The organism is Oculatella sp. FACHB-28 (assembly GCF_014696015.1).
GTDB lineage: Bacteria > Cyanobacteriota > Cyanobacteriia > Elainellales > Elainellaceae > JAAUTN01.
The window spans coordinates 1-57,671 of sequence record NZ_JACJPJ010000065.1 but is presented as its reverse complement, the minus strand read 5'-3'; the positions used below and the strand labels follow the sequence as shown (position 1 = coordinate 57,671).

Sequence of the window (57,671 nt, the reverse complement as noted above, 5' to 3'; positions counted from 1 at the left end):
AGCTCTAGTATTGATAGCGGCTATTGTGAAGATACTCACCACTCGCGATCGCCTTCCAAGTTTATGAACTTTCCTGTTCTGGATGTCCGCAATCTGTCGATCAGTTTCCCTACCGATGCAGGCATTGTGAGAGCGGTGCAAGATGCATCTTTTACTCTGGCAGCGGGTGAAACTCTGGGAATTGTGGGCGAGTCTGGTTCAGGTAAATCAGTCACTTCCCTGGCAACGATCGGGCTGTTGCCCAAATCTGTTCAGGTTACTGGAGAAATTTGGTTTCACGATCCTCGCTCCGTATCAGCGGAGCCTGTGAATTTGCTGGGTTTGCCAGCAGGCGATCGCCGCACTTATCGGGGTGGGCAAATCTCAATGGTGTTTCAGGAGCCGATGACTTCCCTGAATCCAGTTTTTACCTGCGGCGATCAGGTGGTGGAAGCAATTCTGCTTCATGCGGAAGTTTCCCAGGAAGAAGCCCAAAAGCGGGCGCTCGATCTGTTTCGAGAAGTCAAGCTGCCCAACCCAGAAGCGATGATGAACCGATACCCGCATCAGCTTTCAGGCGGGCAACAGCAACGAGTCATGATCGCAATGGCGCTGAGCGGCAATCCGGCAGTGCTGATTGCAGATGAGCCAACCACAGCACTAGATGTAACCATTCAAGCCACGATTCTAGAGTTGCTGAGGGAAATTCGCGATCGCCGGGGCATGTCGATCCTATTCATCACCCATGACATGGGCGTAGTTGCCGAAATCGCCGATCGCGTTATGGTGATGTATCGCGGTCGAATCGTAGAAACTGCGAATGTTTATGACCTGTTTGCTCAGCCTCAGCACCCCTACACCAAAGGGCTACTCAGTTGCCGTCCTCGCCCCGACCAGCAGCTAAAACGGTTGCCTACTGTCGCAGACTTCATGCAGGTGCAAACTAACTCAGCAGGACAACTCGAAATTCTCGCTAAAACGCTTGACTCCAATCAAACGGAAACACTTTGGTCGGAAGTGCTCATAAGCGAACGTGACAACCGATATCACAGCCTACTTCAACAAAAACCGCTGCTTTCAGTTCGCAATTTGACCAAAAGTTTCCCGATTAGAACGGGGCTATTTGGTCGCAAAACCATGCTCAATGCAGTTGATGATGTCAGTTTTGACGTGTACCCCGGAGAAACGCTGGGTCTGGTCGGTGAATCAGGCTGCGGCAAATCTACACTGAGTCGAGTGATGCTCCGGCTGATTGAACCAACTTCAGGAGAAGTCATCTTTGACGGACAATCCGTGTTTAACCTGAATGCTGCTCAAATGAGGCGGCTGCGGCGGGAAATGCAGATTGTGTTTCAGAATCCGTTTGGCTCAATGGATGCGCGTCAAAGCATTGGTGCTGCTCTGATTGAGCCAATGGTGATTCACAACATTGGCAACTCGCGAGACGATCGCTGGCAGCGGGCGATCGCCCTCCTGGAGCGAGTTGGACTAGACAGCAACGCCATGAACCGGATGCCGCACGAATTTTCTGGTGGGCAACAGCAACGAATTTGCATTGCCCGCACCCTGGTTTGCCAGCCACGCTTCATTATCTGCGACGAGTCGGTTTCTGCCCTGGATGTATCTGTGCAGGCGCAGGTACTCAACTTGTTGAAAGATTTGCAGCAAGATTTTGGCTTGACCTATATCTTCATTTCCCATGATTTGAGCGTGGTGAAATTCGTCAGCGATCGCATTATGGTGATGAACCAGGGCAAAATCGAGGAAATTGGAGCCGCTGACGCAATCTACAACACACCTCAGCAGGACTACACACGCCAACTGATCCAGGCAATTCCCGATACTCGGCTAGAAGATCTTCAGGCAAGACAGACACAGCGGTCGGCGAAAGTAAACAGCTTTCGTTCCTAAGCTGGAACATTGATCATCTCACGAGTCAGAATTAACAAACTTCTCAGGACTGACTCTGGCTGCGTTGCATTAACGATGACCAGAGGGGAGCAATATCGATCGCTCTTAAGACCCAAGGCCAGCTCTGCATTAGCAAGTGTCCACGCATCCGGACAATCTGCATGAGTCAGACCAACAATCATGGGCACCTTGCTCCGCCGACTCAAGTTACTCAGAATACGACGAGTCGAGCGAAAATCTCGGGGACGCTGAGCATCCATCAAAACCACACAGGCATGGGCTCGACGCAGTAAAATGTCCCACATAAAATCCAGATGAGGACTTTCGGGAATACCGTACAAGTGCAGCATTTGATAATCGCCGAAGGTCAGCCGACCAAAATCGAGCGTTGACATACTTTGCTTCTGCAAATCAACATTCGTGGGTTGCCGCTCTAGACTAGCAACATCGATTTCGCTAACCGCACGAATAAAGCTTGTTTTTCCGGCTCCCGTGGTGCCTGTAACAACAACACGTAGAATTTCCATTTAAGTTTTGCTCCTTGGGTAGCTCACCAAATTCCACAAAAGTGAAAGGGGGTTTCTGGTTGATCCTTAAGCTTTTTTACCCAGAAATGGTCAGAAAATCTCAAGGGTTTTCACTTTAAAAGTGCTATGTAGCTGTTATAAAAACTTTGGGGCAATTGCGTCTCAGCATTCAACTCGATATTGACTCCGCAATATCGCTAGTTTTTAGCTACCCATTCGTCAGATATTAATTTAAATTAAGAATTGCGCCTCAACCTTACGAAACGTACATTTTTAGTATTTTTCAGTTTTTCTAAGAAATTTAAGTAAATGGACAAATACAAGGAACGGGGTACTCCCCCATTTTTTCAACAGTGTTTAATGAGGTCTACTTACTTAGTACAGCTATATGATTCAGAAAACTCGTGGGGCGATCGCGGCCGGAAATTTACAAACGGCTGAAGCAGGAATAGAAATGTTGCGGTTAGGTGGAAATGCGTTTGATGCTGCAGTCGCCGCAGTTTTAGCCTCATGTGTCACAGAAGCAACGCTCACTTCTTTGGCAGGTGGTGGTTTTCTACTTGCTCATACGCAGCACAACGAAAACATTTTATTTGACTTTTTCACTCAAACTCCAGGTCAAAAGCGAGACGTTAAAGACATTGATTTTTGTCCTGTTTCAGTCAATTTTGGCAGCGTTGCTCAAGAGTTTCATGTTGGACTAGGGGCGATCGCCGTCCCTGGAACTGCGAAAGGGCTTTTCCACGTTCATAAACGATTGGGCAGACTACCGCTTGAGGTAATTGTTGAACCTGCAATTCACTATGCTAAAACGGGTGTCCTGTTAGATGATTTTCAGTCCTACTGTCTAAAAATTTTAGAACCGATTTTGCTGCGTACCGCAGGAGCGCGGGAGATTTTTGCTCCTAATGGAGCGTTACTTCAAGCTGGCGAAACCTTTGCAATTCCAGATCTGGCAGACACCTTAAATTGTTTGGTTGAAGAAGGAGTTGAAGCTTTCTATGAAGGCGAAATTGCTCAACAACTAGTTAAGGATTGTCAGGAAAACGGAGGATATTTAACTTTAGAAGATCTCAAAAACTATCGGGTGATTGAACGGAAACCCTTAAAGACTAGCTATCGAGGCAACACACTTTTAACGAATCCTCCCCCTAGTTCTGGCGGTAGCCTGATCGCATTTACCTTATCACTACTATCTCAGTTAGATTTATCTACCGTTGGCTTTGGCACAACCGAACACCTGAAAATTCTATCCAACGCAATGCGCTTGACCAATCAGGCCCGAACAGATGGATATGACGCTAACTTATATCAACCCGATGTAGCGCAAAACTTCTTATCTGCTGAGCATATCAGCCAATACGCTAATCAACTCACTCCTGTAACCAATAAGTGGGGTAGTACAACGCACCTGAGTGTTGTTGATGCAGAGGGAAATGCCGCTAGCGTCACCTCATCCAATGGGGAAGGCTCTTCTCATGTCATTCCTGGAACTGGAGTAATGACAAACAACATGTTGGGCGAGGCAGATTTACATCCCACTGGGTTTCATCAGTGGCAAAACAATGTAAGAATCTCTTCAATGATGGCACCTACAATGGTGCTACAACAGAACCAGCCTGAGATTGTTTTAGGTTCTGGTGGTTCCAATCGAATCAGGACTGCTATCCTTCAAGTCATTTCCAACATCATTGATTTTGATATGTCGGTAGATGATGCAGTCAACAGTTCTCGGATGCATTGGGAGAACGATGTGCTCAGCCTGGAGCCTGGCTTTCATCACTCAGACTTCGAGAAAACATCTTTTCCTTTCAATGGAGAACTGGTGTTATGGGAAAACCATAATATGTTTTTTGGTGGAGTACATACTGTGATGCAACACCCTGATGGAACAATTAGTGGAGCGGGCGATCGCCGTCGAAACGGTTCAGTTGCCACCAGTTAATCCTCTTGTAGAGACGCAATTAATCCAAAGGCAAAGATTAATCACGTCTCTACAAAATTGAAAATTGTGGCTTACATTGCCAATAAGTCTTCTAACTCATTCAGTGCTTCACATCCGCTGCTCGGTCCTTGGTTAAACGTAGTCGAGTCCAAAAAGTGAACATTTGACGCTTCATCCATAGACTTCCCGCGTCCATACAGATACTCATCTGAGTAGCGACGGAAGACTGCTTCCACAGCAGCACGGGCATTTTTGAGTCCCCACTCGGCAGCAATGAGTTCAGCCTTATCAAGGACATCCTGGCTTAGCCTTACTTTGTTGTCATACATAGCTGTGTATCGTTAGATAAAAGAAACAAACCACGAACATTTGCAAACTGAGGATCACCCATCACAGCAAACAATTTCCGCCCTGCCAACCGCTCTGCGATCAGGTGAGAACCTCCCCCTGTCACCAAAAATCGGGTCACTCTCGCCATGTAGGGCGTATATTGAGCCTTGATGGTTTGAAAAATTCCTTTAAACCAGGAATCTAAATGCTCTTCCAGCCAGGGTGCCCAAGTTAACTCGGTATCTGCATAGGTATGTCCTACCCGAAAGCCATCCATTACAATGCTGGGGTCTGCGGTTGTGCCGAGAATATCGGTCAATCGTCTGTCGAAGCTAATCGACGCAGCTAACTCATAAGTTCCGCCCCGATCCATGACGTTTTCATCAATCACGTCACCTTCTGCATCAACCAGACGAGTTAGCCAAGTTCCTCCCCCAATATCAACCACAATCGTGTATCCGTTGTTGGGAATGTGTCCCTGCTTACGCGCGTAGTGGTAAGCCCCCATGCCTTCCCGCTCAACCTCAACCTGCTCTACATTGACCCGAAACTCAACGCCATTCCGAACAAACTCATGCAGTCCTAAAAGTTGCTCTCGAATCGCGTCTTCGTTTCTAGCAGGTTCAGGAGTAGAAACGTAAAGGTTTAAGGGGAACTCAGAAACTTCTGCACCTGTAGGTTCGAGACAAGCGTACAAGTGTAGCTTTGCCAGCTCAACTTTGTTTTCGACTACAGTTTGCTGCTGCCTTCTGTATTTATAAGCCTGTGCGCCAAAGTGGTACCGTGTACCATCAGGTAGCGCAATGAGAGGCGAGGCTTCAGAATAACGAACAGCATCTCGACCTTGAGGTAACTGGAAACGTACAGATCGAATCGCTTTTGGATGCCCCGTGCCGTCATAAAACTTAAGGTCATAGTTACCCGCATCCAGTGCCAGGGTCCGAGTCGCCGTCACAGGAGTTGGATCTTTACTAACTCTTCTCTGTCTGGTACCTATAGTCATATGTCTCCCCCTGTTTCCAGGTGTGCAGGTTTGTCCCCATCAGTACATACGTACTATAGCACCATAGACAAAGATGTGGGTCATCGGACGTTGACTAACTGTTATGGAAGCTTCATCTACAAATTCTTCAATCTCTCAACGCGCTTTGTAGAAACTTGGCAAGGAAGACTGCTATACTTGTCTACTGTCTATGCCGATGTGGCTCAGTGGTAGAGCACTCGATTCGTAATCGAGCGGTCGCGGGTTCAAATCCCGCCATCGGCTTTAAGGGTTGTAGAGCGATACTTTATTTGTCTAAATAAAGTATCGCTCTACAATCTGCTTGGCAAGCCAAACCTTCGGTGTGGAGATCACGACCATAACTATCCGTCGCAATTTATCGACTTCTAATGAGAGAGCAAGGGGCTCGGCTGCGTCAGATTGCCGTTCTCGGTGGCTACACGCACCACATCGCCAGAGCGGTCGATCGCCTTCGTAAAGACTTTAACCAGCCGCTGCGGATTGAAAACATTGCACGAGAGCTTGGCATGAGTGTTTCGGGCTTTCATCATCACTTTAAGTCGGTTACTGCCATGAGTCCTTTGCAGTTCCAAAAGCAACTGCGGCTTCAGGAGGCTCGCCGTCTAATGCTGGGGCAAAATCTGGACGCGACCACTGCGGCGTACCAGGTGGGGTATGACGATCCTTCACACTTTAACCGAGAGTATAAGCGGCAGTTTGGTGCACCCCCAATGCGCGATGTGGAGCGGCTAAGAGAAGTCGCAAAAATTGGTTCAACTTAGTTCTTCACAGGTCTACTTCAGGCTCCGTAAAACGTCTGTCTCACATCTGTTGTGCTCTTCGGTCGCTGCGTTTAATTGAGCACGAAAATGCGGTTTCCTGCTCAGAATTATCCCTTATCATAAAGCCATTCAGTAGAAGAGCAGTCAACAGGGCACAGATTGCAAATGAGTATCCATAAGTGAGTATCTATAAAAGATATTTCTTCGAGAGTGAGGTAGTTCAACTTGACTTATAGAAGACAGTTTATGGCACTCTCGGTGTCCACTCTGCTTGGGTTCGTAGTATCTGATACAGGTAAAGTAGTTGCCTTGCCTTATTTGCAGCAATTGCTAACTCAAAGTCAAACTCAAGTTGGAACAACGTTTAGCCAACTTCAGTGCCAATACATTAACTTGAACTATCAAGAAGCCTTTCGTCAGATTTGCTCTCTTGGACTTAAGAGAATTCGCTTATGTAGCTACTGGCATGAGATTGAGCCATTAGAGAACTCGTTTGATTTCACGACTCTTGATTGGTTACTTGATGAAAGCCACAGACACGGAATCGAAGTGATACTTACAGTTGGCATGAAAGCACCACGCTGGCCAGAGTTTCACTTCCCCAGTTGGCTAGCTGCCCAACAGGATACTTCTATCACTTCTCAACCTGTTGATCACAATGCAGCGATCGCCAATTACACATTACGCTTCATTCAAAAAGTTATTGAACATACCCGCGATGCGCCCAATCTTAAATACTGGCAGATTGAGAATGAACCGTTCACTCGACTAGCCATTACATCGGGGCGTTATTTGAGCTATGAATTTGTGCGTCAAGAGGTTGAGTTAGCCCGTACACTAGCGCTGCCGAGACAGAAACTGTTGCTAACTAATGCAATTACACTACCCGATGCAGGCTCGAATGAGGACGATCGAGCATTCCAGGAAAGCCTATCGCTTGCTGATGCAGTTGGAATCAATGTTTACACACAGGTTCCAGATGGCAATCTATCTAGTTACCTACAACCATCCCCTGCATACTGGTACAAACTCAATGCATGGCAACAACAACTGTCTACGAGCGGCAAAGAAGCATGGGTTTCGGAAGCACAAGCGGAACCTTGGGAACCGAATCACCTTGTTGCCCTGGATGCTGTTCAGTATCCCAGTTCATCTCCCCAACAAACTTCTGGGCTTGTAAACCTGTTAGTGGATTTAGGCTATCGCACTATTTTGCTGTGGGGGTGCGAATACTGGTACTGGCATCAACAAAATGGGCGCGATCGCTGGTGGAACACGATCGAACAATTGTCAAAAGCACCTTCTCAATCTATCCAGGAAGTTTGATATCCCACAAATATCATTGTTCTGACTGTTGATCGGGTAGCCCCTTTTTTGCCCTGTTCTGTATTCACTCTGTATTCAATAGACCTCTGAATCACTTCTTAAGGCGTGAATGGTAGCGCAGCGGAGCCGCGCTACCATTCATGCTGAAGGTCTACCACGACCACAAATGGACAAACTGGAAAAATAAACAGTAACAAAGATTACAAAATAGAATATTTTTTAGAAAAACGGCTAGTCTGGCCATAGGGATCAATAAATAGACATTCAGTTCGTGGAATTCCACGATTGCGAGAAGATTTATGGTTTTATCACCGCTGGTACCGTTAGAAGCACCTTCTCCAGCTCACATTTGCCCAGCCGATCAAGCCTGTAGCTATCTTGAGGCGGCAGCTAGAGAATTGCATTTAGATCAAGGTGTTCTAACTATTCTGAGCAATCCGCGTAAGGTCGTCACTGTCTCCATTCCCATCAAGTTAGATAATGGCGAAGTGCGGGTTTTTGCGGGACATCGCGTTCAGCACTGCGATATTCTTGGACCTTATAAAGGCGGGACTCGCTATCACCCAGCCGTAACGTTGCAAGAGGTTTCGGTGCTGGCCATGCTGATGACGTGGAAGTGTGCGCTGTTAGGCATTCCTTACGGTGGAGCCAAGGGAGGAATTGCGCTCGACCCCAATCGTTATAGCGTGAATGAATTGGAGCGGATTACGCGCCGCTATACCAGTGAGTTAATTAAAGACATTGGCCCATCTGTTGATATCCCGGCTCCTGATGTGGGAACCTCAGCCCGCGAAATGGCATGGATGATGGACACCTACTCGATGAATGTGGGACATGCGGTGCCAGGAGTAGTAACGGGTAAGCCCATTTCAATTGGTGGGTCGCGCGGGCGCGAAATGGCTACCGGACGAGGAGTGATGATTGTGGTACGGGAAGCGTTGGCAAAGCAGGGAAGGGCGATCGCCGATTCCCGGATTGTCATCCAGGGTTTTGGAAATGTTGGCAGTGCCGCAGCTCTATTGCTACATCAAGCTGGAGCTAAAATCCTGGCAGTATCTAGAGGCTCTGGCGGAATTTTTGCGGCAGATGGGCTCGACATTCTAGCGCTCAAGGCCTACTCTGCAGAACATGACAAAAACCTGAAAGGCTTTCCTGGCTCCGTTCCCATTAGCAATGCTGAGTTACTGGCTTTACCGTGCGATGTTCTCATTCCAGCCGCTCTAGAAAACCAAATTACTGCGGACAATGTTGACCAGGTAAAAGCCAGCATCGTTGCAGAGGCGGCAAACGGACCAGTTTCCTTAGAAGCAGACCGGGCACTAGAAGCACGAGGAGTAACCGTTCTTCCAGATATCCTGGCGAACGCAGGCGGAGTAGTGGTGAGTTATCTGGAGTGGGTGCAAGGACTTTCCTACGTGTTTTGGGATGAAGAACGAGTTAACCGAGAAATGGAAGGATTGATTGTCCATGCCTTCCAGCAGGTAATGGAGCAGTCCCAGATGAGACAGGTGCCAATCAGGCTTGCCGCATACATGCTAGGGGTAGGGCGGGTTGCTCAAGCTCTGATCGACCGAGGACTTTATCCGTAATAACGTTTCTCTAAGAAGGGGCTACAGGTGGAAGTCACCCTGCCAAGCGGGGTGACTTCCACCTGTAGCCCCTTCTTGGAATTGGTATAACGTGAGTGTGACTTAAAAATAAAGCGGAAGTATGTACACTTCCGCCACTGCTTCCTCGATTAAAAATTGATATAAGTTACGAACTTAGCCGTCGGTTGCGAAACCGACTTTAGAGACCAGGGTTTTGGTCTTTGTCAACTTTAGGTACAACGTCTGGACGCTCTTTGCCTTCCCAGCCAGGAGGACGCTTCGAGTTATACCAGGCGATCGAACCAATGGTTACAGCGGCAATAAACCCGACGACGTAAACTAGCGTAGCGGAAATTGGAAAATGAGGTCCGGCAACTTCCGTCATTAAAGTCATTGGCTATCAGCTCCTCTATAAAACATTAGATAACCATACAAAAAAACGCTAAAGAATACATCCACCTTTCTAGGGATCCACCGATACGCTTACTCTGCTGCGGCTTCTGGTGGCGGTGCAGGTTCGGAGACGGGCTCAGTGGGCACAACTACAGGAGGTAATGGTTCAGGTGGGGCGGGTTCTGCTGCGGGAGCAGGTTCAGGGGCAGCAGCCTCTGGCGGAGCAGCGGGAGCAGGAGCTGAGTCACCACCAGAGTCACCGGAATCGCCACTATCTCGCAAGCGCTCTCGCAAATCCTCGGTCTTCTCCTCTTCCTCATTGCTGCGCGATCGCTCTCTCCGTGAAGGCTCAGATCGTCTCTCGGTGCGATCGCCGCCCTCGTCGTCGTTGTTATCATTATTCCTAGCACTACTCGCTGAAACGCGTCCCGGTCGCACAGGGTCAGCTTCAATACTGCCCCTACGCCCCTCTAGTCGAGGTAGTTCAGGAAATTCTTGAACCGGTAGCCATTGCACGATGGTGCCCATAAAGTCCCGCCAGGTACGAGCAGCCGTACTGCTGGCTCCGTACGTTGGGCGGCTGTCATCATTTCCTAACCAAACACCAGTTACAAGCTGAGGTGTGTAGCCGACAAACCAGAGATCTCTTCTTTCCTCAGAAGTGCCCGTTTTTCCAGCGACCGGGCGACCCAGTTGAGCTCGTGCTCCAGTTCCATTTTGGACGACTCCTTGCAGCATCCAGGTCATGATGGCTGCGCTGGTTTCGTCCACCACACGCTTGGGTTCAACCTCCGATTCATAAATCACTTCACCAGAGCGATTGATGACTCTAACAACGCCGTGTGGTTCGGCATAATTTCCTTGCGTTGCCAGGGTGCCATAGGCACTGGTTAGCTCTAGCAGGTTAACCTCAGAGGCTCCCAAAGCCAGCGAATAGGTAGGCAACAATTCTGATTTAATCCCCATGTTGCTTGCCATCCTGATCACGGGGTCAAACCCAACATCAATCAGGGCTTTGACTGCAACGATGTTAATCGAAGAAACTAGAGCATCTCGAATGGAAACGCTGCCTCTATAACCCCTGCTGTAGTTCTGCGGTTCGTAGCCGTCTACAACAAATTTGGCATCTACATAACTCTTGTATGGAGAAGAACCAGAGGCGATCACTGCTGTATAAACGAAGGTTTTGAAGGTAGAACCAGGTTGCCGCTGTGCTTGAGTTGCTCGGTTGAACTGGCTTTCAGCAAAATCATCACCCCCAACCAGGGCTCTGATTTCGCCATTGCGCGGGTCGATGCAAACCAAGGCTGCTTGCTCAAAGTTTTGCCCCGGCCCGTAGTTGGCGATCGCATTTCTCACCGTATTTTGAGCAATTCTTTGCCATTCCAGGTTCACGGTTGTTTCAACGGTAAGACCACCGACTTTTAGTTCTTCTTCTGGAATAAGCAGGGGAAGCTGTTGCTGAATATAAGAGGTGAAGTAGGGAATCTCGCTGTAAAGCCGCTTTGGAATGCTGGGGTTAACCGTTAGCGGAGTGGCGATCGCCGCATCCATTTCAGCTTGCGTAATGAATTCTGAATCTAGCATTCGGGCTAGCACCACGTTGCGCCGCTGCTCGGCCGCCACCGGATCAACCAACGGAGAGTAAACGCTAGGAGCCGGAGCCATGCCTGCAATCATCGCCATCTCTGACAGCGTTAGCTGATCGGCAGTTTTACTGAAATAGACCCAGGCTGCATCTGCTACCCCATAGGCACTAGATCCGAGATAAACCAGGTTGAGGTAATACTCTAAGATCTGCTGTTTATCTAAATCGCGCTCAATCTTTTGGGCCAGTAAGGCCTCCCGCAGTTTTCGCTGAAAGCTGCGTTCTTGAGAGAGAAAAACGATTCGGGCCAACTGCTGGGTGATGGTGCTACCACCTTCTACTAATTCACCTGCTGAAACGTTGGCGATAACCGCTCTGGCGATCGACTGATAATCAATCCCGTTGTGTTCGTAGAAATCCTGATCCTCTGCCGCCAAAAATGCCTCGATCAGTTGCGGCGGAATCTGGTCAAAAGTCAGCTTATCGCGAGTTGCGGGACCAAGCTGCTGCAAGATAGTGCCATCCGCTGCTTTGATGGTCATCGTTCCATCGCGGACAAAAGTCAAGATGTTGCCCGTGTCAGGCAGCTTTTGATCAACAGCCTGCACCGTTCGATAGGCATAAACTCCGCTACCAACAACGCCGACGCCAAGTCCCAGCAATACCCAGGGCCACCAACGCCAATAGAGCGGCTTTTTGTGCCCGGGCTCGGGAGTACCCTGCCCTGGAGACTCCGAGCGGCGACGAAGTTTAGAGTTGGTCATTGACTGCAATTTTGCAAACAACGGGGCAGCAGGAGACTTTGAGCGCCGCCTACTTCGTCTAGCAGAAGGATTTTGACGCGAACTGCCAGACTTGCCAGATGCTCTATTAGATTGAGTTGAACCAGAATTGTTGAACTTAGCCGACATGGCTTTGAGCTTGGAAATAAAATCTGCCACTTCAGTTCCTCTCGCACCACCACAAGCCAAGCCGCTTCTGTCGATCTATAGGGCTTGGGAAGAATCTACACCCCAGTGTATCTAGTCCGTTCCAGGTTGCAGCTTTGGGTTGGAAGGCGATCGCTCCCTTCACAGCTACAGCACAATCTCCTGATTCCTCCGGACGAATTATCGTTAAGTCTAGTGCATCAACAAATGAATTCATCCTTAGCTGCTCAGAATTGGCTCGGATCAATGAAACCTGGAAACTAGAATTTAGTCGGTCTAAAGTCTAAGGGCTAAAGCCTGAATTCCACAAGCGAATTTGACCAGAACTGATGGTATGAATTGCACCCCAACGCCCTCAAACCCCTGCCTGTCCAAGTGCTAGAGCCGTGACCAACATGCCAAAAACCAAGAATGGCTGTGCGCTAGCTTGATACTTTACGTCGTTTTCTACAGGATTCCGCAAGAAATACATATCCTGAAACGTAATTTGCGGAATGATCAGCAAAATCAGGATGACAGCATAGAGATTTTGGTGAATGCTGATTAGATAAGCTGCAACCCCAGATTGAAATACGTCGATCATCAAGACGCAAATCCAAGCAGCCGTACCAATGCCAAACATCACGGGTAAGGATTTGAGACCGAGCTGGCGATCGCCTTCCACACTCTTGAAATCATTCACAACCGCAATGCCCAACCCCGACAAGCTGTAAAACAGCGTCAGCACTACAATTGTCGGATTCAAATCGCCAAACAGAGCATGACCTGCCCACCAAGGCAGCGCAATATAGCTAGCTCCCAGCGCATAATTGCCCAACCAGCCATTCTTCTTGAGCTTGAGCGGCGGAGCAGAATAGATATAAGAAATGAAACATCCTCCCAGCGCCAGCACTGCGATTGTGGGGAATTCATGACCTGCCCATACGTCAAGGAGGTAGGCAACACCCAACCCAGCACCCAGCAGAACAAGAATTTGAACCACCACCTGAGGCACGGAAATTGCACCAGAAGGAATGGGGCGATAAGGCTCATTGATCGCATCAATATCGCGATCGTAGAAATCATTTAGCGTCTGAGTATAGCCAGTCAGCAGCGGGCCAGACAGCAGCATACAGGCAGCAGCCAGCAGCACATTTTCCAGCGTCCAGGTATAGCCACCCGATGAAGCTGCCCCACAAACTACGCCCCAAATCAATGGAATCCAGGTAATCGGCTTCATTAGCTGCAGCCGGATCTTCCAGATTGAGGTTTCTCCAGCTTCTGCACCCTTCATGCCTAAAAGCTGACGGGTTTTGCCACTACGGTTTACAGCAGCGGGTGTAGCAGCTTCTAGGGGTGAATTCGGATCCACGCCGTCGAGGGGGCTGTCCTGAATTTGCTCTGGTGAGTCTGCCGAAAACTGAGGAGAAGTGGGTTCAGCCATGAGGTTAATCCGATATGAAAAAGCTTGAGAATCAAGAACGCTTCATTTAATAGCGTAGAAGACTTCATTTAATAGCGTAAAAGACTTCCTGCCAAAAGCACGAATCTTCTAAGGGCTCTTCTAATTGGATTGAATGATACCAATCTGATTCCTAAGCTTTACATAAACTTCACAAACTTCCACCATCTTGATTCTCAATGACAAGTTTCTGCAAAGACTGGGTGTCACCCTCTCCTCCGTTCTGGAGAGCAGACTATATTCTTTGGATAGCTTCTTAAGTATTTACACGGTCATTGTTTTCAAGCATTGATGGCAGGAAGGTTAGGATGACCCAATATACAGTCTCAGAGGCAACCCTCTCAAACTCTCTAGCACCTTCCATTCAGTTGGGAAGAGACGTTCATCCGTCAGCTTATTCCGTTTTCAAGCGGTTGCTTGATATCGTAGGTAGCCTGGTGGGGTTGCTAATTTTGGCGGTAGCGTTTGTCCCAATTGCGATCGCCATCAAGCTAGACAGCCCCGGTGCAGTCTTTTATGAGCAAGAGCGCTTTGGCTTGCAGGGTTCCCGCTTCAAAATCCGCAAGTTTCGCTCGATGGTTGACAATGCTGACCTACTCAAGGCACAGGTTGCTAACGAAGCTAAGGGAATGATCTTCAAAAACGAACAAGATCCCAGAGTTACTAAAGTTGGGAAGTTTTTACGGAAGACCAGCCTGGATGAGCTGCCCCAGTTTTGGAATGTGCTGGTTGGCGAAATGAGCCTCGTAGGAACTCGTCCTCCTACTTCTGATGAGGTTAAGCACTATGGCGATCGCCACTGGCAGCGCCTTAACGTCAAACCCGGATTGACGGGCGAATGGCAAGTCAGCGGTCGTTCTTCAATCAAAGATTTTGAGCACATCGTAGACCTGGATCTGCGCTACCAGAGCCTCTGGAACCCAATGTATGACCTGGTGATCATCTGGAAAACGGTTCAAATCCTATTCTCTCGTCGCTCTGGTGCTTGCTAGAGCAATTTCTGGGAAAAGTTATAACGTTGCTTTAGAAAGAGGCTACAGATGGAAGGGCACTCCGCTCCGCAGAGTGCCCTTCCATCTGTAGCCCTAATTTTTGGACTTCTCACTCTTCAAGCCTTTTAGTCTCCAAAGGCAAGAAGATCGTCAACACCTCTCCCTGCTCAGGACGCTGTCGCACAATCAGCTTACCGCCCAATGCCTGAAACAGATTCTTGGTAACCGACATATTTAAGCTGAGACTACCTGTTTCTGGCTGGAACATCAGCAATCGACCCACAGATTTAAGCCCAGTTGCAAAGCTCGACTGTACCGTTTTCCTAGAGCCTCTTCCGTTTGAGCTTTCTACGTCGTCTTTAGGCTGAGACTGAAGCTGTAGCTTGAGCTGGTGTCCCGCCAACATAACTCGCACCTGAATGTGGCTTCCAGACGGCAGACTATGGGTGATTTGATCCATTAGCCCAGTCAGCACTTGATTTAACATGGTTGGATCACTGACCACCAGTGGCAGCTTTTGCGGCAAGATGACTTCTAGCGTCAATCCTCGCTGACTCGCCTGCTTTTGCCAGCGAGGTACATTGTCCTGAAACACCTGAGTCAGGGAAATTGCTGCCAACGGACTTAACGGATGCTTAACAGCGGATGTTTCTAGCTCGACCGCCCTGAAAATTAAGCTAAAGCGGTCAATCTGCTCCGTACATTCCCGGTCGATGACTTCCAACCGTTTAACCGCATCTGGGCTGAGGTCTTTTCGCTTTAACAACAGCCGAGTCAAGGTGCGAATGGTGGTTAGAGGCGTGCGAACTTCATGGGCGATCGCCTGCAACAGCTCTGCGTCTGAGCCAAGTTTCGCTTGAGCCAGTTTCTCTAATGAAGAATCATACGGTCGCCCTTTAGTAGCTATCTTCAAGGGCTGATTTGGTTTTGACAGAGGATGACGAGTATTTGGCTTTGTCCCGACTGTCAGATTGTCGTTCTGCCCCTGAGATGTAGACGATTGGTTGGCAGAAGACAGGGTGTAAGAAACTTGTCGAATCGGTACGCCAGCGCGATCGCCTCCCATCTCCCAATCCAGCGGTTCAGGCAGGTGTGCCAACATCAGTTGGCTAAATTGCATCACCAATCGGTAGTCCGGTGGCTTAGGCAAAAATTGCTTGACCAACGTATCCAGATGTTCAAAAGATTGAGGGTTAGTCAGCAGCAAGCGTGATTGCAGCGATCGCCAAGACTGCCAGACGACTTCAGGTTCAAACGAAAACAAAAAGGCTGGCTTGGCATCTGCATCTTCGCCCAACACCATCACCAGGCTAAACTCAGAAGTCAATACCAGACAAAACTGCTCTGCTGCCAGCGGATCATTGGGCAACAGAGGCAGCGTCGAAGAAGTAGGGCGAGATTGAGTCACCTTGCCAGCCGCCGGAAGCAACTGAAACGGCATCAGGCTCAAAGCGCCAATGGGCTCAGTCGTAAATGTCCAGGTTGAGAAACTTGAAACCAGATTTGGCTGGTCTAGTACAGGCAAAGGACCCGACAAAACTAGCCCTTGCTCTTCTCGTTTAAGGGAAGCTGTCTCTTCTAAATTAGCTGAATTAGCTGAAGCAGCTAAACCATCAGGAGTAGCTACCGATCTAGATTGGAGCAAAGAGTTGAGAGCAGCGATCGCACCACACCACTCTCGTTCTGCTCTAACTCGTCGCTGTGCCTCAAAACCAGATCTTTCAGCGGTTTGAGCTGATCCACTCACCGCTAAAATTTCACCTAGAGTTGGCAAATACCACTTATACACCTGACTTACCCAGATAGTCGTTAGGAACACATAAATGCATTACGTTGTCCTCTGTTACGACAATAACGGCATGTGCTGATTAGGTGTACCCGCAAAACCGAACTGAGTTAGTCGCAATCCCCGTGCAAGCGAACTATCTCCTGCACTTAATTTACATTTGCTTCAGCAAAACCTCAACCAAACCAATTAGACGGGGCAAAAGCAGAATTTGTCTCCTGGGGAATATGACGCTCGATCCAATCCATATTCTCCTGGAGAATGTGCTCAATCCCTTGACGAACCAAATTCTCGATCTGAGTTCGCTGTTCCAAAGAATTGCACAAGGACTTAGGATTCATCGCTGCTTGGTCGGCTTCTTCAACTACTGTGTACACTCCAGGTACCCGACAGAGTACGTAAGAAATTAGCTTCTTCCGTAAATCAGGAATTGAAAATGCCTGCTGATAAGGATGATAAGGGTAAGTATCAAGTACATCCTCAGCTTCTTCCACTACTACAGGTAAAGTTAAATTGACGATTGTTTTACTCATCTTTCAACTCCAAATCAAATGGGGTTAAGCCAATAAAATTGCTTCCGAATGTTGCTTGTGATACTGAGACGTAACCTTAACCAAGCACTCCTAAAAAGGAAGGAAACAATTTACATTTCCTCACTCCCACACCCACCTGTAATTCCTAAATAGACTGCTTTTTGCCAATGTGAGCAGCTCCTTCAGCCCCTTAGCCATCAAAGTTCGTTTACAAAGAATCTATTTAAGAAGACCGTTCTTTGAAAGAGGATTGCTTGAGAATTTCTTAGAGCGTAAGTTAACTTTTGCTGAACTTTTTAAGAAGCTGTGATCAAATTATGCGATGACATCCAGAGAATACGTAAAGGAAGTACTTAAAAGTTACTGTTTGTTTTCACTACTTTACAAATGCCTTAGATTCTGCCGCAAAATTAAGCGGGAGTGTAGCACTGCTACACTCCCGCTTAATTTTTGCAGATTTAGGATCTAAGGACCTTTTTAGTAATAATCTGGCTCTGACTGTGGAACCTCAAAATTAGACGGATCGTACAGATATCGAGTGGCTTCTTCTTCTAAACGGTGAATTAAATAAGGCTCAATTGCGTTGCTATGACGTAAGGCAGCCAGGTAGCCGTCTAGGTAGAGCCGCAGGTCGTCAAAACGATAACCCCGGTTCCACTGTTCAGCCAGAGCATCAGTGATTCTCTGGTAGTAGCGAATAGTTTGAGTGTCTCGAAGCATAGTTAGTGGTGAGGATTCTTATACCTTGTAAACACAAAATTTATTCAGACAGATACTTAAGCAGGTCTTGACGGAGCAGAGGTCAGAGTATAGGGCGGGCACTGACTTGGTCCTTTGAATGTATCGTAAATAGGCAATCGTAAACAAGTAACCGCTAATAAGCTGATTTTTTACTATCTAAACTACAGGGATTGGCGGACTGGTAGGAACACACTTTTTTGACAGCTAGTAGGATGAGTTGTGAGGCGCGAGCGCCAGCAAAACGGAGATTAAGTAACCTTGGTAGAGCTAATCCACTAAATTCATTCTAACCTCAGGTGCTTCTATCCACCGTCCCTCAATTGGATTATGCCCAAATGGACATTACATCTCCAGCTCAAATATTTAAGCTACAGAACGTAATAGCTCGGAGATACAGTGACGGGTAGGGTAGCAGCAGTTACAAAACCTTGACAGTTGCTCTGATAACCTTAAATCCGCTGACTTCGAGGAAAGCTTAGCATTGTGGGATCTGTTTGCATCCAAATTGTTGAGGGAAATCCTCATTTGCGATCGCTGCTCGGCTGGCACTTGCAGCAAGTAGGCTATTGGGTTCATCAATCGGCTGACATTCATCAAGCCCGAGAGGTGTTTCACAATCGTCAACCAACGCTGGTGATCCTGGACTCTGAGCTGCCGGACGGAGATGGGTTAGAGTTTTGTCGCTGGCTTCAACAGCAGCAGCAGGCATTAATATTGATGCTGTCTGCCCGAAATACTGAAGCAGACATCGTGAATGGGCTACGTGCGGGTGCCGATGACTACCTAACCAAGCCCTTTGGGATGCAGGAGTTTTTAGCTAGAGTCGAAGCTCTGACTCGACGCAGCCGCACAACTGCTGCTCCAGCTTTGCTTGACTACGGCGATTTAAAGATAGACCTGATCCAGCGTCGAGTTCGCTTTAAAAGCGATCTAATTGAGTTAACTCCTCAGGAATTTAGTCTGCTCTATGTTTTAGCCCAGGCAGGAGGTTTGCCGCTCAGCCGTTCAGAGCTGTTGCGGAAAGCCTGGCCTGACGCCATCGACAACCATCGTACGGTTGACACCCATGTTCTTTCGCTACGCAAAAAAATTGAGGTCGATCCCAGGCAGCCTAACCTGATCCAGACAGTTCGTAACGTGGGCTATCGGTTCAACGTCGAAGTAGTGGGCTCCAACGGAATACCGGGCGATCGCCACTCCGTCTCAAAGAATGCCATACGTCCGCTATCAAAAGTAGTGGAAAGCCGCTGAAACAGGACTACTCCCATTCTTTAGCTATCTCAGCCTCGGCTTGAATTAAAGTCTGTTTCAGGTCGTTCCAGTCTGCCTTTTCGGCATCCAAGTCTTGAGCTAAGTTGCCCTGTTGCAGATATAGCACTCTGGTACAAAACTGCTCAGCTAACTCTAGCTGATGGTTCACCATCAAAATCGTCATTTGACCAGATTTAGCCCAGTCTGATAGAACGCTAACCACGTAAGCCGCTCGACCCGCATCCAGGGCAGAGGTAGGTTCATCTAACAGCAGCACTTCAGGCTGAGCGACCATAGCCCGGGCGATCGCTACAAGCTGTCGTTGCCCTACAGAAAGCTGTAGCTCCGTCCGGTCTAGCCACTCTAGAGGAATGTGCAAGCGCTCAGTCCACTCATCAACCCGTTGCTGCATTTGGGAGCGCTCCATGCCCCGCAGCCGCAGCGGATACATCAGCGCCTCTCGCACAGTCATTCCCAAAAGTTTAGACTCTTGCAGCACCAGCATAATTTGCTGCCGCAACTGTAAGACCGGGATCTGTCGAATCTCGCGATCGCCAAAATAGATTTGCCCTTGAGTAACTTCACTTAGCCGATTGAGCAACTTCAGCAAAGACGTTTTGCCTGCCCCGGACGGGCCGATTAAAGCAATGCGATCGCCGCGAAGAATTTCACAGGAAATATCTTGTAAAAGACATTGTGAACCTATGCCAGATACCAGACTGACTTGCTGTAGTCGCAGTTGAGTAGAACCTGAACGAGCTGAACTGGGCATCCGTAATAATTGCGATTAAATTAAGTTTCCTTGAAGCAAGGCAGTCCAGATTGTCCAGCCATCGACTATCAGCAACAACAGCGTAAATACCAACAAAATTAGGTACATCCAGGGTTGCGCCAGAGGGCGAACATCCGTCGTATCAATTCCCGTTTCAGCTTGCACTCGCTCAACTAGCTTGGCAAATCCAGCCACTCGCATAGGCAGTAGATAGGCTTCTCCCGACTGACTCAAGAAATAATAAACTAGCCCACCCTGCCCGGTAGAACGAGGCTTTAACGCTTTCACCTCTGACCAAGGCAGAGACCATCCCTTTCGCCAAAAATTGGGGACCCAGCCTGGGTATGCAACTTGAATCCCCTGATCGTTCAAAATCACGCCCTCACTCAAGGCTGCGTAGAGTCCTAGCCAGCCGATTACCAGCCCTATTATCAATAGTTGGGGCGGCACAGGAGACGCTGTTACCTGTGCTAAAAACGGCAGCGGTAAGGTGAGTGCCAGGTATAGCAACGTTAGCGTCAGCCGAATTAATGGTGAAATTCTTAGCACTAATTCGGCTTGTTGATTAGCCGCAGTTTGGCGAGAGGTTTGAAGGTTAGGGGGTTGAGTTGGATCAAGCTGAGGCTGATTCATGGAAGCACAACACAATGAGGAAAAAAGAGCAAACTTTAACAAGACTCCGAAACTCAACGAGCAGATTTACGGAGTTCTGATGTTAACAAACTAGTATTTTCACCAGAACACCCTACTTCACCCAGCAAAGAAAGACAGAATCTCACCGATGCTAGATCAGCGGTCCATCCAGTTATATCGAATTATCTAACCTCATTACCTATTTACTCCTCCTATGACCTCTACCTATGCATTAGTGACAGTTCGTGTACCAAAACGGGTTGATGCTTGGACAGCTCCTTTTCTTGCACAAGATTTGGAAGAGAAGATTCAAGAAGGCATCTCCATCGTGCTTGACCTGACTCAAACCCAGTTCATTGAACCCAGTAGCGCCAATGTTTTGCTTGAAGGGTTGATCAAGTCTAGGGCGCGTCACGCTCGAATGACGCTACGCGGGGTTAGCCCTCAAGTCAAAGTTGTCTTAGAAATGGCAGGGGTATTAAAACACTTTCGCCGCAAATAAAGCCTATATACACATTCAGTGATTGAGGGTGAGAGGTTAATCGTCTCGCCCTCAACCATTTGAGATCCGGGTCAGGGTAAATACTTTTGCACAACGTTCCAGCCCGTCAGCGAAACGGCAACGAAACCTAGTAGGAGAGTGATGTTAGTACCGATGTGGAGCGGGCGTGCCCAGGGGTGTTTTGGACTAATTTGCGTTGCACTCCAAGCTGAGAGCAGTGTTAACGCCACCACAGTCAGTCCGGCTGGTAAATGTACAGAATGTCCTAGATTGCCGTAGTAACCAACTGTACCAACTAAACCGACCGCCAGCAGCAGCAAGACTAGCACAACCATCGTCCCTCCTATTCCGTAATGGAGAGGGCGCAGCCACTTAGGTCGTCCTTGCCGCTGCTGACGACTGTAAAAAAGCCAGGTTCCAGTTGCCGCTAGCAGAACATAAGCCAACAGGGATAATCCCATTGACCAAGCTGCAATGCGCCACAACCAAAGGAAGGAGGGTAGATTCAAGGGACGGATTCGAGAGACAGCTTCCTATAATCTTATAGCGGTTCGTATTCGCACTAAAACCGAAGCATGAATCTTGGAGGATGGATACCCTAACACCTCACATGCATAGGAAACTGCTATTTCTGCCTGCTTTTATAGATAATGATCCTAAAAAAATTGCGAAAGCACACCTAACCTAAGCAGACCTTTCAAAACCCACTGTAGGGATACGTTTGCTTAAATCTCTACTGGCTTTCTAGATTTTTTCATCAACACGTAACTTTTGCCAAAGGCTCTTCAATCGCCAGGGTGGCGATCGCCTCTGTCTCTACTAGGTCAGGTTCCTCTTCTATTTCTTCTTCGACTTGGAGGCGATCGCACGGGATGCGATCAGACAAAATCGCACTAGCCATCATGCCAGTATGAATTTCCAAATGAGCGTGAGGTAGGGATTCAAACACCAAACGCTGTCCTGGAAAAACTACGCGCTCAAAGTACCAGTTAGGAACGTTGGTCACGCGGACAATCTGGATCTTGTTCGTTGCATTCACGTAGCAGCAAAGGATTTGGCTTGAGCTATCGGAAGGTAGGGGATCAAAGATTTGTGCCATGACTGTGGGAGGAGCTTTGCACCGGAACTAAGGGTCGTATCGGAACATTAACATTCCGCGATCCCTGCTGCTGTAAACCCGACTACCAACCCCCCAGTGCCTGATGCTCCACAGATCAGATTCAAGTCAAGTTACCTAAAGTGCTTGAGTTTGGCGGTTCCAAACGATTTTCGGCTATTCTTTCGACCCAGACGCGAACCAACTATCTAATAAGGGTAAATTCGTCTGAGCTTTGGCTGAGTCTGCAATTTGCCTCCGAGGATGAGCATACTCCAATTCGGGATTATTTTTGAGCATCATGCAACAGCCGAGAGTCAGTGGTATCGTAAAGTTATATAAATTAGTTTTCAGAATCTTACCAAAACAAACTCTGGTCGTGAAGATGGGAAGCGATCGCTCTTAGGCTAGACTCACCAATCAAAATCTTCAGCCCCCACTTGATCCAAACTTTTCAGATCCTTGTTATTTTTCTCCATTGCTGATTTCTCCTCTGTTTACTGTCAATAGCGCCTTAGACTGCTAATGAACCCGCAAGAGCTACCGTTAAGCAAAGTTTCCTCAGAAGATCGAATTCTGTACGTGCGGCTACCCTGTAATCCAATCTTTCCGGTTGGTGTAGTTTACCTAGCTGACCACGTTCACAAACTGTTTCCAACCGTTGCACAGCGAATTTTTGACTTAGGCACTGTACCGCCTTTAGACTTCAGCTCCGCTCTAGATGCTTGCATCGATGAGTTTCAGCCAACGCTATTGGTATTCTCCTGGCGAGACATTCAGATCTATGCTCCCGTAGGTGGGCGGGGCGGAAACCCGTTGCAAAACGCTTTTGAGTTTTATTACGCTCGTAACCCGCTACTCAGGCTACGAGGGGCGATCGGCGGACTACGGATGGCAACCTCCTATCTTGTAGAGCTTCAGCGCAACTCAAACTTGATCAGGCGCGGCTTACAGCGAGCTAGGAAACATCAGAGCAACGTTCGCATAGTCGTGGGTGGCGGAGCCGTTAGTGTCTTTTATGAGCAGCTAGGTACAATGCTGCCAAAAGGCTCAATCATCTCAGTCGGTGAAGGAGAAGTTTTGCTGGAGCGGCTCTTGCAAGGTCAAGACTTTTCCGATCAGCGTTGCTACGTCGTCGGTGAGACAACTCCCCGTGAACGGATGGTTCACGAGCAGCCTGATCCCATCGAGAAAACTGCTTGTAATTACGATTACATCGCAAGCATCTGGACAGAGTTTGAATACTACCTACAAGAAAGCGACTTCTACGTTGGCGTACAAACCAAACGCGGCTGTCCCCACAACTGCTGCTACTGCGTTTACACCGTCGTTGAAGGAAAGCAAGTGCGGATCAATCCTGCCGATGAAGTGGTAAAGGAGATGCGCCAGCTTTATGACCGGGGTGTGCGAAACTTCTGGTTTACTGATGCTCAATTCATTCCAGCACGACGATTTATGGATGATGCAGTCGAGCTACTGCAAAAGATCCTGGATGCGGGTATGACAGATATTCATTGGGCTGCTTACATTCGGGCAGATAATCTGACCCCAGAACTGTGCGACCTGATGACAAAAACAGGCATGAACTACTTTGAGATCGGCATCACCAGCGGTTCCCAGGAGCTTGTTCGGAAGATGCGGATGGGCTATAACCTGCGAACCGTGCTGCAAAACTGCCGTGACCTGAAAGCGGCCGGATTCAACGATTTGGTTTCCGTAAATTACTCGTTTAATGTGATCGACGAAACCTTTGACACGATTCGGCAGACGATCGCCTATCACCGTGAGCTAGAGCGCATTTTTGGAGTAGACAAAGTAGAGCCTGCCATTTTCTTTATCGGACTACAACCTCACACTCACTTAGAGGATTACGCCTTTAAACACGACATCCTTAAGAAAGGCTATGACCCTTTGGCAATTCATTTACCTTGGGTAGCCAAAAAGCTACTCTGGAATCCAGAACCACTTGGCTCTTTTTTCGGGGAAGTTTGCCTGCAAGCTTGGCGGCGCAATCCTAATGATTTTGGACGAGAGGTCATGAAAATCTTAGAAGAACGGTTAGGAGTTGCTGATCTGGAAGAGGCTTTGAGTGCACCAATCGCCACTTCCGATCGACAATTAGCTGCCATATCGTAGATCAAGAGATATTTCAACGTTGTAAATCCTTCATTTAACCGCTGGCATGTTACAAGGCTCAATTTTACAAAAGCTAGGATCGGCCCACCAATCTGAAAAAACCGGAAAAAGACCACTCAATTTTGGCGTGTATTACAAAAATACATTGGTAGCACTCTGTCATGCGTTGGAAGATGCCATCCTTGATTCTGACTCTGCCCCCCTGGTGATTACAGCGTTTCAGCAAGGAAAGTGGTATTTACAAGAAGCCGATCGCTACGGTGAAATTGCTGATCAAGCCAGTCAAATTGTAATCATGGCGGCGGCTGGCACAGGTTTTGCCGAGCATCCGACCAGCCAGCGCTCGAACGTGGCTTTAGTAAACCTGGACAAAACAGACCCAGTAGCGCAAGAATGGCACCTGATCATTTTGTCGCCCAGTTACACAGCGATGGTGCTGTGTCAGGAGTTATCCGAGGCAGATTATGGTGCTGCTGGAGTGCCCCAGAACGATCTAGAGCGCAAGTTTTATGGGTTTTGGACGTTTGAGTCGGGTTTGGTGCTAGAAACAGCAGAGCTAGCGATCGCCCACATTCACCGCTACGACCCAGAGCTACAGCAAGCTCTGGCAGGTCAAGTCGAAGCGATCGCCACCTTAGCTCAGAACCAGGAAGCACGTTGTAACCAGCCATCTGCTGAGAACTTGGGTGAAATTGTTTTCCGGGTAGTGGATTATCTGCAAACTAGCCAGCAAAACCTGTCACAGCCCACTAGCTATGCTCTAAATGCCCAGCAGGGGCTAGACAACAATCTGGTTTCTAACGAATTGCAGGCCTACCTGCGGGTTGCACAACTGATCGACCAGTCAGATGTGAATAATCCAATGGCAGCAGCAGAGGTGGCGACCCTTGCAGAAGTAGTGGGTCAATTATTAGATCTTCCCGCATGGCAACTACACCGACTACGTTTAGCGGGGTTGCTGCATCGAATGGCCTTTCTACAAACCTTTGAGAGTGACCTGATATCTGGAACAGTTCACTACGATGACGCTCCTGGCGTACCGCTTAGCTGCCCACTTGTGCCTGGAACACAGGTGCTAAGAAAAATGCAGCGGCTCAGAGCGATCGCCACCATCATTACGCACCAAACCGAGTGGTGGAATGGCTCTGGTCAACCTGCCGGACTAGCTGGAGACGAAATTCCAGTTGAGTCCAGAATTTTGGGACTGGTAGCAGAATTTCAGCACTATCTAGCAGGATTTCGAGCAGAGGATAGCTCAGACAGCCTATCGAGGGCATTGAGTGAATGTCAGACCCAACAGGGCGACCGCTGGGACCCTAAAATTGTGGAAGCCTTGCAGCTTCTAGTCAGTGGACTTCAACAAGGCATAGACCTGCCCATCTCTCTACCTAAAATTGCTGCAGGACTGTGGATGTTAGATTCCCACTCTGAAGAAAATTTGCTTAACTTAGACAGCTACAGCGAAGCAGAACAGAATGCCTCCCTTAAAGTCAGTCAATAGATTACGGATGCATTCCCTGCATTAACCTACCTGTCAACCCAGTTCCTGTGAATAGCAAAGTGTAAATAGCAATGGATATTGAAGCAGTTCGTATAGGAAAACTTAAACAGCTAGCAGGAGTTGATCTGGAAGATGAAGACCTGACTCGTGCCGACTTGAGCGGGATAAACTTGGCAGGTGCTAATCTCGTAGGCGCTGACTTTAGCAACGCTGATCTCAGAGGAGGGCGACTCGACGGGGCAAATCTGGTTGGCGCTAAGCTCACCGGTTCGGATCTGCGAGCAAACTTTCTGGGCGCAAACCTGATGCAAGCAGACTTGACCGAAGCCGATTTACGGGGCAGCAATCTGCGTGGTTGCAATCTAATGCAAGCTCGGCTAGCCCGAACAACCTTTGCCGGAGCGTTCCTCAGTGGCGCAAACCTGATGGGTGTCAACCTTCAAGGAGTTGATCTGCGGAGTGCCGATCTACGGGGCGCGAACCTAAGTAATGCAAATCTTCAAGGTGCTAATCTCAATCAAGCTGACCTGCGCGGTACAAACCTAAGTGCAGCCAATTTAGAAGAGGCCGATCTGCGAGGTGCTAATCTAGCTGGTGCTGATTTAACTGAGGCAAATTTGCTTTGTGCTGACCTAGAGGGAACGAATTTGAGCGGTACCAGCTTTTCAGGAGCTTGTCTAATCGGTACAGCCTTGACCCCGACTACCTGAAACTCCTATTTCTGGAGTGATCTGTCATTAAAAAGTGGAGACACAGCTGCCTCCACTTCTTCACTCAAGAATTTAAGGACTTCGTTTTCATACTGATTTGATTTAAAGATACTGCAGATACGGGAGGGGCACACTACGGTGCGCCCCTAGAGAGATTAATATGTCGCGGAATCGGTTTAAATCGGTATCACCAGCGCTGATAGAACGCTAGAGATGCTCTATGCCGTCATGTTCTCCAAAATGCGCTGAATAATTTGCATTCCCGTAACAGCCTGCCAGCCAAACAAAGCTAACAGCCCAACGTTGAGCAGGATATGAGTGTAGCGTGCCCAATCCTGCCCTTTCTGCATGAAAGGAGAGAGTGAAGCAGAGGTAGCGACCAAACCTGTCATTCCCAAACCAACCAGTAGATGGGGTCCAAAGAACAACTTTCCGTTGTTGATGTAAGTTGCTGCCATCCCACCAATCGTACCGATGACCATAAAGGCAAGTAAAGCAGAACCGATTTGGTAGTGCTTAATGTTGAATTTTCCTTTAATCAGTTCTTTTTTGGCATCTCCCTCAGCTTTGCGAGTACGACGGATTTGAAAGCCTAAGTAGAGCGCATAGATGGCGATCGCCAACAGCACCCACATAATCACAGGGTGAACAAAGTTAAGCCAGGGTTTAATAGACTCAGGGATATCTAGACTCATAAAGCATTTAAGAGCAGTTAAGGAACTTTATAAAAGTTAGTACATTTTCGTTCATAAAACCAAGCTAGTTCAGCACATTTCTAAAGAAACTCTAAAATTTCTCAGTTTTTTGTTCTGATACGAATATTGCCTAGCAAAATTACCCCTCACATCAAAAAAGCTTGTTTAAGAGAAACGTCTAAAGATATGAGATTTTGTGATAGATGTCATATCCTTCGGGCACATCAATTCAGTACAGGTGGAAGAGTAAGTTTTGGCTATATCGATGGGCGATCGCTGCCTTCGTTCCGTCCAGGTCTTTTCTAAGTCTTTAATCCAAAAATTCTTAACCCTAAACCACGAGCAAATTCTATTTCAGGACATTCTTCAACGTAGCAACTAGTTATCTAGTTAGTGCAGAGCTCAGAGGTTAGCTTTGCTCAGTATTTGGGATAACTACGTGAAGGACTAGGACTCAACAAGTTTTGTCGGTTTCCAGATGCTCAAGTGCAAAGAGGTCTAAGTAGAAATGCTCAATGGCACTCAAAACCTGTTCAATTTTTCTGAACTTCCCTAACAGGGCAGCTTTACTTTTGATCCGGTTATGACCCAGACACAACAGACAGCAATTACTCAACCCATTCTTCAAGCTCTTCAGGGTTTACAAAAAACAGACGAGGCACTGCAAGCTACCGTCAATCAGCTGCATCTAGCTCTAAATGTTAGCTGTTGTCTGTTGGTCAGACCAGGTGCTGGACAAGTAATTATTAGTCAAGCCACCCCAAAAACCGATCTTTTTGCGGATACCCACTGCCTCCAATCTCATTTTCAGCTACAGCTAACTGAGGGAGATGCAGTAGTGTGCGATCGCCTCGACACCATCCTTTCCCCAGAAATTCAGCAATTTATTCAAACTAGTGAGATTGGTGCCACAGTTATAGTCCCGCTGGTCTGTCATCAATCTTATCTAGGAGAAATCAGCCTTTATCAGTGCAACCGTCCTCGTCAATGGACAGCAGCAGAATTAGATTTAGTGCAGCTAGCTGCAAAATACATGGCGATCGCCCTCTATCAAACGGAATTACACAAGCGTTTAGAACAAGCAGAGCAAACAGAAATAGCCCTGCGAGAAAGCGAAGAGCGTAAGCAGACAGAAATTGCGCTACGTCGGCGAGAGCAAGAATTTAGAGCTTTGGTTGAGCATTCCCCCGATGTGATTGCTCGCTTTGACCGAGACCTGCGACATCTTTACATTAATCCTGCTGTCACTCAAGCAACTGGCTTGTTGCCCGATTGCTTGATTGGTCGTACAAACCGAGAAGTATGGGGATCTCAGAACACTATAGCGATGTGGGAGAGGTCCTTGAGGGACGTTTTCTCAACAGGGCAATCCAAAACTATTGAATTTGAGTTGTCTACACCAGTAGGTACGAAATATCACCAGTCTCGTCTAGTTCCAGAGTTTGATAGCCAAGGCAAGGTTGAGTTTGTCCTTACGGTTTGTCGCGACGTCAGCGCCCTAAAACAGGTAGAATCAGCCCTTCGCCAAAGTGAAGAACAGTTTCGTCAGCTCGCTGAGAATATCGGTGAAGTTTTTTGGATCACTAGCTCAAATCGCAGCCAACTCATCTATGTCAGTCCTGCTTACGAGATGATTTGGGGACGTAGCTGTGAAAGCCTTTACGCTAACTCGCAGACTTGGATAGAGTCTATCCACCCAGAAGATCGTGAACACGTAGCAAACTTGGTTCAAGAGCAAGAACTACAGGACTGGGAAACAGAATATCGCGTGGTTCGCCCTGACCAGACTGTGCGTTGGATCCGCGATCGCGCCTTTCCCATTCGCGATGAATTAGGTGAGGTCTATCGCTTTGCTGGTATTGCAGAAGATACTACCTTAAGGAAGCAAGCAGAGCAGGAGTCTAAGTTACTCCAAACTATGACTCAAGCGATTCTTGAGTCAGAAGACTTTCACTCGGCGCTTCAGGTAGCGCTGCAGAAAGTTTGTGAAGCAACAACTTGGGCTATTGGAGAAGCATGGGTTCCCAATGCGGAAAAATCGGTCCTCGAATGTAGTCCTGTCTGGTACAGCAAAGTAGAAGGTTTGACTGAGTTTAGAACTATAAGTCGGGAGTTTGTTTTTCCACTTGGAGTTGGTCTCCCAGGTCGAGTTTGGGCAGCCAAGTACCCAGAGTGGTGCCGTGATGTTTCAACTGAAGCTAGCAACGTTTATCTGCGGGCTGAGCTCGCTTTGAATGCAGGACTCAAAGCTGCTCTAGGTATCCCGATTGTGGCAAACGATCGCGTGCTAGCAGTTCTAGTGTTTTACATGTTTGAAGCACGTGAAGAAGACCAACGACTCATTGAGTTAATTTCTGCCTCAACAGAGTTGGGCTTATTCATTCAACGCAAACAGGCAGAAGGCGAAATTCGTAAATCTCTGCTCAAAGAAAGAGAACTGAATCGGCTCAAATCTGACTTCATCTCGATGGTGTCCCACGAGTTCCGTACACCTTTAAGCAGCATTGTTTTGTCAGCCGAGCTTCTAGAAACCTATGGGCAACGGTGTACCGAGGAAAAGAGGCAAATTTATTTTCGGCGAATTCAAAACTCTACTCAACGCATTACCCAGCTATTAGAAAATGTGTTGTTCCTGGGACAATCCGAATCGGGAAGACTAGAGTTTAATCCCCAATTGGTGAACTTAGGGCACTTTTGCCAAAATTTGGTAGAGGAGCTACAACCCGATGAGGGTAGCCAACACTCCATTGCCTACATAAGTCAGGGAAATGGGGAGCAAGTTTATATGGATGAAAAATTGCTTCAACATATTTTTGGTAATTTGCTCTGCAACGCAATCAAGTACTCGCCGAAGGGTGGAGTGATTCGATTTGAACTTTTAACTCAAGTAGAAGAAGCGGTTTTTAAGGTGCAGGATACAGGCATCGGTATTCCTCTAGTAGATCAACTTAAATTGTTCGAGCCCTTTCATCGAGCAACCAATGTTGAAAAAATTGGCGGCACTGGGTTAGGGCTATCTATCGTTAAACAGTGTGTAGACTTGCACCGTGGACAGATTACGGTACAAAGTGAGGTAGGAGTGGGAACAACATTTACGGTTCGCCTTCCTTTGGGTCAATCAGTCGGAAGGTAAACAGGATAAAGATTATGCCCAAAATTTTGGTGATTGAAGACGGACTAGATGTCCGAGCCTGCATCATTGAGCTACTTGAAGTAGAGGGTTTTGAGGTAATTGCCGCAGAAACCAGCCCTGAGGGAATACGGCTTGCTCGGGAACTGTTACCAGATCTAATTTTGTGCGATGTCATGATGCCAGAGCTAGATGGCTATGAGGTGCTAACGGCTCTGCGACAGCACCCCATAACAGAGACAGTACCGTTTGTTTTTCTCACAGCTAAGGCAACCAAGTCTGATTTGCGGTATGGCATGGAATTGGGTGCTGATGATTATTTAACTAAACCTTTTACTCGTTCGGAACTGTTGGGTGCGATCGCCACACGCTTGGCTAAACGAAAAGCCTTTTCTCATCGATATGCAACCGATCTAAGTCAAGCAACTGAGTCTCTCAACCAACTCGCTTACTATGACAGCCTAACGGGTTTGCCTAACCGACTGATGCTAAGTGAACGCTTTCATCAGGTATTAGCTGAAACTGATGGAGTTCATTTACCCATTCCAGTTTTATATCTAGATATCAGTCAGTTCCGCCGAGTCAATAGCACATTAGGATATGAACTAGGCGATTATCTGCTTAGGACGATGGCAGAACGTTTGCAAGCTTTTGTTGGCTCTAGAAACTTAGTTGTTCGTTTGGGAGATGACGAGTTTGCCATCGTTCTGGGGACAATGGGCTTGGAATTATCTCAAACCCAAGACATTCATTCAGCGATCGCCCGTGTTGCTCAAAACTTGTTATGGGCCATGAGCCAGCCTTTTACGGTACAGGAGCGAACAGTTTTCTTAACAGGTTGCTTAGGAATTGCGGTCTATCCCGAAGATGGGAATGATATCGATACCCTGATTCGCCATGCAGACATTGCCATGCACGAGGCTAAAAGCCAGGGCAGTAGTCAGTTCAAAGTCTATCAACCCATAACCAAAGTTACATCTGACCAACTTGCGATTGAAGCCGATTTGCGTTATGCGTTAAAACGTTCAGAGCTTCAAGTCTACTATCAGCCTCAGATTAATCTTAAGACAAAGATGATCACAGGTGCAGAGGCTTTGCTGCGCTGGAAACATCCTCAACGAGGAATGATCTCACCAGCCGAATTTATTCCCTTGGCTGAGGCTACAGGTCTGATTGTTCCAATCGGGGCATGGGTTCTACAAACAGCCTGCCAGCAAACGAAGTTGTGGCAGGCTGAGGGATTTGACAATCTCCAAATTGCTGTTAATTTGTCGGCACATCAGTTTGGGCAACCCAAATTGTGCGAGGCGATCGCCCGAACACTTCAGCGAACTGGACTTGACCCTGCTCTGTTGGACTTGGAGTTGACTGAGAGTGCTTTAGTCCAGGATGTTGACTCCGCTATTGAAACCTTAAAACAATTGCGATCGCTGAGCATTCGAGTCTCTGTAGATGACTTTGGCACAGGCTATTCTTCCCTAAGTTATCTACAAAGATTTCCCTTTAATACTCTAAAAATCGATCGCACTTTTGTTAAAAGCATTAGCCAGGATGCCAAAAACGGTGCAATCACAACTGCAATCATTCAAATGGCACACCAACTTCAGCTACAGGTAATTGCAGAAGGCGTAGAAACCCCCGCAGAACTAGCATTTCTCAGCCAACATGATTGCGATCTAGCGCAAGGCTATTTGTTTAGTCCACCAGTATCAGCAGAAGCATTCACCGAACTACTGCACCGTCAAGCTCTAAGTTCCCAAAGGCAGTAACCCCAAATGAATTAGCCGTTGACTACGGTACCACCGTTAGGATGAATCACCTGTCCAGTAATATAGGATGAGTCATCTGACGCTAGAAACACGTAACTTGGAGCAACTTCTTCTGGCTGTCCGGCTCGCTTCATCGGCACCTGCTGCCCAAAGCTTTCTACTTTATCTTCAGGGAAAGTCGCAGGGATCAGAGGTGTCCAGATCGGACCAGGAGCAACTGCATTCACTCGGATTTTTTTCTCGACTAATGCTTGAGACAAAGAGCGAGTAAACGCAACAATGGCACCTTTTGTAGAAGAATAGTCCAGCAGTTCAGGGCTTCCCTTGTATGCGGTTACAGAAGTTGTGTTAACGATCGCACTGCCTTCTTTTAGGTGAGGTAGAGCAGCTTTGGTGAGATAAAACATTGAGAAGATGTTAGTTCGAAAAGTTCGCTCTAGTTGCTCTGCACTAATCTTTTCAATGCTATCTTGTGGATGCTGTTCGGCAGCGTTGTTGATCAGGATATCGATTTGTCCAAATTCGTCGACAGTTTGCTGAATTAACTGCTGACAAAACTGCTCGTCTCCAATGTCGCCCGCCATTGAGACACACTGAGCACCTTCCTGCTCAACTTGCTGTTTTGTTTTCTCAGCATCCTCGTGTTCATTTAGGTAGGCAATCGCGACTTTTGCTCCTTCTTTAGCAAAAGCAAGTGCAACAGCACGCCCAATCCCGCTATCACCACCCGTAATTAGAGCAACTTTATCTTTGAGTTTATTGCTGCCTTGATAGCTCGAATCTTGAGCTTGAGGTTTAGGATTCATTGCCTCCTCGCTTCCAGGTTGCTGCTCCTGATGCTGAGGGGGTTGCTGTGCTTTTTCCTTGGTTTTCTGCTTCTGAGGCATTGTTTTATATCCTAACTATTGGGAACTAAACTGCAATTTATTCAAACATTCACTTTGGCATGCACACCAACTAAGAGTTTCAGTAGTGCAAATTAAACTCACTACTGAAACTCTTAGTAATTCAGGACTACTTATCTTTACTTACCACCAGACACGGTTGCCATCTTCATCGACACGAGCTTGGCGAATGACATCTGAAATCTCTTCTGCATCTTTTACATGATGTAGAGCTTTCTTTTCGCCATCCGGTTCATCTACGATGAAATAAGTTGGAACGGTGATATGATCACCTGTAATATCTGCAGTATCTACAGCGACCTGTTGTGCTTTTTCTTCAATGGTTTGAGGTTCATCGGAAATGCGATCGCCAGGGTTAGCTGTCAGGTGCTTTCCACCCTTACGCATCTCTTCCTTAATCGCTTTTTTCTGCTCTGGTTTAACGTCTTCTGGTTGGGTGGGTTGTTTAATTTGATCGTTGTTTTGCTTATCCATAACAGAAGCTTTAATGAGTTGATATGGTTGTCTTTTCTGTCATAATGCTAGGAAAACAGAGACAATCATACCTCCTTCAAATGGAGTAGCTTAAACTGTTTCAGCCTATTCACAGTATTCAAGAAGTGGGAAATTGAATTGTAAATTGGGTCCACCCTGCTTCACTTGTGACTTGGATAGTGCTGTCGAGTCGCTCAACAATTTTTTTAACCAACGTTAGCCCTAAACCACTGCCGCCTTGTTGCCAGCGATCGGCATTTGGCACGCGGTAAAACTTGTCAAACAGACGTGGCAGCGCAGTATCAGGAATATCAGCTTCGTTGCTGATGACTAGCATAATTAAATTAGAGTTGAGCGTTGCTGAAGCTTGTGGCGCACGATAAACTTCTAGAGCAATTTTTCCAGAAGGAGCCGTGTACTTGCAGGCATTGTTGAGTAGTTCAGCTAACATACGCTTTAAGTTGGCAGAATCTACTATGACCGTAGGCAAGTAAGGCGGCACATTAATTTGCAGCGTCTGCTGACGAGCCTGAGTACGAACTTGAAAAGGTTCTGCAACGGCTGGAACCCAGTCTTGCAATTTTATTGTTTCAACGTTAGCAGGGTGCGAATCAGTTTCCAAGCGCTGCAAATCCAATAAGTCATCAATTAGTTCCAGTTCACGGTTAGACTCTGCTTGCAAAACTTCCAGATAGCGCTGTAGCCGCTCCTTAGTGGGAGCTTTCTTCAGCATTTGAATTGCCATCAGAATGTTAGTGGCTGGGTTACGTAACTCGTGGGATGCAGTATTGAGGAAGTCGTCTTTCTCTAAATTACTTTGGTTCAACGTTGCAATCTTTCGCTGTAGTTGCACGATTGAATTTTGTTTGGTAAGTCGAGTGGCGATCGCATCTAATAAGTCAGTTCGCTTAAAGGGCTTAACAATGTAATCATCGGCTCCTAACTTCATCCCCTGCCGGAAATCTTCAACCGTGTTCCTAGCGGTTAGAAAAATAAAAGGAATTAAAGCTGTAGCCGGTTCTTGACGAAGCTGGGATAGGACGCCATGCCCATCCAACTCAGGCATCATTACGTCACAAACGATTAAGTCGGGTAGTAGCTCCTTTGCCATCTGAACACCAGCCAACCCATTTTCAGCACTGGTAATCTGGAAGCCCTCAAGTTCGAGCAGTTCAGAAATTTCCTCCCTAAGTGATACTTCATCTTCGATTACAAGAATTGTAGTCATCGCCCGTGTCTAATTTTCCTAAAGAAATGACCCCTGATCATAGAGTTCCCTACTCCAATCAACTTAAAACGCTAGGACAAACGGGACCCACCAGATGAACAGACCTCTTAAACATAAAGAGCCTCCATACCTGAAAGTATGGAGGCTCTTTATGTTTACTTACTCAGCCCAATCTAGTCGTATATGACTGTTATACCAATTTCAAAAATTAGGGCTACAGATGGAAGGGTACCTTTCCATCTGTAGCCTCTTTTTAGAGAAACATTATTACTTATACGATTGAGCTAACCACAAAACTAGCGTTAGTAAGAGTTGGTACAGTTCCAAGTGCTTTATCAAGGGTGGCAACTAGCCCACCATTCTCGCCAAGACCATTCACAGATCCTAGTGCATTCGTACCATTCGCATCATAGAACAGCTTGCCGCTCTCAGTGCTATAGATGAGGCGAGTTGCTCCAACCAACAAATTAGATAAAAGACCAGAAGCACCTTGCAACGCTGATGCATCACTATCAACTACTACTAACCGATCTGCACTTAAGACTGAACCAACTACCTGATCAACCAACCCAAAGGCAGTTTGCCCCAGAGCAATAATGTCTTCTCCTGCATTGAAATCGGTGATGATATCTTTGCTTGTATCCAAGAGCGCAAAGGTGTCAATTCCAGCGCCACCCGTAAGCGTATCAATGCCTAAGCCACCAATTAACTTGTCAGCGCCAGCACCGCCAACAAGAGAGTCAGCACCAGCACCGCCAGACAAGATATTGTTAGCGGCATTGCCGATAAGCGTATTCGCTAAATCATTTCCTGCACCATTGACTGCTCCAGTAAGCAACTCCAGGTTTTCTACCTGTTGAGTCAGGGTGTAGTCAGTGAGAGTAGAGCGAACTACGTCAATACCTTCATTCACTAACTCCACTACAAGGTCTCCAGCATTATCGATTAAATAGGTATCGCTGCCGAGTCCACCAATTAGTTTATCTGCTCCTGCTGCACCATCTAGAACGTTGTCAGCAGTGCTTCCAGTAATGGTGTTTACTAAGTCATTACCTGTACCTTTGATAGCATTACCAACTAGAAGCAGGTTTTCTACCTGAGCGGTGAGCGTGTAATCAGCGAGGCTAGACTTAACCAGATCAACCCCTTCTCCTACGGCTTCAACGACTAAATCTCCTGCATCACTGACGATATAGAGGTCGTTACCAAGTCCACCAATCAGTTTATCTGCTCCTGCTGCACCGTCCAAAACGTTGTTGCCAACGTTGCCGATGATAGTGTTGGCTGAGTCGTTTCCGATGCCGTTAGAGTTTTTGGTGCCCGTAAATTCCAGATACTCGATGTTATCAGCTAATTTGTAATCAGCTAAAGCTGTTCTAACCCGATCAATACCACCATTGGCAAGTTCAATTGTGGCATCTGCGACGTTGTCAACCAGGTAAGTGTCATCGCCCATTCCACCCGTCAAAGTATCTGCACCTGCATCACCATTCAACACGTTATGACCGCTGTTGCCGGTGATGGTGTTGGCGAGGCTATTTCCTCTCCCGTCTAGGTTTTGAGTGCCTATCAAAACTAGATTTTCTACATGATTGCCCAAACTATAGCTGATCGAGGAGCGAACGTTATCAATCCCTTGATTGCCTCCCTCTACGACTTTGTCTTTGAGGTTATCGACGACGTAAGTATCGTTGCCTACTCCTCCAATCATCACATCTTGACCTGCTCCGCCATCAAGAACGTCATTACCAGCACCACCTCTTAAACGATCCTTTCCTGCTAAACCGCTGAGCAGGTTATTGCCTGCATTACCAGTGAGATGGTTATTCAGTGAATTGCCTATTCCTTTGATTGCCTTGTTGCCTTTTAGAGCGAGATGTTCAACGTGCTTACCCAGCCTGTAACTGGCAGATGACTGAACTATGTCAGTTCCTTGATTTGCCAACTCAATGGAGCGATCGCCACTATTATCCACAACATAAGTGTCGTTGCCCAAGCCACCGAGGAGAGCATCTTTACCTGTGCCACCATCAAGGACATCATTTCCCTTTTGCCCCATTAAGCGATCGTTACCGCTGAATCCGCGAAGGTTGTCTTTGCCTTCAGTGCCTTTGAGAGAGTTCTTCTTAGAGTTACCTTTGATGCGAGCCATAGGAATTAACCAGGAATTAGAAACTTCGTATTTAAGGTAATAAAGTCACCCCCCTCCTAATAACCAGAAAAATACTTGAGTTTCTGTTTGCTCTTCTAGATCAGGAAGCTTTACTTACGCAATTAGAGTATAAATTTATACTAGCTAAGTGCGTACTGAGATTTTGCTTGGGGAGTAACAGGAAATTCCGCAATACTCAAAGATTTCAGCCAAGCGATGGAGTGATGAACTGAAACACAAAAGCTATTCTGAACAGTGCTTTATATTTCTTGACGTTCTTGAAAGGCAGTTTTTGAGTGCCTTTTGAGCGTGCTTTCGGCTTTAAGGATGAAGTGATGATTGTGAATTTGGAGCAGGACGGATGGCAAGTGATTTATCACCGTGCCCATGCATTGCTGGCAGCACAGCTAGCAGGGCAGTGGCGACGAAAAGATGCACCTCCTCGTCTGTATGAAACTGTGGCAGCAATTTCTCACCACGATGACTTGGAGCGTGAATGGGAGGGAAATGAGCTAACTAGAGCAGGCACACCGTTGGACTTTACCCTTGAGCAGGGAACTTCGGTTGAGCAGTTGTCTGAGCAGATCGAAAGTTCGCGCTATCGAGGGCGGTGGGTTACTCTGATGACTTCTATGCACATCAGCCGGCTGACAGAGCCGAGCCGTGGAACATCAAAAGAACTAGACAAGTTCTTAGATGAACAACTTGAGCTTCAGCAGCAGTATCAAAAGGAGTTGGAAATTCCTAAGGAGGATGTGGATGCGGCTTACGCCTTTATGCAATGGTGCGATCGCCTCTCGCTCATCCTCTGCCAGCAAAAGCTTCCTGAAGATGAGCGGGCATTGGAAGTGAGTAAAGGTCCAGATGGAAAGCGGTATGACGTGATTCAGTTTCGTGATAACCGCGTCACGATTAGACCTTGGCCCTTTGAGGATGGGGAGTTTACTGTGAATGTAGAAACCTGTAAGTTGTCACAGGTGAAGTTTGACAGTAATACAGAGTTGAGGCAGGCACTTCAACAGGCACCGATTGAGGTATTGGAGTGGACGTTCGAGAAGCGCTAGCTCGCTTGTTTCCATATAATCAGGAAACTAAACTCACGATAGATGAAGGGGGCACGGGTTTGCCTCCAAAATTGCTCATGTAACTGCAACGTTTCATTCTAGCTAGCATGTAGAGACCGATTATGATTAACACTTTTACCCGCAGTCCCTTTAAAGCCCTGATGGGTTGGGTTGTGGCTGCCTTTCTAGTGGTTGTTGCTGTGGGCTGCGCGCCTAATGCACCTGAAGCTGAAGAGGGTGGTGGACTAGGTGAGGAAATTGAGGAAGAAGCGGAGGAGGGAGAAGTTGAAGAGGGAGAAGCTGAAGAGGGGGAAACTGGGGAAGGAGGAGAAGGGGATTAGTAGAAACTGAACAGGGCGATCGCTTCTCTATTACTAAGTATCAAATGGTTTTCCTATCTATGACACAATAGGAAAACCAGTTAAGAAAGGGTTATGGATACAGCAAAAAAACGCCGCAAAAATGTCTGGCTCAACGAGCTTGACGACATTATTCGCGGCGCTTGCGGTGGTTTTCTGTTTGGTATTCCACTGCTCTATACAATGGAAGTTTGGTGGATTGGCTCGGTTGTTGAGCCACCCCTGATGCTACTGGCGATCGCAATCACCTACATTGTTATATTTCTGCTTAATCGCACTGCGGGGTTTCGCAAGATTGAGAAAATTCGGGCGATCGATGCAGCTAGAAACAGTGTTGAAGCCATTTCTATTGGCATCGTTTGTGCAACGGTAATGCTGACTTTACTCCGTGAAATCAATTCTGATGTCTCTCTAGATGAAATGTTAGGCAAAGTGCTATTCGAGAGTTTGCCATTCACACTAGGGGTGGCGCTAGCAAATCAATTTCTAAGGGGAGATCGAGGTGGTAATGAGGGGCAACGCTCCTACAAAAGCGAAATCAACGCCACCTTTAGCGACATTGGGGCAACCTTAATCGGTGCTGCTGTGATTGCTTTGAATATTGCTCCCACTGATGAAGTTGTAATGTTAGCCAGTGCCGTCTCAGGAGGAAGGCTGCTTGCTATTATCGCGGCTTCGTTGATCATTTCTTATGGCATTGTGTTCCAGTCGGGTTTTGCTGATCAGCAAAAACGGATGCAGCAACAGGGTGTCTTCCAGCGCCCAATGAGTGAAACGCTTGCTTGCTATTTAGTTTCATTGGCAGCAGCAGCATTTATGCTGTGGTTCTTTCACCAACTGAGCTTTGGCGACCCCTGGACAATGTGGTTACAATACACACTCATCCTAGGATTGCCTGCAACAGTTGGGGGCGCAGCGGGAAGGTTGGCAGTATGACCCGAACCCCAGCCCATTCTCCTGACCAGCAACCCTCTGAAGCTTTGCCACAGAAACGTCCGCGATCGCTTGCCGAACAGACCACGTTTGGCATTGCTGGTTTGATTTTAGCCATGATTGTAGGACTCGTGCTGTACATCTGGTTTGATGAACAAAAGCAGCAGCCTCCTGACATTACAGTTTCTAGTCAGGGTGCGGTGCGAGAAGCTTCGGGACAATTCTACGTTCCGTTTGAAATTGAGAATGTTGGCGGGGGAACAGCCGAATCAGTGCAAGTGATTGCTGAACTTCGCATTGATGGCGAAGTTGAAGAATCGGGTGAACAACAAATCGATTTTCTTTCTGGTGGTGAAACTGAGGAAGGAGCCTTTGTCTTTAGCCGCAATCCTCAGGAGGGAGAGCTAGTGCTGCGGGTGGCAAGCTATAAGCTCCCCTAAAATGCATTAGGGGTAAGGAAGATGCTATTCCTCTGGTGTTTGTTCACCTGGAGAACTGTAGCCTCGCTCAAAGGCAAAGCGAATGAGTTGGGAACGGTTTTCCAGGTGGAGTTTACTGAGAATGTTGCTGAGGTGCGTCTGTACGGTGCGAGGGCTAACAAATAGGCGATCGCCAATCTGCTTATTGGTAAAGCCCTGAATCACTTCCCAAAAAACCTTTTCCTCAGCTGGTGTTAGCGGCAGGGGAGAAGGTGTTGCAACACTGGGCTGCTCAGCAGTATTATTTTCGGACTGCTGCATCAACCGCACGATTTCTGAATGAATTCGACGCGATCGCTCTAACTGAGCTTCGATTTTGGCAACTAACTCTCGCGGCTCAAAGGGCTTTGCCAGATAGTCATCCGCCCCCATTTTGTGCCCCTGAATGCGATCGTCAATATCTTTACGGCTCGATAGGAAAATGAACGGCACCAACTGCCCAAAGCGAGTATTTCGCAAGCGGCGGCAAAACTCTAACCCGTCCATCTCTGGCATCATGACATCAGAAACGACCAAATCAGGCGGATTTTGCTCAAACAGCTCCATCGCCTCAACGCCAGAGCTAGCATTTTGAACCGAATATCCCCGATTCTCCAGATAGCGGATCAAGGCAGTTTTTAAGGTGATATCGTCATCAACAATCAGAATTTTCTTCATGCAGATTTACACAGCCGTCACAGCACAGAGCAATAGAACTAGCCTTACTCTTTTTTATCTTAGGATCACGAATCGTAAAACTTCTCTTTCTAGTCTTTCTTAAACAGCAACGCGGCAATATCCACCTTAGTCAAAGATCTGAATTCTAATTCAAACCACTGATTCTGAGCAAAAGTACCCTTTCAGCTTTACAGCTTTGGTGATACAGCAAAAAGGCAGACGAAAAAATCAAGTCTAACACCGTTGTGGGGCAGGAAGTTTGCTAATCTGCCAGGGAAGCTACAGAATCGCTAGCAAGCAGGAGTTGCTGCAACCATGTACGAAAAAATTGTTCCTCCCAATGTTGGATCGCGAATTACCTTTAAGAATGGCGAACCCATTGTTCCAGACAACCCGATCATCCCTTTTATTCGAGGAGATGGCACGGGAGTAGATATTTGGCCTGCTGCTCAACGAGTTTTTGATGCTGCTGTCAAACAAGCTTATGGCGGTCAACGACAGATTGTCTGGTTCAAAGTTTATGCTGGGGATGAAGCCTGTGAGGTTTACGGGACTTATCAGTACTTGCCCGAGGATACGCTAAATGCCATTCGGGAGTATGGCGTAGCAATCAAGGGACCTTTAACCACTCCAATCGGCGGCGGAATTCGATCGCTCAATGTGGCCCTACGGCAGATTCATGACCTCTACGCCTGTGTCCGTCCATGCACATACTATGCGGGTACGCCTTCCCCTCATAAGACCCCCGAAAAGCTAGATGTAATTGTTTATCGGGAAAACACAGAAGATATTTATCTGGGGATCGAATGGCGGCAGGGTAGCGAGGTGGGCGATCGCCTGATCAAGCTACTCAACGAAGACCTGATCCCGGCTACACCTGAGCATGGCAAGAAGAAAATTCCCCTCGATTCGGGAATTGGCATTAAGCCCATCAGCAAAACGGGTTCTCAGCGATTAGTGCGCCGTGCCATGAAACACGCCCTTCGGTTGCCCAAGTCCAAGCAGATGGTGACTTTGGTGCATAAAGGCAACATCATGAAATATACCGAGGGGGCGTTCCGAGACTGGGGCTATGAGTTGGTCACAACTGAGTTTCGGAATGAGTGCGTGACTGAGCGAGAATCCTGGATTTTAGGTAACAAGGAGCGCAACCCGGATTTGAGCGTGGAGGATAATGCCCGTCAGATTGAACCAGGCTACGATGCTCTGACGGCTGAGAAAAAAGCAGATGTTTGCAAAGAGGTGCAGGCAGTACTGGATGCTATCTGGGAAACCCACGGCAGCGGACAGTGGAAAGACAAGATCATGGTGAATGACCGAATTGCTGACAGCATTTTTCAGCAAATTCAGACTCGCCCTGATGAATATTCGATTTTGGCGACCATGAACCTGAACGGAGACTATCTGTCGGATGCAGCAGCGGCGATCGTTGGTGGGTTAGGAATGGGACCAGGAGCAAATATCGGCGACAACTGCGCGATTTTTGAGGCGACCCACGGCACGGCTCCTAAACACGCTGGATTAGACCGGATTAATCCGGGTTCCGTCATTTTGTCGGGAGTGATGATGCTGGAATATATGGGTTGGCAGGAAGCGGCCGACCTGATCAAGCAAGGAATTGGAGCAGCAATTTCGCACCGTGAAGTGACCTATGACCTAGCACGACTGATGGAACCTCCGGTAGACCCACCACTGAAGTGTTCAGAATTCGCAGAGGCGATCGTTAAGCACTTTGGTGGCAACTAGCATCTTCTACCCTCTTCGGGAGAAACACAGTTCATTGCATCTCTGGAGAAAATCGCCTTCTAGTAGGGGACATGGGTTTAGCCTGTAACCTCTTGTCAATGTCGTCCGCAGGTAGAGCCTGGAGATGTTTCATAGTGAGGCTCTACTTCTTGGGACTCCCACAAGACGGAGCCTCATTTATAAACCTGGTTGACTGACAAAACTTCCAAAACTATGGGTTAGCTCGTAGGTTGGGTGAAACAACGTGCAACCCAACATCCACCTGGATTCTGTTGGGTTACGCATTCGCTTTACCCAACCTACATCAGAAGATTTGTCAGTCAACCAGTTTATAGGCACTACAAGGCAAAGCCTTAGAACGAGAAAACGGGAAAAAATTGTTTTTTGGGAGTGTTTACGGATTGGGTTTCAGTTGAGAGAACAAGCAATCCCAGTCACGGGGAGCGCAATTGTTTTCGGCTTCTGTAACCAGAAAGGTAGTGTTACGAGCTTGAGAGTGGGAAAGCGATTGGACGCAAACGGCTGCGACATCTTCACGGCTAATTTTGTTTTGCTGATCAAGGTTTTCTGGGAGACTGTCTGACGTAAAGAGGAGCGATCGCCCCCCCGCTTCATCCGTTAATGAGGACGGTTTTACAATCGTGTAAGCGATTTCACTTTGACGTAATCTTGATTCTGCTTCTGCATCAGAAGCGCCTACAGGACTGACCAGAATAAACTGCGGCAACTCAGAGATTTTGTAGGTTTTGATAAATTTCACTTGAAGCTGAAACGGTCCAGGTGAGAAGTGAGGATTGAGCGCACCATCATACTCAAACTTGCTGAGCATTAGCTGAAAGGCATAGACTCGGCTGGAATCAAACGATTGAGCGTCTTTTACCGTCTTAGCTCGAAATACCGGGATCAGCGCTGAAAAAGGAACCCGAATCAGCATTTGGGTATCTGGGAGCGTGTCAAACGAATAGCTGTAGGCAAGGCTGTCCCAGCCCGATTCGCTCCGCAGCAATAGCTTGTAGCGATTGCCATCCCCTTTCACGCACAGCTCAACTCCTTCTGCTTGAGACAGGTCGAGCGGCGGCTCAAAGTTGCGCGTACGAACGGAGACAAAACCGCCAGAGTTTGCAGTTGAGACGGTTCCAGAAAATACGGCACCGTCAGTATCTAAACGAATGCTGCTTTGACTCGCACCGCCCATGACAACATCATCCAGCGCACCCCAAACTTCCTTAAGGTCACTGGTGGGGTTAGTGAAATCGAAAACAAGCTGACCCGGTCGATTTAGACTATCTGCGGCTGCATCAATCAGGCGAGGCAAAGAGTACTCTGATCCATTCACACAGATAATTGCGCTCACGCCTTTCAGGACATCGGAAATTGCTTCAGGGCTGGCAAGATCTGCTTGCACAGGTTCTATTTGATTTTGGGATGGAGTTGGGACTTCCTCAGTCGGCGTGAACAGCGATCGCACCCGGTAGCCCTGATCGACCAACTGCTGCACCACCTGCTGGCCCAGCGCTGCGGCTGCACCCACGACCAGAATGTTGCCTAATTTGGGATCAGTTAAGAAACTGGTAGCGTTTTTTGCAGAAGTGCCGTAGGAGATAGCAGAGCGATCGACCTTTGGGTCAGGACGACTGCCTAGCCACTGCTGGAACCAATCGACACTGCTTAGGAAGGGGATCGCTCCAAAGTAGGACAGCGTTTTAACAAAGCGTCCCAAATCCCAGCTAGAAGAATTTTGCTGACTCATACGGTCACCTACTGTCACCCGTTTTGCTGCTTTTATCTTAGAAAACTTGCGCTCGCCTTCCCTCTAGCGTGAGTGGTGCATCGCAAGATCCCATCTGTGATTTAGCTAGCAGCTTGCCCTTGAAGAATTATGTAAAGATACGTGTAGATCACGACCGTCAGGCAAAAATACTTGGCAATTGGCGGTCATTCCTTGAGGAACTGACCATGAGTACGCAAAAGCGCCCTCGAATCGTGATCATTGGAGCGGGATTTGGTGGGCTATCGGCGGTGCAAAGTGTTGCTAGCTCAGCAGTTGAAGTGTTGCTAATTGACCGAAACAATTACCACACCTTCAGCCCCATGCTTTATCAGGTTGCGACGGCTGAACTGGGAGCAGAGCAAATCGCTTACCCAATTCGCAATATTTTGCGGAAGCTGCCAAATACTCAGCTTTTGCAATCAGAAGTAAAACGAATCGATTTTGCTCAACAATCTGTAGAAACCGATCGCACCGTTATTTTCTACGATTTTTTGATCTTGGCGACGGGAAGCGTTACCCAGATTCTTAGCGTTCCGGGGGCAGCAGAATATGCATTTCGGCTGGACAATTTGAGACAGGCGATCGCCCTTCGCAATCACATTTTGCGTTGCTTTGAGCAGGCAGCCTATGAATCAAACCCAGAACGCAGACGGCAGCGATTGACCTTTACAATCATTGGCGGCGGTCCAACAGGCATCGAATTAGCAGGTGCATTGGTTGAATTGCTCGGCAATTCTCTCAAGCGGGACTACCCAGTTTTAGATTTTCGTCAGGTGAAGGTGCTGCTGGTGCAATCAGGAAGCCGCTTGCTGAGGGACATGCCAGAGCGATCGCAGCGTTATACCCAGCGTCAGCTTCAAAAAATGGGCGTGAAAGTCATCCTGGACGCAAAGGTAAACCGAATCACTTCCGGTGCCGTGCATTTGCAGGACGGACGCATCATTCTTACAGAAAGTCCGATTTGGACTGTAGGAGTACAGGCTAATTCACTCTTGCGGCAATGGGGTTTACCGATGGGTGACAAAGGGAAGGTGACTGTTTTGCCGACTCTCCAGGTGCCAGATCATCCAGAGGTTTATGGAGTAGGAGATCTTGCACTGCTCAAGGAAAGCGGTCAACCGTTGCCGATGGTGGCTCCGGCTGCGATTCAGCAAGGAAGAAGAGCAGCAGAAAATATTCAGCGGCAACTGATAGGACGACAGCCCGTTCCGTTTAAGTATTGGAATAAGGGAGCGATCGCCATGATTGGGAGAAATGCGGCAGCAGCCCAGATTGGCAAATTCGTCTTTACTGGGTTCCCCGCATGGCTACTGTGGTTGGGGGTTCATCTTGTTTATTTACCTGGATTTCGCAATCGCCTACAGGTTTTGATTGATTGGCTGTGGGATTATGTTTTGCGCGATCGCCCTGCTCGATTTGTGTTGCCTACTTCGAGGGCGATCGCTGAAACTTACCCAACGCCAGATCATAAATCGGACGAAGTTCGCCAGATTTACAACAGACAACGGGTTTAGAGGTAAGCCGATGAACTTGCAAAAAATCATTCCGCTCATCGCTCGCACCTGTCTGGCAGTGATCTTTCTTCGCTCTGGAGCAGGTAAAGTACTTGATTTTGCTGGTACACAAGAACAAATTGCAGGGGCAGGCTTGCCTCTCGCAGCCCTGATGACAATAGGTGCGATCGTATTTGAATTGGTTGGCGCTGTCCTGGTTTTGCTGGGTTACAAAGCCAAGTGGGGCGCGCTGTTACTCATCTTGTTTCTGATTCCGACGACGCTGCTCTTTCACACCAATTTTGCAGAGGGAATGCAGGTTACACAATTCTTCAAAAACCTGGCTATTCTGGGTGGACTTCTGATGGTGACAGCGTTTGGTTCAGGTCCATTAAGTTTAGAAAATCGGTTTCGTTCGCGGCGCAGGTTTGGAGGAATGTGAGACCCTAGAGTTCCATCGTCAGGGTGTAGCAGTCGATAAGTAAGTTACTTGAATTAAGCGTAATACACTGCCCAAATGCTACTCCCCTACTCCGTGCTGGGTAACAAACTCAGACTTCTAGACTCATGCTGGAACTGCGACAGCAGAAAGCATTTGCTTCAGGTTTTCGGGCTGCACAAACTCTAGATACTGACAGGCGATCGATGGCGGCAGCAGTTCAATCATCATCGTATTTTCGATCCATAGTTCAATCACTTCAAACAGTCCATCCCGACTGCAGTGGAGCGATCGCCACCCTTCCCGTTGAGCCACTTCCTGAATCTTTTCCTGGCTAACAGGCACTGAAATTGCAGCGTGAACTGCACCAAAACTGTAGGCAAACGCATTGGTAGAGAAAGTTGCCTGTTCACTGTCAGTTCCTGGCAGCAGTTCAGTTCCAGCCGGATAAACTTCGATTAAAGTTCCATGTTCATCCAGGGCAAGCGCCATGTAGCTACCTGGATGAGGTGGAAAGGGGGCAGCGCAGCCGTCCAACAATTCAGCCAAAACCTCAGCAACATGAAGCGGATTGCTGGCAGAGATAGAAATGTGATGAATCATAGAAATCCCTCCGAAATCAAGAACCTTTAAATAGGACTTACGCCAGGACTTCTCACCGACCTTGGCTGTGTAGTCCTGATCTATACATCGCTTTGAAGTGCATCCATTTCGTAAGTGAATATACCGAAAACGTAGATCTCATTCCATCGGGGGATTTATCTTCATCCGGACAAATCACCCGATGGAATGAAGCTAAATTCGCTAAAATCTCAAGGCAATAGCCTACGAGAGTTTTCGCTGGGCTATTGTGTGGTGTTTGCTCTCGTCCGAATGGTTCAGTGACTCAAAATCCCCGGCAAGCGGCCTTTCTCGCACTCCGATCAGTCCATCGGGGCGCATTTGCAGATATAGCGTTAGACCGTGCTTTACAGCGGTCAGAACCAGCCCCTCCAGATCGCCGCCTGGTGACAGAGCTGGTCTACGGCAGCGTTAGACGACAAAGAACGTTGGATGCTCTAATTGACCAACTTGCAAAGCGGCGATCGTATCAGCAGCCTCCCGATTTACGGGCTATTTTGCATTTAGGGCTGTATCAACTGCGCTATCTCAATCAAATTCCGGCAGCGGCAGCAGTCAATACAACGGTTGATCTGGCAAAGCAAAACAGCTTTGAGAAATTGGCAGGGTTTGTCAATGGGCTGTTGCGCCAATATCTTCGGCTTGCAGAAACGGGCGACCCGCTACAGCTACCCGACGATCCGGTCAATCGACTGGCAGTACTGTACAGCTACCCCGACTGGGTGGTGCAGGTTTGGCTGGAGCAATTGGGCTTTGAGGAAACGGAAATGCTCTGTGAATGGCTGAACCGATCGCCTCACATTGACTTAAGAGTTAATCCACTGCAAGCTTCTTTAGAACAGGTTCAATCAGCGCTGCAAGAGGTGGGAATCAAAACCACTACGGTCGCCGCCCTGCCCCAATCCCTGCGATTGTTGGATAATTCGGGGTCAATTCAGAACCTACCCGGATTCCGGGAGGGCTATTGGACCGTACAGGACAGCAGCGCTCAACTGGTAGGTCATTTGCTTGACCCACAGCCAGGGGAAACGATTGTTGATGGCTGTGCGGCTCCAGGCGGCAAAACAACACACATCGCTGAGTTGATGGGCGATCGCGGCATTGTTTGGGGATGCGATCGCTATGCTTCGCGGTTGAAGAAACTACGCCAGAATGCAGAACGACTGAAGCTGACCTGCATCCAGACCTGTGCTGGAGATAGCCGTCAATTCACTCAATTTGCTCAACAAGCAGATCGGGTGCTGCTCGATGTTCCCTGTTCAGGACTGGGAACCTTGCACCGCCATGCCGATGCCCGCTGGCGACAAACCCCAGAAACCGTCCAGGAATTAGCTCAACTGCAAACCGAATTGCTTGACCAGGCAGCAACCTGGGTCAAACCCGGCGGAGTGCTAGTTTATTCCACCTGTACGCTGCATCCCGCCGAGAATGAGGCGATCGCCCAATCCTTCCTATCTCGCCATTCGGAATGGGCAATTCAGCCCCCGTCTCACCCTCCCGGCGATGCTTTTGTCACCCCAGAAGGATGGCTCAAAGTTTGGTGTCATCAGCGCGATATGGACGGTTTTTTTATTGCTCGTTTCCGCAAAGCTATCGAATAACATTCTTAAGAGTCGAATAGCGCGGTAAACTCAAATCGTTACACATTGAGGAGTTTGACCTCAGCACACGGAGATCGCAGATTGGGCGTAGAACTTCGCAGTTACGTATATTTAGACAACTTGCAGTCTCAGCACGCTGCCTACATTGGCACAGTCTCCCTAGGATTTCTGCCCTTACCAGGAGATGCCTCTCTGTGGGTAGAGATCTCGCCTGGCGTTGAAATCAACCGGATCACCGATGTAGCGCTTAAGTCTGCCGTCGTTCGTCCAGGGGTGCAGTTTGTCGAGCGGCTATACGGGCTACTGGAGGTGCATTCTAACCGCCAAGGAGAAACTCGTGCCGCAGGCAAAGCCATTCTTGAAGCATTAGGTGTGCAAGAGCGCGATCGCCTTAAACCGTCTGTCGTTTCCAGCCAAATCATTCGCAATATTGACGCTCACCAGGCACAACTGATCAACCGCAACCGTCGCGGACAAATGCTCCTGGCAGGGCAAACGCTTTACGTGCTAGAAGTTCAGCCTGCTGCCTACGCCGCTTTAGCTGCAAACGAGGCAGAAAAAGCAGCGCTGATTAATATTCTTCAGGTGCAAGCAGTTGGCAGCTTTGGGCGACTTTATCTGGGCGGCGAAGAGCAAGATATCTTAGCAGGTTCTCAGGCGGCGATCGCCGCAATGGAAAACGTCTTTGGGCGAGAAAACCCAATTGGCGGGCACAAGGAATGAGGCTTTCCGATGGCAAGGATTGAACATCTGTCGCTCCTCCAAAATGCTAAGTGGGCTTCCTGGAGAATCCAAAACCCTGAAATTCAACTCGACCTGAGTGAAGCAGACTTGCACGGTGCAAACTTGCCAGGAATAAACCTGAGCAATGCCAACTTAAGTCGAGCCATTCTCAGGGGCGCTAAACTAACCACCGCCGATTTCAGCAGGGCGAACCTCAGCAACGCTGATTTACAAGCCGCAGAACTAAGTGGGGCAAATCTCTACGCAGCTGAGCTGGTTGTCGTTGACTTGAGAAGGGCAACCCTTAAAGAAGCTGATTTGACTGGAGCAAACCTGATTGGGGCTGACCTGCGAGGAACGACGCTTAACCGAGCAGACCTGACCAGAGCCAACCTGATTGGCACAAACCTGAGCAATACTCGTTTGCGCTGGGCAGACCTGACCGAAGCAAAGCTGGCAAAAGCTAACCTTAGCCAAGCCGATCTGTATCAAGCAAACCTCAGTAACGCAAACCTCAGTAACGCCACTCTTTACCAGGCTCAGCTTATCGGGGCTTCTTTGTATGAAGCTAACCTGGCGCAGACAGACCTCGGAGAGGCATACATGACTCGCGCCTACCTATTCAGTACAAATCTCCAGGAAGCGTCACTACGAGGAACAGATTTAAGGTGGGCAAACCTGAGCAAAGCAAACTTGGAGGGTGTTGATCTGAGAGCCGCCAAACTAAAAGGTGCAAACTTCAGCAAAGCGAATCTTAGCCATGCAAATCTCAGCAACACAGATCTCACTTATGCCGACTTAACTCGTGCAAACCTCCGAGGCGCAGTCATGCCTAACGGTACGGTGCATGATTAATTTGAGGGACAGGCTAAGAACTGTCTACCTCTTGCCCCAGACCCAGGTGGCTTTCAGTATAGGCTAAAGCCAGTAGGTGAAAAGCTGGGACTTGGGGTGTTTACTTTAGAAGAAAATTTAGGTCCAGCAGTATTTTCCGTGGCTTAGCCTGTGTGGAACTGAGAGTCTTTAAACCCTGTCCCAACTGTAGTAACAACATTTACTAGCTTTTCCTCGTAGCGCCCGCGTTAAGCAAAACGGTCATGAGTCGGAGTTTAAGTTTGAATCGATTCATAAATTCATTTCTGCACACCCCCCCATCTATTAGTAAGGTAATGCTACGAAGACATTCCCCCCATATCAAAATGTCCATTCCTGTGGGCATAACCACTCTTTTACTGTTAGCGAGTGGAGCGAGCGCTGCCCCCCTTCCTGCTAACCTGGGCTCCTCCATTACCGCCCAAATTCCCGCAAATGCCACGGTCCTTCATGTCAACCCGACCCTGGGGACAGACAACCCTGACGCAGGTAGGGAATCAACTCCCTTTCGCACCATCAGCTACGCGATGCAGCAGGCACAGCCTAATACGGTCGTTCAACTTGCGCCTGGTAGCTACACCCGCGACACAGGTGAAGTTTTTCCAATCGTCGTCCGACCTGATGTAATCTTGCGAGGTGATGAATCGACTAAGGGACAAACGGTTCTGATCATTGGCAGCGGCAGTTATGCCAGCCCCACTTTTGCCGTCCAGAACGTGACGATCCGAGCAGAATCTGATAGCTCGATTCGCGGTGTCACCGTCACCAACCCTAACAGTCGCGGCACTGCTATTTGGGTAGAATCCACCAACCCTAGCATTCGCGACAGCACACTTTCCAATAGCCTGCGAGACGGTATCTTTGTCACCGGTACAGCTGCCCCCACGATCGAAGGCAACGTCTTCACCAACAATCAGGGGAATGGCGTTTCGGTTGCTCGGACTGCCCAGGGTGAAATTCGCGGCAACATTTTCCAGAGCACTGGATTTGGAATTGCGATCGGCGACAACTCGTCCCCTAGAGTAGAAAACAATCAAGTCGTTCAGAACGTAGATGGCATCGTTGTTTCTAACAACGCTCGTCCGGTTTTACGAAATAATGTAATTGAGAGCAATACCCGTGATGGTGTAGTGGCGATCGCCAATGCTCAACCTGACTTGGGTACCGCCGAAAGCCCTGGAGAAAACCTGATCCGTAACAACGGTCGCTATGACCTCTACAACGCTACCCGTAGCAACACGATTGTTGCAGTTGGCAATCAGATTGACCCCGAACAAATCTCTGGCTCCGTTGACTTTGTCGCAGCTACGGTTGCAGGCGCATCCAGGTTTTCAGACGTGACAGGACATTGGGCCGCAGCATACATCGAAGCCTTAGCTAACAGAGATGTAATTGGTGGCTTTCCCGATGGCACATACCGTCCTAATGAGCCCGTCACTCGTGCCCAGTTTGCCGCCATTGTGAATGCTGCTTTTTCACCCACTCCAGAGCGATCGGGAATTACTTTCCCTGACGTTCGCTCAGATTTTTGGGGCAATGCCGCAATTCAGTCAGCCTACCGGGGAAATTTCCTTAGCGGCTATCCAGATGCAACCTTCCGACCCAATCAACAAATTCCTAGGGTTCAGGCACTCGTTTCCCTGGCATCGGGCTTAAAGCTGCCTACTGGTGATACGACCGCGCTAACTCGTTACCAGGATGCTGGACAGGTTCCGGCTTATGCGACAGGGGCGATCGCCGCTGCCACTCAGCGAGGCATTGTCGTCAACTACCCCAACGTGCAGCAGCTAAACCCTAATCAGGTTGCCACCCGGGCAGATGTAGCGGCCTTTATTTATCAGGCTCTAGTTAACGCGGGTCAAGCTGAGGCAATTCCCTCACCATACTTAGTGCTTAGCTCTGATGTTAATCCTTTGCAATAGCTGAGAGGATAGCTTCGGAAATCTCTTAAGCGGCGACCATAAATGCCGAGTGCCAGCCCTTTGTGGGCTGGCACTCGGCATTATTTATTCACAGGAAGTTATAGTCAGGACCTTTATATCGGCTGATCCCGATTGAGCTTTTACTATATTGCCGGAGATTTTCGCGGCTCCTCAATTTTGTAATCTTTTCTTTGTGTTTCCCTTCCTCAGGATTCTCAACCTTTTGTTCCCCAAACTTCAAATATATTCACACCTCTTCATCCCTCATCTTTCACTTTACCTTTCTGCTCTAAGCGATACAGCCAGACCATTAGCGCTACCACTCCAACTTGGAGTGCAAAGTTGGGAAAAGCAGCGCCAACTTCCCGACCTGCAAGCAGTTGTGTGAAAAAAACAAAAGCTCCGATCAGTCCAGATGCACCAAAAGCAACATAAACAAACTGCCTCAAGCCTCGGTAAGGTGCCTTCGCCTCAGCCCTCAAACGGGCATACTTTTCGGGACTAAGATTCCGAGCGGGTTTTGCCTTGCCACGACGCTTAGAATTTGAATCAGCCATAACTAGATTCCTTCTCAACTAGACCAGGATTGCCTAGATAAGATAGCAGATTCAAAACTTAGGCACTGGGCAATCTTGTAGCCATTCGCTACCATACGCCTCGCTTGCCGCTGGGATGAACGGTTGTCCAGTTTGTTCGAGCTGTAGCAAGCTGTTCCTCAGAAACTTTTGCTCCTGTCAAATCAGCCCCACACAGATTTGCGCCGCGTAAATTGGCATTGCTCAAGTAGGCAAAGCTCAGGTCTGCACCACGCAAATCTGCTCCCTCTAAATCAGCATGACTCAAGTAAGCTCTCGCCATATTTGCATTTCGTAAAACAGCGTGACTTAGACTGGCTTTACCAAAGTCAGCGTTAAACAAATTAGCGCCCTGAAAGTTAATCTTCTGTAGCTTCGCCTGATGGAAATTTGCTTCAGCAAGATTAGCTCGTTGTAAGTTTAATAAGCTGAGATCGTGAGAAGTAAAGTCCCTTCTTCCCTTAGCATAGGCTGTGAGCAGGTCAGTAGAAGCCAGTTTAGGTGCCGCAGAAGGTACCCCAGCAGTCCCCTTAGATTTGATAGCAGTAGATAAAGAAGCTTTTTGGGTCATAAGCCTACGTCGAGGAGAGCCAGGCTGTAAGCTGGTCGCTTCAGAGGATGCTGCTCTGGCTTGCTGTCGCGCCCGAATTGCGGCCGCCATCCGAGAGGATGGGGTAGATGGAGTGGTGTCATTCAGGTCAACAGAAGGAGAATACTCCGGCTCAGCTTGATAGAGAGGTCGATTAGGTTTGGTGACCATGCCCTGAGCTAAGCTATCAAGATAAGGCTCAAGATCGAGTGCCCTCAAAACTTCGTTGGAAGACTGGTAGCGATGGCGAACCGAGACCTCCAGCATCTTCCGCAAAACATCAGCAAAGTGATCGCTAATGTGAACTTTCTCCCGCCAGAGCATTTCTCCGGTTGCAGGGTCATAGTCTAGGTCTTTTGGCGACTTCCCAGTTAGTAAATAAATGCAGGTGACTCCAAGGGCATAGATATCACTGGCATAGACTGGACGCATTGCCATTTGCTCAGGTGGAGCATAACCCGGAGTGCCAATCGCATAGGCCGTTAGAGCAGTTTGCTCAGAAGCGCCAGCACGAGTCGGATTTACCTGGTCTTTTACTGCCCCGAAATCAATCAATACCAGCTTTTTGTCCTGAGAGCGGCGAATCAGGTTAGCAGGCTTGATGTCGCGATGAATCACCTGTTGGCTGTGAATGTACTGCAGCATCGGCAAGACTTCGCTGAGAAACTGCTTGACCCCGGCTTCGCTAAATGGGCCAGAACGTTTAACCTCTTGCTGAAGGGTAGAGCCGCTAATATACTCCTGTACCAGGTAAAATTCTTGGTTGGCTTCAAAGTAATCTAGCAGTCGAGGAATTTGGGGGTGATTTCCGATTCTGCCAAGGGTTTTGGCTTCGCGCTTAAACAGTTCTCGTGCCATTTGCAGCACGTGAGGAGAAGATGCGGCTGGGCGAAGCTGCTTAATGACGCAATGGGGAAAACCTGGTAATGACTCATCCTTAGCCAGGTACGTTGCCCCAAAACCACCGTGACCGAGGGTTTGGAGAACTCGGTAGCGATCGCGCAGCAGCAACTTGGAGCCGCAAGCCTGGCAAAGCTCGGTATGAACTAAATTTTCGGGGTTAGGACAGGCTGGATTTAAGCAGTAGCTCATGCGGCATCACTCGCTATGTCAGTCGCCGGGGCATCACTTCATCCACTTCTAGACGTAGACACCTTAACTTCTATTATCTTTCCAAGAAAGACGAGATAAAGCGCCAAGTTTGCGGAAAATCTCTTGAAGAGTTGCTAAAGCTCACCCTACTTTCCTTAAAATCCTTGTGAATACCCGATTCTCTGTAGTTTAAGGGAGGAGAAGATGGCACAGTGGAGGGGTTGCACCCAGTTATGGCAAAGCACCACAGACTCGTAGCAAGCTTCCATCATTTCAGAGGCTTCTCACAGTTGAGCGGTAGAATGGTGGGGCACTATTGTAGACCGACCTAGAGTTAAAGAGCAAGTTAGGCAATGCGTATCTCACTAAACTGGCTGCGAGAACTAGTAGACCTGACAATGAGTCCAGAAGAATTAGCAGAAATGCTAACAATGGCTGGATTTGAGGTCGAAGAAATTGAAGACCGTCGCACTTGGGCAGATGGTGTCGTAGTCGGAAAAGTGTTGAGCTGTGAGCCACACCCCAATGCAGACAAACTCAATGTCTGTCAGGTTGATATTGGCAGAGGCTCCCCTTCCACCATCGTCTGTGGCGCGTCTAACGTCAAGGCAGATCTTTACGTTCCTGTTGCCACAGTGGGGACTTATTTACCAACTGTAGACTTAAAGATTCGCCCTCGTAAGCTGCGGGATGTCGCCTCGGAGGGCATGATCTGCTCTCTGGCAGAGCTTGGGCTTGCGAAAGAGTCTGCAGGTATCCATCACTTTGAGCAAGATTCCTTGAAGGTCGGCAGTGATGCTCGCCCGCTTTTGGGCTTGGATGACGTGGTGCTGGATTTGACCTCAACAGCAAATCGAGCAGATGCACTCAGTATGGTCGGGGTAGCAAGAGAAGTAGCAGCCTTGACAGGGGCTAAGTTGAAACTGTCCAATGTGCCTGAGCTTTCAGTCGAAACCAGTCCAAGCTTAGCTGTGAAAGTTTCTGAACCTGAAGCTTGCCCGATCTACATTGGCACAATCATAGAGCAGGTGAAGATTGCACCCTCGCCTGAATGGCTTCAGCGCCGGCTCCAGGCAGCAGGAACGCGCCCGATCAACAATGTTGTAGATATTACCAACTACGTTCTGTTGGAATGGGGGCAACCCCTTCATGCGTTTGACCGCGATCGCCTGCGCTCTGTCGTCGGCACTGATAACCTGACGATTGGCGTTCGCTTTGCTAACTCTGGGGAGTCTTTGACCACTCTAGACAGCCAAAAACGAACGCTACATGAGCAAACGCTCCTAATTACGGCAAACGATAAACCCGTAGCGCTGGCTGGTGTGATGGGTGGTGAAGAAACTGAGGTTTTTGCCGATACGCAAAATTTGATGCTGGAGGCAGCCCTGTTCGATTCTGTGGCAGTCCGCCGCTCGGCTCGCTCTCAGGGGCTTCGGACGGAGGCTTCTGCTCGCTATGAGCGGGGCGTAAATCAGGCAGAACTGGCGATCGCCTGCCGCAGAGCCATTCATCTAATTTCAGAATTGGCAGGGGGGGTAACAACGGTGCAGGCGATCGCTGACTCACGTTCTAGTCAGGCAACAGCAACTCGCACCATTGAGTTACGCCTTGACCGCGTCAATCAGGTACTTGGGCCAATCGAACTGGATGCAGAGGCGCTCTCAAGCGCCGCTACGACCGACCCCAAAGACATGGACGAAGACGTTGGCGAACTACAGCCTGAAGACATTGAGCGCATTTTGACTGCCTTGGGCTGTACGCTGGTTCCAGTTCAAGAGCGAGTTTGGAGTGTCACCGTTCCGCCCTATCGTTACCGGGATTTGGAGCGAGAAATTGACCTGATTGAGGAAATTGCTCGACTCTACGGCTACAACAATTTCTGCGACACTCTACCTGCCAAAACTGAGCCAGGATACCTTTCTGTTGAGCAAGCACTAACTCAAAAGATTCAGCAGGCGTTTCGAGCCGTCGGACTAACCGAACTGATTCACTATTCTCTGGTGAAACCAGACAAAGAAAACCAAATTTCGTTGGCAAATCCTTTGTTCGCAGAATACTCAGCCCTTCGCACTGAGCTTCTGTCTGGGCTAATTGATGCCTTCCAGTACAACCTGGAGCAGGGGAACGGAGCACTGAATGGGTTTGAAATTGGGCGAGTATTTTGGCGAGAAGAGGAAGGCTTAAACGAAACGGATATGGTTGCTGGCATCCTGGGTGGCGACCCCAGCCAGGGGCAGTGGGTGCGCGGCGGGCGAGAACAGCCGATTACCTGGTTTGAGGCGAAAGGAATGATGGAGAGTGCCTTTCAACGGTTAGGACTGTCCGTTGAGTATCAGCCCGATCGCCGTAACGCTCTCTTGCATCCTGGAAGAACGGCCTCTCTCTGGGTTCAGGGAAACCGTCTGGGTACGTTTGGTCAACTGCATCCCCAGCTTCGCCAAGAAAGGGGCTTACCCAATGAGGTTTATGTTTTTGAGCTAGACCTGGATGTGATGTTTGCCCAAATGGAGCAAGAGGAAAACACTGCGTCCGCATTCAAACCCTACTCGACTTACCCAGCTTCCGATCGCGACATTGCCTTCTTTGCCCCGACAAAAGTATCCGTTTCTGAGATTGAGCGGGCAATTAAGAAAGCAGCGGGCACACTTTTGGAATCAGTAGAGCTATTCGACGAATATCGAGGAGAGAATGTCCCTGAAGGAAAGCGCAGTTTGGCACTGCGGTTAGTTTATCGAGCAGGCGATCGCACCCTCACTGATGAAGATGTCGAACCCGTGCACCGCAAAGTTCGAGATGCTTTGATTGAAAAGTTTGGGGTCGATCCGAGAAGTTAGAGTTCACTCGAAAGGTTGAGTTCTCATGCGCGTCGCCCGTAAGAACTCAACCTTTCAAAACCCGCTTAAGGGTTGACTTCTCAAGAAGTCCTAAATCTGTAATGATTTTTGGCAGTGTGGGTTTTGCCTGTGCTGCCAAAATCTTTTGTAGATCAATTCACCGAGATACTGGTTTATGCCTAAATACGTGATGTGGGGAAGCTACTGTGATGACGTGTTGGAGAAGCGTTCTCCCTATCGTCAGGCGCATCTAGATCGGCTTGCTAAGCTAAAGGAATCTGGAGCGTTGGTCACAATTGGCCCAACTCAAGATCTGACTCAGGTGTTTGGGGTATATGAGGCTGAGGACGAGCCTACCGTAAGACAGTTGGTCGAAGAAGACCCCTACTGGCAAAACGGCATCTGGACTGAATACGAAGTGAAAGAGTGGATTCAGGCTTTTTGATTTAGAACGTTTTTGGATTAGGAGATTGCGAATGTCTACTGTCACATCTACTGCAACCCAAGCTCCTATCGCCCATCTCAAAATTACCTGGCCCCTCCTGCCAGAGGACTTCATTCTGCCTGATGACCCCGTGGAAAACACCGATCAACCCCTGCTTGCAGCCGCTCTACGACAGCCACTTACTGCATTTCCTGAGTTGATGCAGGATGCTTTGGTCGTCTCCAATTTTGCCCTCTGCGCTGCCATTCAAGACCGAACTATTTGTAAAGCACCTGACTGGATGTATGTCCGTCCAGTGCAGCCCTGGCAACGACCTGAGTCTCGCCGCAGCTATACGCCACACACTGAGGGCAGCGTTCCCCAAGTGGTGATGGAGTTTTTATCTGCAACCTACGGCGAAGAATATTCGGTTGAGTTTACGCAGTCGGTCGGCAAGTGGTTCTTCTATGAACAGGTGATGCAGGTTCCCCACTACATCATCTTTCGACCTGACACGGGACACGTAGAAGTTTATGCACTGACCGAAGGACGCTACCAGATTCAAAAAGCAGACGCCTCAGATCGCTACTGGATTTCAGGACTGGAACTGTTTTTAACGTCAATTCGGCTTAAGCAAACGCAGGCAGAGCAGTGTCAATGAGCAGGGAGGGCTTCTTGGGTTGGTGGCAGTAGGCGATCAAGCCACAGACTAAGTTTAACAGGCAGT

At 48.3% G+C, this 57,671-nt stretch carries 50 protein-coding genes, 1 tRNA gene and 1 pseudogene; 28 read left to right on the top strand and 24 right to left on the bottom strand.

The annotated features are described in order from the left end of the window. The first annotated feature begins 63 nt into the window (after positions 1-63). Positions 64-1,890, top strand: coding sequence for an ABC transporter ATP-binding protein (locus H6F88_RS13815; RefSeq protein ID WP_190643328.1), 1,827 nt, complete (start codon positions 64-66; stop codon positions 1,888-1,890). Here the strand turns inward: H6F88_RS13815 and H6F88_RS13810 are convergent. Further along, entirely contained in the window at positions 1,887-2,417 is a 531-nt protein-coding gene (locus H6F88_RS13810; RefSeq protein ID WP_190643327.1) for a GTPase, read from the bottom strand. The two genes, H6F88_RS13815 and H6F88_RS13810, sit on opposite strands and share 4 nt — an antisense overlap. A gap of 388 nt (positions 2,418-2,805) precedes the next feature. On the opposite strand from H6F88_RS13810, the gene ggt reads away from it, so the two are divergent. After that, positions 2,806-4,362: a gamma-glutamyltransferase gene (gene ggt, locus H6F88_RS13805; RefSeq protein ID WP_190643326.1), complete on the top strand. Its 1,557-nt coding sequence runs from the start codon at positions 2,806-2,808 to the stop codon at positions 4,360-4,362. Between the two features lie 71 nt (positions 4,363-4,433). Here the strand turns inward: ggt and H6F88_RS13800 are convergent, their stop codons facing one another. Together H6F88_RS13800 and H6F88_RS13795 are read right to left on the bottom strand one after the other, a co-directional pair. Continuing rightward, a complete protein-coding gene (locus H6F88_RS13800) occupies positions 4,434-4,691 on the bottom strand; it encodes a hypothetical protein (RefSeq protein WP_190643396.1) in 258 nt (85 codons plus the stop codon). Then, positions 4,673-5,647, bottom strand: coding sequence for a ParM/StbA family protein (locus tag H6F88_RS13795; RefSeq protein ID WP_347277700.1), 975 nt, complete (start codon positions 5,645-5,647; stop codon positions 4,673-4,675). Before H6F88_RS13795 ends, H6F88_RS13800 begins: the two co-directional genes overlap by 19 nt. Before the next feature lie 240 nt (positions 5,648-5,887). Here H6F88_RS13795 and H6F88_RS13790 point away from each other — a divergent pair. The 4 genes and pseudogenes from H6F88_RS13790 to H6F88_RS13775 all read left to right on the top strand — a co-directional run bounded on the left by H6F88_RS13790 (position 5,888) and on the right by H6F88_RS13775 (position 9,392). After that, positions 5,888-5,959, top strand: a tRNA-Thr gene (locus tag H6F88_RS13790). Between the two features lie 110 nt (positions 5,960-6,069). Next, positions 6,070-6,477, top strand: a pseudogene (locus H6F88_RS13785) (AraC family transcriptional regulator); the annotation flags it as partial. Positions 6,478-6,723: 246 nt separating this feature from the next. Further along, positions 6,724-7,803 (top strand): beta-galactosidase, encoded by a 1,080-nt coding sequence (locus H6F88_RS13780; protein WP_190643324.1) that lies wholly within the window; start codon positions 6,724-6,726, stop codon positions 7,801-7,803. 299 nt (positions 7,804-8,102) lie between these two features. After that, positions 8,103-9,392 carry a Glu/Leu/Phe/Val dehydrogenase gene (locus H6F88_RS13775; RefSeq protein ID WP_190643323.1) on the top strand — a complete coding sequence of 430 codons (1,290 nt, stop codon included), beginning with the start codon at positions 8,103-8,105 and terminating at the stop codon, positions 9,390-9,392. Between the two features lie 199 nt (positions 9,393-9,591). Here H6F88_RS13775 and H6F88_RS13770 read toward each other — a convergent pair whose 3' ends face one another. From H6F88_RS13770 to chlG, 4 genes are all read right to left on the bottom strand, one after another. Further along, on the bottom strand, positions 9,592-9,786 hold the full coding sequence (locus H6F88_RS13770) for a hypothetical protein (protein WP_190643322.1): 195 nt from the start codon (positions 9,784-9,786) through the stop codon (positions 9,592-9,594). A gap of 89 nt (positions 9,787-9,875) precedes the next feature. Next, the gene (locus H6F88_RS13765) at positions 9,876-12,284 is read right to left on the bottom strand and encodes a penicillin-binding protein 1A (protein ID WP_190643388.1); all 2,409 of its coding nucleotides are present in this window, start codon (positions 12,282-12,284) and stop codon (positions 9,876-9,878) included. Between the two features lie 31 nt (positions 12,285-12,315). Beyond that, entirely contained in the window at positions 12,316-12,519 is a 204-nt protein-coding gene (locus H6F88_RS13760; protein WP_190643321.1) for a hypothetical protein, read from the bottom strand. 138 nt (positions 12,520-12,657) lie between these two features. Further along, entirely contained in the window at positions 12,658-13,725 is a 1,068-nt protein-coding gene (chlG, locus tag H6F88_RS13755; RefSeq protein WP_190643320.1) for a chlorophyll synthase ChlG, read from the bottom strand. 326 nt (positions 13,726-14,051) lie between these two features. Between chlG and H6F88_RS13750 the strand changes: the two genes are divergently transcribed. Beyond that, positions 14,052-14,735 (top strand): sugar transferase, encoded by a 684-nt coding sequence (locus tag H6F88_RS13750; protein ID WP_190643319.1) that lies wholly within the window; start codon positions 14,052-14,054, stop codon positions 14,733-14,735. Between the two features lie 109 nt (positions 14,736-14,844). On the opposite strand, the gene H6F88_RS34465 is transcribed toward H6F88_RS13750, so the two are convergent. The 3 genes from H6F88_RS34465 to H6F88_RS13735 form a co-directional block, all read right to left on the bottom strand. Continuing rightward, positions 14,845-16,524: a HAMP domain-containing sensor histidine kinase gene (locus tag H6F88_RS34465; protein ID WP_347277699.1), complete on the bottom strand. Its 1,680-nt coding sequence runs from the start codon at positions 16,522-16,524 to the stop codon at positions 14,845-14,847. A gap of 173 nt (positions 16,525-16,697) precedes the next feature. After that, positions 16,698-17,054, bottom strand: coding sequence for a hypothetical protein (locus H6F88_RS13740; RefSeq protein WP_190643318.1), 357 nt, complete (start codon positions 17,052-17,054; stop codon positions 16,698-16,700). 477 nt (positions 17,055-17,531) lie between these two features. Then, positions 17,532-17,774 (bottom strand): DUF6761 family protein, encoded by a 243-nt coding sequence (locus H6F88_RS13735; protein ID WP_190643317.1) that lies wholly within the window; start codon positions 17,772-17,774, stop codon positions 17,532-17,534. A gap of 504 nt (positions 17,775-18,278) precedes the next feature. On the opposite strand from H6F88_RS13735, the gene H6F88_RS13730 reads away from it, so the two are divergent. After that, positions 18,279-19,046 carry a response regulator gene (locus tag H6F88_RS13730; protein ID WP_190643316.1) on the top strand — a complete coding sequence of 256 codons (768 nt, stop codon included), beginning with the start codon at positions 18,279-18,281 and terminating at the stop codon, positions 19,044-19,046. A gap of 7 nt (positions 19,047-19,053) precedes the next feature. Here the strand turns inward: H6F88_RS13730 and H6F88_RS13725 are convergent, their stop codons facing one another. Next, positions 19,054-19,818 carry an ATP-binding cassette domain-containing protein gene (locus H6F88_RS13725; RefSeq protein ID WP_190643315.1) on the bottom strand — a complete coding sequence of 255 codons (765 nt, stop codon included), beginning with the start codon at positions 19,816-19,818 and terminating at the stop codon, positions 19,054-19,056. 15 nt (positions 19,819-19,833) lie between these two features. Continuing rightward, positions 19,834-20,451, bottom strand: coding sequence for a hypothetical protein (locus H6F88_RS13720; RefSeq protein WP_242042338.1), 618 nt, complete (start codon positions 20,449-20,451; stop codon positions 19,834-19,836). A gap of 214 nt (positions 20,452-20,665) precedes the next feature. On the opposite strand from H6F88_RS13720, the gene H6F88_RS13715 reads away from it, so the two are divergent. Next, a complete protein-coding gene (locus H6F88_RS13715) occupies positions 20,666-20,953 on the top strand; it encodes an STAS domain-containing protein (RefSeq protein ID WP_190643314.1) in 288 nt (95 codons plus the stop codon). A 71-nt stretch (positions 20,954-21,024) separates the two neighbouring features. On the opposite strand, the gene H6F88_RS13710 is transcribed toward H6F88_RS13715, so the two are convergent. Both H6F88_RS13710 and H6F88_RS13705 read right to left on the bottom strand, forming a co-directional pair. Further along, complete coding sequence (locus H6F88_RS13710; RefSeq protein WP_190643313.1) at positions 21,025-21,462, bottom strand: DUF4079 domain-containing protein; 438 nt, start codon at positions 21,460-21,462, stop codon at positions 21,025-21,027. Between the two features lie 248 nt (positions 21,463-21,710). Beyond that, complete coding sequence (locus H6F88_RS13705; protein WP_190643312.1) at positions 21,711-22,052, bottom strand: DUF1830 domain-containing protein; 342 nt, start codon at positions 22,050-22,052, stop codon at positions 21,711-21,713. Between the two features lie 522 nt (positions 22,053-22,574). On the opposite strand from H6F88_RS13705, the gene H6F88_RS13700 reads away from it, so the two are divergent. The 3 genes from H6F88_RS13700 to H6F88_RS13690 all read left to right on the top strand — a co-directional run bounded on the left by H6F88_RS13700 (position 22,575) and on the right by H6F88_RS13690 (position 26,396). Continuing rightward, the gene (locus H6F88_RS13700; protein ID WP_190643311.1) at positions 22,575-24,185 is read left to right on the top strand and encodes a photosystem II high light acclimation radical SAM protein; all 1,611 of its coding nucleotides are present in this window, start codon (positions 22,575-22,577) and stop codon (positions 24,183-24,185) included. A 46-nt stretch (positions 24,186-24,231) separates the two neighbouring features. Beyond that, positions 24,232-25,686: a DICT sensory domain-containing protein gene (locus H6F88_RS13695; protein WP_190643310.1), complete on the top strand. Its 1,455-nt coding sequence runs from the start codon at positions 24,232-24,234 to the stop codon at positions 25,684-25,686. Positions 25,687-25,757: 71 nt separating this feature from the next. Beyond that, positions 25,758-26,396, top strand: coding sequence for a pentapeptide repeat-containing protein (locus H6F88_RS13690; RefSeq protein WP_190643309.1), 639 nt, complete (start codon positions 25,758-25,760; stop codon positions 26,394-26,396). Positions 26,397-26,614: 218 nt separating this feature from the next. Here H6F88_RS13690 and H6F88_RS13685 read toward each other — a convergent pair whose 3' ends face one another. Beyond that, on the bottom strand, positions 26,615-27,091 hold the full coding sequence (locus H6F88_RS13685; protein WP_190643308.1) for a DUF4079 domain-containing protein: 477 nt from the start codon (positions 27,089-27,091) through the stop codon (positions 26,615-26,617). Between the two features lie 583 nt (positions 27,092-27,674). Between H6F88_RS13685 and H6F88_RS13680 the strand changes: the two genes are divergently transcribed. Next, positions 27,675-30,224, top strand: a complete 2,550-nt coding sequence (locus tag H6F88_RS13680; protein WP_190643307.1) for a PAS domain S-box protein — start codon at positions 27,675-27,677, stop codon at positions 30,222-30,224. 14 nt (positions 30,225-30,238) lie between these two features. Continuing rightward, entirely contained in the window at positions 30,239-31,990 is a 1,752-nt protein-coding gene (locus tag H6F88_RS13675; RefSeq protein WP_190643306.1) for a GGDEF domain-containing response regulator, read from the top strand. Positions 31,991-32,001: 11 nt separating this feature from the next. On the opposite strand, the gene H6F88_RS13670 is transcribed toward H6F88_RS13675, so the two are convergent. The 4 genes from H6F88_RS13670 to H6F88_RS34020 all read right to left on the bottom strand — a co-directional run bounded on the left by H6F88_RS13670 (position 32,002) and on the right by H6F88_RS34020 (position 36,749). Then, positions 32,002-32,877, bottom strand: coding sequence for an SDR family oxidoreductase (locus tag H6F88_RS13670; protein WP_190643305.1), 876 nt, complete (start codon positions 32,875-32,877; stop codon positions 32,002-32,004). Positions 32,878-33,018: 141 nt separating this feature from the next. Continuing rightward, complete coding sequence (locus H6F88_RS13665; protein ID WP_190643304.1) at positions 33,019-33,369, bottom strand: hypothetical protein; 351 nt, start codon at positions 33,367-33,369, stop codon at positions 33,019-33,021. 118 nt (positions 33,370-33,487) lie between these two features. Beyond that, positions 33,488-34,597: a response regulator gene (locus H6F88_RS13660; protein ID WP_190643303.1), complete on the bottom strand. Its 1,110-nt coding sequence runs from the start codon at positions 34,595-34,597 to the stop codon at positions 33,488-33,490. A gap of 271 nt (positions 34,598-34,868) precedes the next feature. Continuing rightward, positions 34,869-36,749, bottom strand: coding sequence for a calcium-binding protein (locus H6F88_RS34020; protein WP_190643302.1), 1,881 nt, complete (start codon positions 36,747-36,749; stop codon positions 34,869-34,871). A gap of 335 nt (positions 36,750-37,084) precedes the next feature. On the opposite strand from H6F88_RS34020, the gene H6F88_RS13650 reads away from it, so the two are divergent. The 4 genes from H6F88_RS13650 to H6F88_RS13635 all read left to right on the top strand — a co-directional run bounded on the left by H6F88_RS13650 (position 37,085) and on the right by H6F88_RS13635 (position 39,545). Continuing rightward, positions 37,085-37,813 carry a DUF3891 family protein gene (locus H6F88_RS13650; protein WP_190643385.1) on the top strand — a complete coding sequence of 243 codons (729 nt, stop codon included), beginning with the start codon at positions 37,085-37,087 and terminating at the stop codon, positions 37,811-37,813. Between the two features lie 122 nt (positions 37,814-37,935). Beyond that, complete coding sequence (locus H6F88_RS13645) at positions 37,936-38,154, top strand: hypothetical protein (protein ID WP_190643301.1); 219 nt, start codon at positions 37,936-37,938, stop codon at positions 38,152-38,154. 93 nt (positions 38,155-38,247) lie between these two features. Next, positions 38,248-39,108 (top strand): TIGR02587 family membrane protein, encoded by an 861-nt coding sequence (locus H6F88_RS13640; RefSeq protein WP_190643300.1) that lies wholly within the window; start codon positions 38,248-38,250, stop codon positions 39,106-39,108. Further along, complete coding sequence (locus H6F88_RS13635) at positions 39,105-39,545, top strand: TIGR02588 family protein (RefSeq protein ID WP_190643299.1); 441 nt, start codon at positions 39,105-39,107, stop codon at positions 39,543-39,545. The genes H6F88_RS13640 and H6F88_RS13635 overlap by 4 nt, the downstream gene beginning before the upstream one ends. Positions 39,546-39,569: 24 nt before the next feature. On the opposite strand, the gene H6F88_RS13630 is transcribed toward H6F88_RS13635, so the two are convergent. Continuing rightward, a complete protein-coding gene (locus H6F88_RS13630) occupies positions 39,570-40,241 on the bottom strand; it encodes a response regulator transcription factor (RefSeq protein WP_190643298.1) in 672 nt (223 codons plus the stop codon). 315 nt (positions 40,242-40,556) lie between these two features. Between H6F88_RS13630 and H6F88_RS13625 the strand changes: the two genes are divergently transcribed. Beyond that, on the top strand, positions 40,557-41,987 hold the full coding sequence (locus H6F88_RS13625; RefSeq protein ID WP_190643297.1) for an NADP-dependent isocitrate dehydrogenase: 1,431 nt from the start codon (positions 40,557-40,559) through the stop codon (positions 41,985-41,987). Between the two features lie 394 nt (positions 41,988-42,381). Here H6F88_RS13625 and H6F88_RS13620 read toward each other — a convergent pair whose 3' ends face one another. Then, a complete protein-coding gene (locus H6F88_RS13620; protein ID WP_190643296.1) occupies positions 42,382-43,737 on the bottom strand; it encodes a CIA30 family protein in 1,356 nt (451 codons plus the stop codon). 206 nt (positions 43,738-43,943) lie between these two features. On the opposite strand from H6F88_RS13620, the gene H6F88_RS13615 reads away from it, so the two are divergent. Both H6F88_RS13615 and H6F88_RS13610 read left to right on the top strand, forming a co-directional pair. Then, entirely contained in the window at positions 43,944-45,272 is a 1,329-nt protein-coding gene (locus H6F88_RS13615) for an NAD(P)/FAD-dependent oxidoreductase (protein WP_190643295.1), read from the top strand. A gap of 10 nt (positions 45,273-45,282) precedes the next feature. Beyond that, positions 45,283-45,693, top strand: coding sequence for a DoxX family protein (locus tag H6F88_RS13610; RefSeq protein ID WP_190643294.1), 411 nt, complete (start codon positions 45,283-45,285; stop codon positions 45,691-45,693). A gap of 123 nt (positions 45,694-45,816) precedes the next feature. Here the strand turns inward: H6F88_RS13610 and H6F88_RS13605 are convergent, their stop codons facing one another. Next, entirely contained in the window at positions 45,817-46,293 is a 477-nt protein-coding gene (locus tag H6F88_RS13605; protein WP_190643293.1) for a hypothetical protein, read from the bottom strand. A gap of 278 nt (positions 46,294-46,571) precedes the next feature. Here H6F88_RS13605 and H6F88_RS13600 point away from each other — a divergent pair, with 278 nt between their 5' ends. The 4 genes from H6F88_RS13600 to H6F88_RS13585 all read left to right on the top strand — a co-directional run bounded on the left by H6F88_RS13600 (position 46,572) and on the right by H6F88_RS13585 (position 51,430). Continuing rightward, on the top strand, positions 46,572-47,912 hold the full coding sequence (locus H6F88_RS13600; protein WP_190643292.1) for a 16S rRNA (cytosine(967)-C(5))-methyltransferase: 1,341 nt from the start codon (positions 46,572-46,574) through the stop codon (positions 47,910-47,912). An 81-nt stretch (positions 47,913-47,993) separates the two neighbouring features. Next, complete coding sequence (locus H6F88_RS13595) at positions 47,994-48,635, top strand: hypothetical protein (RefSeq protein ID WP_190643384.1); 642 nt, start codon at positions 47,994-47,996, stop codon at positions 48,633-48,635. A 9-nt stretch (positions 48,636-48,644) separates the two neighbouring features. Next, the gene (locus tag H6F88_RS13590; RefSeq protein WP_190643291.1) at positions 48,645-49,490 is read left to right on the top strand and encodes a pentapeptide repeat-containing protein; all 846 of its coding nucleotides are present in this window, start codon (positions 48,645-48,647) and stop codon (positions 49,488-49,490) included. A 344-nt stretch (positions 49,491-49,834) separates the two neighbouring features. Next, the gene (locus H6F88_RS13585; protein ID WP_199333600.1) at positions 49,835-51,430 is read left to right on the top strand and encodes a DUF1565 domain-containing protein; all 1,596 of its coding nucleotides are present in this window, start codon (positions 49,835-49,837) and stop codon (positions 51,428-51,430) included. A gap of 257 nt (positions 51,431-51,687) precedes the next feature. Here H6F88_RS13585 and H6F88_RS13580 read toward each other — a convergent pair whose 3' ends face one another. Continuing rightward, positions 51,688-51,987, bottom strand: a complete 300-nt coding sequence (locus H6F88_RS13580) for a DUF3493 domain-containing protein (protein ID WP_190643289.1) — start codon at positions 51,985-51,987, stop codon at positions 51,688-51,690. A gap of 88 nt (positions 51,988-52,075) precedes the next feature. Beyond that, the gene (locus H6F88_RS13575; protein WP_190643288.1) at positions 52,076-53,686 is read right to left on the bottom strand and encodes a serine/threonine-protein kinase; all 1,611 of its coding nucleotides are present in this window, start codon (positions 53,684-53,686) and stop codon (positions 52,076-52,078) included. 353 nt (positions 53,687-54,039) lie between these two features. Here H6F88_RS13575 and pheT point away from each other — a divergent pair, with 353 nt between their 5' ends. The 3 genes from pheT to H6F88_RS13560 all read left to right on the top strand — a co-directional run bounded on the left by pheT (position 54,040) and on the right by H6F88_RS13560 (position 57,605). Beyond that, positions 54,040-56,520: a phenylalanine--tRNA ligase subunit beta gene (gene pheT / locus H6F88_RS13570; protein WP_190643287.1), complete on the top strand. Its 2,481-nt coding sequence runs from the start codon at positions 54,040-54,042 to the stop codon at positions 56,518-56,520. A 175-nt stretch (positions 56,521-56,695) separates the two neighbouring features. Beyond that, a complete protein-coding gene (locus H6F88_RS13565; RefSeq protein ID WP_190643286.1) occupies positions 56,696-56,965 on the top strand; it encodes a YciI family protein in 270 nt (89 codons plus the stop codon). A 31-nt stretch (positions 56,966-56,996) separates the two neighbouring features. After that, positions 56,997-57,605 (top strand): Uma2 family endonuclease, encoded by a 609-nt coding sequence (locus H6F88_RS13560; protein WP_190643285.1) that lies wholly within the window; start codon positions 56,997-56,999, stop codon positions 57,603-57,605. The last annotated feature ends 66 nt before the right edge of the window (positions 57,606-57,671 follow it).

Bases quoted from the DNA above. Each gene is read 5' to 3' on its own strand.
- H6F88_RS13715 (WP_190643314.1), top strand. From the start codon at position 20,666: ATGACCTCTACCTATGCATTAGTGACAGTTCGTGTACCAAAACGGGTT.
- H6F88_RS13575 (WP_190643288.1), bottom strand. From the start codon at position 53,686: ATGAGCTACTGCTTAAATCCAGCCTGTCCTAACCCCGAAAATTTAGTT.
- H6F88_RS13800 (WP_190643396.1), bottom strand. From the start codon at position 4,691: ATGTATGACAACAAAGTAAGGCTAAGCCAGGATGTCCTTGATAAGGCT.
- chlG (WP_190643320.1), bottom strand. From the start codon at position 13,725: ATGGCTGAACCCACTTCTCCTCAGTTTTCGGCAGACTCACCAGAGCAA.
- H6F88_RS13810 (WP_190643327.1), bottom strand. From the start codon at position 2,417: ATGGAAATTCTACGTGTTGTTGTTACAGGCACCACGGGAGCCGGAAAA.
- H6F88_RS13705 (WP_190643312.1), bottom strand. From the start codon at position 22,052: ATGGCACAAATCTTTGATCCCCTACCTTCCGATAGCTCAAGCCAAATC.
- H6F88_RS13735 (WP_190643317.1), bottom strand. From the start codon at position 17,774: ATGCTTCGAGACACTCAAACTATTCGCTACTACCAGAGAATCACTGAT.
- H6F88_RS13635 (WP_190643299.1), top strand. From the start codon at position 39,105: ATGACCCGAACCCCAGCCCATTCTCCTGACCAGCAACCCTCTGAAGCT.
- H6F88_RS13590 (WP_190643291.1), top strand. From the start codon at position 48,645: ATGGCAAGGATTGAACATCTGTCGCTCCTCCAAAATGCTAAGTGGGCT.
- H6F88_RS34020 (WP_190643302.1), bottom strand. From the start codon at position 36,749: ATGGCTCGCATCAAAGGTAACTCTAAGAAGAACTCTCTCAAAGGCACT.
- H6F88_RS13775 (WP_190643323.1), top strand. From the start codon at position 8,103: ATGGTTTTATCACCGCTGGTACCGTTAGAAGCACCTTCTCCAGCTCAC.
- H6F88_RS13645 (WP_190643301.1), top strand. From the start codon at position 37,936: ATGATTAACACTTTTACCCGCAGTCCCTTTAAAGCCCTGATGGGTTGG.
- H6F88_RS13615 (WP_190643295.1), top strand. From the start codon at position 43,944: ATGAGTACGCAAAAGCGCCCTCGAATCGTGATCATTGGAGCGGGATTT.
- H6F88_RS13725 (WP_190643315.1), bottom strand. From the start codon at position 19,818: ATGCCCAGTTCAGCTCGTTCAGGTTCTACTCAACTGCGACTACAGCAA.
- H6F88_RS13565 (WP_190643286.1), top strand. From the start codon at position 56,696: ATGCCTAAATACGTGATGTGGGGAAGCTACTGTGATGACGTGTTGGAG.
- H6F88_RS13630 (WP_190643298.1), bottom strand. From the start codon at position 40,241: ATGAAGAAAATTCTGATTGTTGATGACGATATCACCTTAAAAACTGCC.
- H6F88_RS13675 (WP_190643306.1), top strand. From the start codon at position 30,239: ATGCCCAAAATTTTGGTGATTGAAGACGGACTAGATGTCCGAGCCTGC.
- ggt (WP_190643326.1), top strand. From the start codon at position 2,806: ATGATTCAGAAAACTCGTGGGGCGATCGCGGCCGGAAATTTACAAACG.
- H6F88_RS13740 (WP_190643318.1), bottom strand. From the start codon at position 17,054: ATGAGTAAAACAATCGTCAATTTAACTTTACCTGTAGTAGTGGAAGAA.
- H6F88_RS13690 (WP_190643309.1), top strand. From the start codon at position 25,758: ATGGATATTGAAGCAGTTCGTATAGGAAAACTTAAACAGCTAGCAGGA.
- H6F88_RS13770 (WP_190643322.1), bottom strand. From the start codon at position 9,786: ATGACTTTAATGACGGAAGTTGCCGGACCTCATTTTCCAATTTCCGCT.
- H6F88_RS13660 (WP_190643303.1), bottom strand. From the start codon at position 34,597: ATGACTACAATTCTTGTAATCGAAGATGAAGTATCACTTAGGGAGGAA.
- H6F88_RS13585 (WP_199333600.1), top strand. From the start codon at position 49,835: ATGTCCATTCCTGTGGGCATAACCACTCTTTTACTGTTAGCGAGTGGA.
- H6F88_RS13700 (WP_190643311.1), top strand. From the start codon at position 22,575: ATGAACCCGCAAGAGCTACCGTTAAGCAAAGTTTCCTCAGAAGATCGA.
- H6F88_RS13560 (WP_190643285.1), top strand. From the start codon at position 56,997: ATGTCTACTGTCACATCTACTGCAACCCAAGCTCCTATCGCCCATCTC.
- H6F88_RS13620 (WP_190643296.1), bottom strand. From the start codon at position 43,737: ATGAGTCAGCAAAATTCTTCTAGCTGGGATTTGGGACGCTTTGTTAAA.
- H6F88_RS13665 (WP_190643304.1), bottom strand. From the start codon at position 33,369: ATGGATAAGCAAAACAACGATCAAATTAAACAACCCACCCAACCAGAA.
- H6F88_RS13815 (WP_190643328.1), top strand. From the start codon at position 64: ATGAACTTTCCTGTTCTGGATGTCCGCAATCTGTCGATCAGTTTCCCT.
- H6F88_RS13650 (WP_190643385.1), top strand. From the start codon at position 37,085: ATGATTGTGAATTTGGAGCAGGACGGATGGCAAGTGATTTATCACCGT.
- pheT (WP_190643287.1), top strand. From the start codon at position 54,040: ATGCGTATCTCACTAAACTGGCTGCGAGAACTAGTAGACCTGACAATG.
- H6F88_RS13780 (WP_190643324.1), top strand. From the start codon at position 6,724: ATGGCACTCTCGGTGTCCACTCTGCTTGGGTTCGTAGTATCTGATACA.
- H6F88_RS13765 (WP_190643388.1), bottom strand. From the start codon at position 12,284: ATGTCGGCTAAGTTCAACAATTCTGGTTCAACTCAATCTAATAGAGCA.
- H6F88_RS13605 (WP_190643293.1), bottom strand. From the start codon at position 46,293: ATGATTCATCACATTTCTATCTCTGCCAGCAATCCGCTTCATGTTGCT.
- H6F88_RS13580 (WP_190643289.1), bottom strand. From the start codon at position 51,987: ATGGCTGATTCAAATTCTAAGCGTCGTGGCAAGGCAAAACCCGCTCGG.
- H6F88_RS13625 (WP_190643297.1), top strand. From the start codon at position 40,557: ATGTACGAAAAAATTGTTCCTCCCAATGTTGGATCGCGAATTACCTTT.
- H6F88_RS13695 (WP_190643310.1), top strand. From the start codon at position 24,232: ATGTTACAAGGCTCAATTTTACAAAAGCTAGGATCGGCCCACCAATCT.
- H6F88_RS13720 (WP_242042338.1), bottom strand. From the start codon at position 20,451: ATGAATCAGCCTCAGCTTGATCCAACTCAACCCCCTAACCTTCAAACC.
- H6F88_RS13640 (WP_190643300.1), top strand. From the start codon at position 38,248: ATGGATACAGCAAAAAAACGCCGCAAAAATGTCTGGCTCAACGAGCTT.
- H6F88_RS13685 (WP_190643308.1), bottom strand. From the start codon at position 27,091: ATGAGTCTAGATATCCCTGAGTCTATTAAACCCTGGCTTAACTTTGTT.
- H6F88_RS13680 (WP_190643307.1), top strand. From the start codon at position 27,675: ATGACCCAGACACAACAGACAGCAATTACTCAACCCATTCTTCAAGCT.
- H6F88_RS13760 (WP_190643321.1), bottom strand. From the start codon at position 12,519: ATGAATTCATTTGTTGATGCACTAGACTTAACGATAATTCGTCCGGAG.
- H6F88_RS13610 (WP_190643294.1), top strand. From the start codon at position 45,283: ATGAACTTGCAAAAAATCATTCCGCTCATCGCTCGCACCTGTCTGGCA.
- H6F88_RS13670 (WP_190643305.1), bottom strand. From the start codon at position 32,877: ATGCCTCAGAAGCAGAAAACCAAGGAAAAAGCACAGCAACCCCCTCAG.
- H6F88_RS13750 (WP_190643319.1), top strand. From the start codon at position 14,052: ATGACCCAATATACAGTCTCAGAGGCAACCCTCTCAAACTCTCTAGCA.